Below are 57,671 nucleotides of genomic sequence, written 5' to 3' on the forward strand. Positions count from 1 at the left end.
GAAGACTCGACACGCACGCGGACCAGCTTTTCGCTGGCTGCCCGACGTCTGGGAGCCGATGTCATCGAGTTCTCGGCATCCAGCAGTAGTCTCTCGAAGGGAGAAACGCTGCTCGACACGGCCAAGACAATCCAATCGATGTGCATTGATACGCTCGTCTGTCGGCACAGGGCTCCTGGCATTCCGCAGATGCTGGCCGAGAACATGGACGTTTCGGTGATCAACGCTGGCGATGGCCCTCACGAGCACCCCACCCAAGGTTTGCTCGATATCTTGACCATTCGTCAGCATCGCGGTGACTTAAGCGGCAAGACGGTCGCCATGGTGGGGGATATCGCCCATAGCCGGACCGCCCGATCGAACATCTGGGGACTGCAAAAGCTAGGGGCGCATGTGATCGTGTGCGGTCCGTCGACGCTCGTTTCTCGCCGGTGGGAAGAATTCGGTGTGGAAGTCTCGCACGATCTCGATACCATTCTGCCTCGCTGCGACGTCTTGAATCTGCTGCGGATCCAGTTCGAGCGTCAATACACGCGTCCCTTTCCCTCGGTTCGCGAGTACGCACTGCTTTATGCGATGGATCAAAAACGCATGCAGCGGGCCAAGCCAGACATCTTGATTATGGCCCCTGGGCCGATTAACCGCGGTGTCGAGATCACTCCGGAAGTGGCCGACGGCGAACACTCGGTGATCCTGCATCAGGTAAATAATGGTTTAGCCGTTCGTATGGCAGCGATGTGGCTGCTCGGCGCTGGCCGTGCCCGTTGATTGGGCTTGAATCGGAAGAGAGAACCATAACCGCACCTCAATCCTTAGCCGAGGACGAGGCGAAGCAACGGGACACGAGACCATGCTGAAAACGCTGATTCAAAACGGACGGGTGATCGACCCCAGCCAGAATATCGACCGCGTTACCAACTTGCTGATCGAAGAGGGACGCATTGCCGCAATCGACGTCGATCCCCAGTCCGACATGAAGGTGATTGACGCCACCGGCAAGCTGGTCGTCCCGGGGCTGATCGATCTGCACGTGCAGATTCGTGAGCCAGGTTTCGAGGAAGACGAAACGATCGAGTCGGCCACCTATGCGGCACTCGCCGGCGGATTCACGTCGATCGCGGCCATTTCAGAGACCAATCCGCCGGTCGATAGTGCGGCTGCGGTGATCTATCTCGGTCGCCAGGCATCGGAAGCCGATCACTGCAACGTCTTTCCCGTCGCGTGCGTCAGCAGTGGACGCCAAGGGGAAGAGATGGCCGAGATCGGCATTTTGCACAATGCCGGAGCGATTGCGTTCAGCGATGGTCAGCGGCCCGTTTCCAATCCGGAACTGCTTCGCAGGGCCTTGGAATACACGCTCATGTTTGGTCGCCCGGTGCTCAATCGGCCCGAGATGGTCGAACTTTCGCGCGACGGCGTGATGCACGATGGTTCGGTAAGTACCGTGCTGGGGCTCGCCCCGATGCCGGCCGAGGCCGAAGATGTGATGGCGGCCCGCGACATTCGCATATGTGAAGCAACCGGCGGGAAACTGCACTTGCTGGCCATTTCGTGCAGCGGAACGGTCGACATCTTGCGCCGGGCGAAGGTCCGTAGCGTGGGGGTAACGGCCAGTATCTGTGCGTATCAGTTCGCGTTGACCGACGACGCTATGCGCGGCTTTCACACCAGCTTGAAGCTCAACCCGCCGTTGCGTTCGCGTGATCATATCGATGCGTGTATCGCCGGCCTGAAAGATGGCACGATCGATGTCATCACCAGCGGACACGCTCCGCGATCTTCCGAGAAGAAAATGTGTGCCATCACGGAAGCCCCCTTTGGCATGGTCGGACTGGAAACGGCCTTGGGGCTGATTAGCACGCACCTGATACATACGGGGCATGTGGACTGGCCGACGGTCATTCGGGCCATGTCCACCAATGTCGCCCAGGTGTTGGGCGTGGAAAAAGGAACCCTGCAGCCCGGTGCCGATGCCGATGTGACCCTGATCGACCCCGACGCCAGGTGGACGGTCGACACGTCCAGCTTTCGCTCGAAGAGCTTCAATTCGCCCTTTGGTGGCGTTGAACTGACCGGGCGTGCCGTAGAAACGATCGTAGGCGGCGTGACCAAGTTTCGCTACGATGGAAACTAACGCACGCAACGTGCTTGCGCGATCGCTCCTTCAGCAGCCGAGAAGATGGCGCTTTCATGCCGGTCATCATTGATGGATACAACCTGCTATACGCGGCTGGGCTCGTCGGTTCCGTCGATGGCGAAGGTTCTTTTGAGGGAGAACGCCGGGCTCTGCTGGATGCCTTGTTGGCGGTGATCGATCCGAAGGAGCTAACGCAAACGGTCGTGGTCTTCGATTCAGCCAAAGCCCCACCCGGGTTGCCGCGTGTCTACAACCACCAGCAGATCACCGTTCGATTTGCCAGCGGCTATGCGGATGCCGATGCAATGATCGAAGAGTTGATCCAACAGCATCATGCACCCAAACGCCTGACGGTTGTTTCTAGCGATCATCGTGTGCAGCGAGCGGCCCGTCGGCGCAAAGCCAAAGCGATCGATAGCGATAGCTGGTTCCGCTTGATGCGGCAAACGCGTGCTCGGCGTCGCGTTGAAGAAGCCAAGCAGCCGCCCCTTCCCAAACGGCCGACAGCCCCGGCAATTCCCGAATCCGAGGTCAGCGAGTGGGTCGAGTTCTTCGGCAAGATCGACGTCGATGCGTTGGCTCCTCAGGAAGAGCCACCACCGAAGCCAACCGCATCCGGGCCAGCGTTTGAGCCGAAGACGCCGCCTGGCAAGCAAAGCCCGGCCAAGTCCAAAAAGGCGGAAAAGCCAGCACCGAATGTCTTTTCGGCAGACTATTTGAAGAAGATCGCCGAAGAATTCTTTGGCGAGTCGTAGGGCATGGACTGCATGCCCTGACCCTTCTCGGTTGTCTCTTCGGCTTTAGGTCCTCGTGCTGCGACGGCTCGCGATTACGAGTGACGCAGAGCTTTGTCCGAGATATCCTTGCGGCACCAGGCACCGTCCCAGCGGATGCATTTGACAGCGGTGTACGCTTTCAGCTTGGCAGCCGAGATGGTATCGCCGATCGCGGTTACACCCAGGACGCGGCCGCCGTTGGTGACGACCTGATCGCCGTTCATGGTGGTACCGGCGTGAAAGACTTTGACGTCTTCTAGCTTGCCGGCGTCTTCCAGGCCGCGAATGGGTTTCCCTTTTTCGTAGCTGCCGGGGTAGCCTTCAGAGGCCATCACGACGCACACCGACGGACGCGTATCCCACTCGGGCGGGTCAATCGATTCAAGATCGCCAACGGCACACGCTTCCAGAATATCGGCCAGATCGGACTTTAGCCGCATGAGAATCGGCTGGCACTCGGGGTCGCCGAAGCGAACGTTGTATTCCAGGACTTTCGGACCTTGGTTGGTCATCATCAGACCGGCATACAAAACGCCTTGGAACGGGTTTCGGGCACGCTTCATGCCATGCACGGTCGGTACCAAAACCTTTTCTTCGACCATCTGCATTATTTCTGGCGTGACCAGCGGGGTAGGGGAGTAAGCGCCCATGCCGCCGGTGTTGGGGCCTTTGTCATCGTCGTAGGCAGGCTTGTGGTCTTGGGCCGGAGGCAAGGTGAGAATTGTCTTGCCATCGGTGATCGCCAGAACGCTGGCCTCTTCGCCGTCGAGACGTTCTTCGACGATGATCTGGGCGCCGGCATCTCCGAAGACGCGTTGGCGACCGATTTGATCGATTGCTTCGAGCGCTTCATCGGCCGTGTCGCATACGGTGACCCCTTTGCCAGCGGCCAGCCCGTCGGCTTTGATCACCACATTGACGTCTTCCCCTTCGTGGGGGAAGCGATCTTTGATGTACCGGGCCGCGGCGTCAGCTTCGCGGAATACGTGGTAGTCGGCAGTCGGGACGTCGGCGCTGCGAAGCGTTCGTTTGCAGAACGACTTGCTGCCTTCCAGCTGGGCGGCAGCTCTATTGGGGCCAAAGATCTTGAGGCCTTGCTCGCGGAAGTAATCGACCACGCCAGCGACCAGGGGCGCTTCGGGACCGACGACGGTCAGGCCGACTTCGTTGCGTTTGGCGAACTCAGCGAGTGCGGCGAAATCGGTTTCCGCAATCGCGACGTTCTCGGCGTCGATCTGAGTGCCAGCGTTGCCGGGGGCAACAAACACGTTTCGGACGCGTGAGCTTTGTGACAATTTCCAGGCCAACGCGTGTTCGCGTCCGCCAGAACCGAGGACCAATACGTTCATAGCATCGTTGCCGCTGTGAAGGCGCTAAAACAACCGGGTAAGGCAATTCGGCAGTGTAGCAAATTTACGCCCCGCCGCTCACCACCTTGTGTAAATCGGTCGTCTTGGACGAAATCGGACATGAAGCGCAAAAATAGCGGCAGGTTCCGGCAAAAAGTGTCGGTAAGTGTTAGATCATCGTGCTTGATTCCGCATTTTGGTCTGGTAAAACAGGCAAACTGCAAAAGCATCCTGCCTGATCGCTTATTTTCAAAGCCTGCCTCCCACTGCTGTTAGCAGATCTCCCTGTTATTGAGAGCTTTTACAGCTGTCTGAAACCATCTCCTAGGGGGTGGAACTGATGCTGTAAACGCCGTAAAGTAAACGGAATGCGCTCCCCTCATTCGGGTGCGACAGAAAACTCGGGCACGAGTAATATGAATTCATATAATGAGAGGTGGAACAAACACGTCCCCTGGGCGTTGGACTCCTCCTCGCTTTTCGTAGCCCACCTATTTGACCCCCCACCCAAAAAATAAGAGTCCAGCTAAGGAGTAACCTATGAAGAAGACACAACTTGGATTGATGCTGTTGGCGGTTGTCGGCATTTTCGCGCAAGGTGCCGTCGCTCAGGAATGGGGCACCGTCAAGGGCCGTTTTGTGGTTGATGGCGATGTTGCCAAGCTGCCTGCGACAAGTGTCACGAAGGATGCCGAATTCTGCGGCCCGAGCCTGCCAGATCCGACCCTCATGGTTGGCGAAAACAATGGCCTGCAAAACGTAGCGATTTGGTTGTATCTGGATCGTGGCGATGACGCCCCAGCCGTTCACCCAGACTACGCTTCGGCCGCCAAGACACCGGTTGTGGTCGACAACAAGGCTTGTCTGTACGCTCCGCACGTGGCGACGATCATGGTCGGTCAGCCGGTCGAGTTCAAAAACTCGGACCCGATCCCGCATAACTTCAAGGTCGAAGGTTTCGCCAACGCCGGTATGAACAACCTGGTTCCTGTCGGTGGCGTTTACGAACACAAGTTCGATAGCGAAGAGCGTTACCCGATGAACGCAAGCTGCTCGATCCACCCGTGGATGTCGGCCAAGCTAGTCGTTCGTGAACTGCCGTACATGGCCGTGACGGGTGAAGATGGTTCGTTCGAGATCAAGAACCTGCCGGTCGGCGAGCACAAGTTGCAAGTCTGGCACGAAGTTCCCGGTACCATCAAGGAAGTCACTATGGGTGGCGAGAAGCTTAAGGATCGTAAGGGTCTGCTGGAGATCACCGTCAAGGCAGGCGACAACGACCTGGGTGACATCACCGTCGACGCTGGCGACCTGAAGTAACTCGACCCTTTTCGGAGTTGATCCGATGGGATTGACCAAGGTTGCCATTTTGACGCTGACGGTCCTGGGCATGTTTGCCCAGGACTTGCTCGCACAGCAGTGGGGAACAGTCACTGGTCGTTTCATCGTAAAAGGGAAGGTGGCAGCCCAACCGGGGCCGTTGGCGATACCTGCGAACGTGGCCCAATTTTGTGGGAATCAAGTTCCCAATCCGGCCCTGCAGGTCGGTCCGAAAAACGAACTGCAAAATGTGGCTTTGTGGTTGTACTTGGATCGCGGTCAGCAAGCGCCCAAGCCGCATCCGATGTACGCTCCACTGAAGCAAAAGGCGGTCGAGATCTCCAACAACGGATGTCTCTATGTGCCGCACATGGCGATGGTACGTCCCGGACAAACGGTCGACTTTATCAACTTTGATCCAGTGCCACATAACTTTAAGGTCGAAGGCTTCGCGAACCCCGGCATCAATTTTCTGGTTCCGGTGGCCGCTAAGCAGGCTCACGTTTTTGCCGATGAAGAACGTTATCCGATGAACGCCAGTTGTGCGATTCATCCTTGGATGGCCGGGAAGATTGTCATTCGAGAGTCTCCCTACATGGCGGTCTCGGATGAAAAGGGTAAATTTACCATCGAGAATTTGCCGGTCGGAACACACAAGTTTCAAATCTGGCACGAAATCCCCGGGAACATCAAAGAAATGAACCTGGGCGGCAAGGCGGTGAAAGACCGCAAAGGGGTCGTCGAAATCGATGTCAAACCAGGGCAAAACGACCTGGGCGATATTGTGATCGACGCCGACTTGTTGAAATAACGTAAGACAAAACACGATCGAGCGTGGCGTCTTTACTGACCCGCGCTTGTTTATTTTGGGACCGAGTGATCGGTTATCCTAGTGGAAGAGCACGGGAAGTAACCGTCGGTTTTCCTCAATCGTTTTCGTAGGCAGCAGACCGTCACCCATGTAGGTGCCGGCAAACTGGAATACACAATGCGAATCAGCCAGGCCCCTGAGTTTGGCGGGCGACACTGGGCGGGAGGCCTGGTTTTGGCCGCTTTGGTGGGGGTAATCGTCGGATGCTCTTCGGAGCCAGCCCAATTCGAGCTCAACCGGATCGCGATGCACAAGTCGGAGGTCTCGCTCGGTGCGAACTTAGACGAAACGTATCAGATCGACCCGATCGCCAAGATCCTCGACGAAACGTTCGGCACGCCTGACGAGCCCATCGTCCCGGAAGTTCCCGATATCGAAGAGGTCATGGACCTCAAGCACCTGAAAATGGCCGCAGGCCCCTACGGCAGCGAAGAAGATGGCAGCCCGCGTGGACTCTATCGCCAACACTGTGTCCATTGCCACGGAATCACCGGCAACGGTGCCGGCCCCACGGCCGCGTTTTTGAAACCTTATCCGCGAAACTTTCTCGCTGGCAAATACAAGTGGAAGTCGACCCGGACCGGTTCACCTCCGACGCACGACGACCTGCATCGCGTGTTGGTGAACGGTGTCCCAGGCACGGCCATGCCGAGCTTCGCCTTGCTTCCCGAAGACGAGATTGAAGCCCTGGTGCAGTACGTGAAATACCTTTCCGTGCGAGGCGAACTCGAACGCAACTTGCTGCTCGAGTTTTCCGATCTCGACACGTCGGTAGTAAAGCCGGTCGACAAGCGTAGCCAGGAAGAACAAGAATACGTGGCCAGTCTCACGCCAGAAGATCTTCAGGAAGAGCGAGAAGACCTGGACGAGGTGATTGAAGAATTGACCGATCCGGAAGTGGTGCTTGAAGAGTTTCTCGCTCCGATTGTTGAAGGTTGGGCGTATGCCTACGAGAACGTCACCGAAGTGCCAGAGAAGCCCGAGTCAGAACTTGAGGAGTCGATCGCCGCAGGGCGAGATCTGTTCTTCAACAAGGGAGGCTGTGCGACTTGCCACGGCCAATCGGGCCTCGGCGATGGTCAGACGGCCGAGATGTTCTACGACGACTGGACCGACGAATATTACGACGCGAAAGCTCCTGAGCATTTGGACGAGTTTTTGGCCTTGGGTGCGTTGCCGCCGAGAAAGCTCGATCCGCGTAACCTGCGATTGGGCAATTTTCGCGGTGGTCGCCGACCGGTCGATGTGTACTGGCGGATTCGCAACGGCATTGAAGGGGCCAAGATGCCGGCGGCTCAGCAGCTTTCCGAGGAAGAAATTTGGCACGTCGTGGACTACGTCCGCAAAGGCTTGCCGTACGACAGCTTGAGCCAGCCTCCTGAGCACGAGCAAGAGAACGTCCGCGTCCGAAATTAGACCTTAGCAAACCATGACAAGTACCAGGCGACGCCCGTTTGCCTGATGAATAGAACAGCCTCGGCTGGAAGTAGGAGAGTCCCTGGTGGGAAGATTCTGGAGTCTGCTTTTTCTTAGCTTCCCAATCTTGGGGACCGCCATCTTCGTATGGTCGGCCATGGGTTGGTATCCGCTGGAAGGCTATTGGTTTCCCGAACTGGTCGTCGCGGATGATAGTATCGACCACTTGTTCTACGTGATTCTATGGATGACCGGCTTCGTGTTCATCGGCACCGGGATCGCGATGTTCTGGTTCCTGTGGAAGTACGACGGAAAAACATACACTGGCCCCGTTTGGTATTCGCACGGTAGTCACCTATTGGAAATCATCTGGTCGGTGATCCCCGCCGTGATCATCCTGTTTTTGGCCATCTATCAGATGGACGCTTGGGCTGGGGCTCGGATGCGTCGTCCGATGCTGGAAAATGGCCAGCCGAAGCCGCCCATCGCTCGGGTAACCGGTCGGCAGTTCGAGTGGAAGATTCAATACCCGGGCGACGACAAGCAGTTCGACACGCCGGACGACCTGTACACAACCAACGAGCTGCACGTTCCTCGCGATGAAGAAGTGGTTCTCGAGATCACCAGCGAAGACGTGCTGCATAGCTTCTTCTTGCCGAACTTCCGCGAGAAGCAGGACGTGGTGCCAGGCATGAAGCAATACATTTGGTTCAAGCCGGTGAAAGATGGGAAGTACGACATCGTATGTGCCGAGTTGTGCGGCTGGGGACATTACAAAATGAAGGGCCAGATTACGGTCGAGTCTTCTAGCGACTATCGAGCGTGGCTCAAAAAAGCCTATGACGAACAAGAATTGTCCGAGTATTCGCTGGCTGAGGCAGAGTAAGAAACGATGAGCAGCATCACCGCGGATGGGCAAGCGAGTCACGCCCACACATCAAGCGAATTCGGCGTTGGCGAATTCCTTTCCACCTATGTTTTCTCACGCGATCATAAAGTGATCGGGATTCAGTTCCTGTTTTCCACGTTGCTGTGGTTCCTGGTCGGCGGCTTGCTGGCCATTGGTATCCGCTGGCAATTGGCTTGGCCCTGGAGTGATATGCCGGTGATTGGGCCGATGCTCTTTTCAGCCGAAGGGGGACAGATTTCGCCTGAGTTCTACACCATGCTATTCACCATGCATGCCACGGTGATGACGTTTTTGGTGATCATTCCGATCCTCGCTGGTGCGTTTGGCAACTACCTGATTCCGTTGATGATTGGTGCCGACGATATGGCCTTCCCGACGCTCAACATGTTGAGCTATTGGGTGATGTGGCCGGCCTTCTTCTTCTTCGGCGGAAGTTTCTTTGTCGCTGGCAATGGAGCATCCAGCGGATGGACGAGTTACCCGCCGCTGTCCTCGATGCCGGAGGCTGCCCCTGGTAGTGGACTGGCGCAAACGATGTGGCTGATCGCGCTCACGTGCGTGGGTATCAGTTCGATGATGGGCTCGGTCAATTACATGACCACCATCATTCAAATGCGTGCTCCTGGCATGACGATGATGCGTCTGCCGATGACCATCTGGGGCATGTTTATCACGGCGCTGCTGCAAGCGTTTGCCCTGCCAGTGCTGACGGCCGCTGGTTTTATGCAATTGACCGATCGCTTGTTTGGCACAGGCTTTTTCGTGCCGGAAGGGCTGATCGTGAACAACTCGGAGATGGCCGCCGGTGGTGGTCAGCCGCTGTTGTGGCAGCACTTGTTCTGGTTTTACTCGCACCCGGCGGTGTACATTATGATTCTGCCGGCGATGGGTATGGTTTCCGATATCCTCAGCTGTTTTGCTCGCAAGCCGCTCTTTGGCTACAAGCCGATGGTGTATGCCATCTGCGGGATCGCCGGGCTGGGCTTTATCGTCTGGGGGCACCATATGTTTGTCTCTGGCATGAACCCCGGACTGGGCATGACCTTCATGGTCGCCACGATGATGATCGCGTTACCGAGCGCCGTGAAGACGTTCAATTGGCTCGGCACGATCTACGGCGGCAAGATTCAATTCACCACGCCGATGCTGTTCGCGTTGTCGTTTGTGTTGATGTTTGTGATCGGCGGTTTGTCCGGCATTTTCATGGCTGCCACGCCGGTCGATATCTTCATCCACGACACCTACTTCATTGTCGCTCACTTCCACTACGTGTTGTTTGGAGGAACGGCCATGGCCGTGTTCGGGGCGATTTACTTCTGGTTCCCCAAGATGTTCGGCCGGATGATGAACGAGCCGCTAGGCAAGATTCACTTCCTGTTGACGTTCATCTTCATGAATGGCACGTTCTTCACGATGCACATTCTGGGGGCGGTCGGTTTTCCACGCCGCTTGGCTGACCCTTACCACTACGAGACCTTTCGGCACTTGTTGCCCATGAATCAGTTCATGACGATCTGCGCAATCTTAATGGTTGCCTCGCAGATCTTTTTCATCGTGAACTTTTTCTACAGCATTTTCTTCGGCCCCAAAGCAGGCCGAAATCCTTGGCATGCCAATGGTTTGGAATGGCAAGCCCCGAGCCCTCCGGGGCATGGTAACTTCGACTTCCAGCCGATCGTCTATCGCGGTCCGTACGAGTACGGTTCGCCGGAAGTCGATGAAGACTATTACCCGCAAACGCAACCACCCAACGAGCGCGGCGACACCGACGAGCCGGCCACGATGGTGGACCACTAAGCGTATGACGAACCCTGTGCAATCCGAGTCCCCTTGGCCGCATCGCCTGGCGATGGTGTTGGTCTGCGCGACCTTTCCGTTGATTTGGATCGGCGGGCTGGTTACCACCACTAAGAGCGGCATGGCGGTACCGGACTGGCCGTCGACCTATGGCTACAACATGTTTTTGTATCCGTGGCAAACGTGGGTGTTCGGGCCGTACGACCTTTTCCTAGAACATGGTCACCGACTGTTGGCCTCGTCGGTTGGCATGCTGTGTATTGCGTTTTTAGTGCTGGCCCTTTGGCGAAAAGATAAGTCGCTGATCGTTCTGGGCGTGATCGCGCTGGTCTTGGTACTTTCGCAAGGGGTGCTCGGTGGGCTGCGTGTGGTCTGGGATAAGACCACCATTGCTCGGGTGCATGGCTGCGTAGGCCCGCTGTTTTTCGGCTTCCTTGTCTATATGGAATGTTTCACGTCGAAACGACTTCGAGCGATGTCAGCGATCGAGTCGACTCGCAGCGGTAGCTACTTGCGGCTTTCGATCGGGTTTATGGTGGTCGCGTTTCTGCAGATCGTGCTGGGTTCGTTGATTCGGCATGTACCGCTGACGATGACCCACGGTGCGTTTCGCGCGGCACTTTTGTTTCATGTGATCACGGCCCTGCTGGTGGTCGTCAGTGCAATCGCAATATGCTTTACCGCCTGGCGAGACAGTCAGGCCAATCGAAGCATTCGTTTTACTTCGACGTTCGCCGTGCTGCTGATTGTCGGGCAAATCTTGCTGGGCATCGCAGCCTATACCGTGAAGTATGGCTGGCCGACTTTTCTGCCTGGCGGGGCCTACTTCGGCAGGTTCGTTGTGCAGTGGGAAAGTGCAATGCAGTCAATGATCGTGACGGGGCATGTCGCGGTTGGATCGTTAATTCTGGCCTGTAGCGTTCTGCTGGTCACCTATGCTCTGCGGTGTTATCCGATCGCTTCTTCGCAAGCGAATTCCTCCCCCGCCAAGCTGACCGGTAACCCGGGCAAAGAGGTGATGGCATGAGTAGTGGTCCTGTCACTTTGACCGATCGTAAGTCGCGCGTGAAACAACAGTTGAGCGACTATTTAGAGCTGACCAAGCCCAAGATCGCTGTGCTGCTGTTAGTGTGCGTGGCGATCGCTGCGTACTGCGCTAGCAACGGCCAGCCCGATGTGGCTCGTCTGATTCATGTGATCGTGGGAACTGCCCTAGTGGCGGCAAGTAGCTGCGTCTGGAACCAGTGCCTGGAAGTTCACGTCGATCGCCGTATGAACCGCACTGCTCAGCGACCGATCCCCAGCGGTCGTCTGTCACGCTATACGAGCGCGTTGTTTGGCACATTGTTAGGTTCCGTTGGTATTTCCTACTTGCTGGCGACGGTGGGTGTTGTTCCGGCACTCATTGGGGCGCTGACTTGGATTTTGTATGTGTTCATTTACACGCCCATGAAGCAGGTCACGCCGTGGAACACGACCGTCGGCGCCGTCGCCGGGGCGCTGCCAATTTTGATGGGCTGGCTGGCCATGAATCCAGTGTTGGACCTGAAGGCCGTGGCCATCTTTGCGATCTTGTTTTTCTGGCAGTTCCCGCACTTTATGGCCATCGCCTGGTTGTATCGAGAAGACTATGCCCAAGGAGGCATGAAGATGTGGTCCGTGGTCGACGGCAGCGGCACGAAGGCCGGCATTCAGGCCGTTTCCGGTGCTATGGCATTGCTGCTGGTCAGCGTGGTGCCGGGCCTTGGTGAGGCCGCGATGCCCAATGTGTTGTACATGCTGCTTTCCTTGCTCGGTGGTGTGTTCATGTTGGTCGCGTCGTGGCGTTTTTTCACTTCGCGAGACAACAAGACGGCCCGACAGTTGTTATTTGCCTCGTTGATCTATTTGCCCTGCCAACTGGCCTTGCTGGTCATTTTGCCCAGCGGCGGCTAACGGAAAAAAGAACCTCAAGTAGACTGACCCCGCATGTCCGATTCCCACAGTGAAGATCATCACGGTCACATTCAGCTGGAATACCATCCGGCGTTGCCGTTATCGCTTGGCAAGCTTTGTTTGTGGCTGTTTTTGTCGACAGAAATCATGTTCTTCGCCGGCCTGATCGGCGCTTATGTGGTGTTGAGATTCGGTGCCCCGACGGGTACCTGGCCGACTCCGCACGATGTTTATCTCAGCGAGCCGATGGGTGCTTTCAATACGTTCGTGCTGATCTGCAGCAGTTTGTCAATCGTGCTCAGCCTGGAAGCAGCTCGAAAGAACCAAAGCGGCGCGGCGAAGAAGTGGCTGCTGACCACGTTCGTGCTTGGCTGCGTCTTCTTGGGCGTCAAAGCTTACGAATACAAAGAGAAGTTCGCCCACGGGATTTTCCCGACCAAAGAGAACCGCCGACTCTACGATCAGCCTGATGTGTACTACGTGTCGGCCCTCAAAGTCCGGCTCGAGAACCTCAAGTCAGGCCTGACCGATGAAGAAAAGGAAGAAGAGGTTCTCGATGGTATGACCCGCGTCCAGTTCATCGATACGATGTTAACCGGCGGGGTGGCGCACGCAGCCCGAACGGCCACGCAAACCGAGAACCCGATCCAAGCTCACGCCATTCTCGAGTCGCTCGCCTATGCCGTGCAGCATCACGAAGTGTCCGACTACCAGATTACCCGGCTGCGAACAGAAAAAGAGTCGCTGGCAGGTCCCTTAGCAAAGCTTGAAGAAGACCTGGCGACCAAAGATGCCCGTAAGACCGAGATCACCGAAAAGCTTAAGCCGCCTGCGGAAGGGGAAGAGGGGCCACCAGAGGACCAACTGCGTGACATGCGCGTTGAACTGGGGGGCCTGATGCAAGAGGTTGCCAAGCTCGATCAAGACGCCAAGCCGATGCGCGAACGGATTGCTTTCCTTGATCTTCTGCTTGCCGACGATGCTCATCTGCTGAACCATGGTATAGGGCATGAAATGGCATGGATGGAGCTTCCCTTCGTCTTGCCCAGCGGCAACATGTGGGCCAGCACCTATTTCCTGCTAACTGGGTTTCACGCACTGCATGTGATTGTGGGGCTGATTATTTTTGCCCTGGTATTGTTCAGTACGCTGGATATTAGCAAGTCGCACTACCTGGAAAACGCAGGCCTGTATTGGCACTTTGTCGACTTGGTGTGGATTTTCCTCTTCCCGCTGCTGTACCTGTTTTAAAGAAGTGAATCCGTGACCGATCCCAATACCCATCCGCCGGCGCACGACCAGCATTTGGAAAACGACGAAGAACTGCACGCTTCGACCGGCAACGGCAAGTACTGGGCGGTCTTCGTGGCGTTGTGCGTTCTCACGATGTGCTCGTTTCTGACCTATTTCGATTGGTGGGACACCAGCATCCCGCCCCACGTGAGCATGGCCTTCATGATGGCCGTCTCGTGCGGTAAGGCCCTGCTCGTGATGCTGTTCTTCATGCATCTTCTGTGGGAAGCCAACTGGAAGTGGGTGCTGACAATACCAGCCGGCATGATGGCCATCTTTCTGGCCTGTATGCTGATTCCGGATATCGGCATGCGAACCGTAAAGTATTCGCAAAGCCGCTGGCTGCATGCCCCCGTGCCGCATGTTGAGGCCGACGATGCGGCCGCGATCGACCATGCCCCTGCCGCTCACTAAGTTGAACTGCGAATGATCTCCCCGCGTGCGGTATCTATCGAAAATGTTTCCCATTTCTATGGGAAGCGGCAAGCGCTGGCCGAGGTCACGTTGTCGATCAATCCTGGCGAAATTTTCGTCTTCCTAGGCCCCAACGGCGGTGGCAAGTCGACCTTGTTTCGACTGCTTTCCACGCTCATGCCGCTGGCCCATGGCGATATCAGTATCCTCGGCAGAGCCGTTCGCACGCACCAGCACCAGGTCCGGCAACAGATTGGGGTCGTCTTTCAGATGCCCAGTCTCGATAAAAAACTGACGGTGCTGGAAAACATCCACCAACAGGCCGCTTTGTACGGGATCACAGGTTCCGTGCTGAAAGAACGGACTACCTTGTTGTTGGAAAAGCTAGAACTGGAAGACCGCAAAAGCGACATCGTCGAAGATCTCTCCGGCGGACTGCGGCGACGTGTTGAACTCGCCAAGGGGATGCTGCATTCGCCGAAGGTCTTACTGCTGGACGAACCCAGCACGGGGCTCGATCCGGCGGCACGACAGGCCATGTGGCGCTATCTAGAGTTTCTAAGGTCTGACCAAGGCGTGACCGTCATACTGACGTCGCATCTTCTTGAAGAGGCCGAGAAAGCCGACCGAATTGCCATCCTCGATCAAGGCAAGCTCGTCGCACTCGATACGCCGGATGCGTTGAAGGACCAAATCGGTGGCGATACGATCACCATCCGTTCGCGCCACCCTCAAGCACTGATACAAAAGTTGCACGACGAGCTTGGTCTGCACGCGACCGAGGTCAGCGAACTGGTTCGTCTGGAAACCGAAGACGGCCCCGCAACGATCCGTTCGATCATGCACACGGCCAGCGATCTGGTCGACGCGATTACCTTGGCCAAGCCTTCGCTGGAAGATGTGTTTATCGGCATGACCGGCCGGCAGTTTACCGAGGAGGTGGCCGAGTGACTTCCGAATCGATCGCTAGCCCCAAACCACTGGCAGCTGCCTGGTCGCTGTGCCGCCGTGAGATTGTGCGGTTTTTGCGACAACGCAATCGCATCATCGGGGCAATTGGGCAGCCCATTATATTCTGGCTCCTCTTTGGAACCGGACTGACCGGTGTCTTTCGTACGGCAGGGCAGGGGGGCGGCGATGAGAGCTTTACCGTTTACTTCTTTCCTGGCACGCTGCTACTGATTGTGTTGTTCACGGCGATCTTCGCCACCATTTCCATCATCGAAGACCGCAACGAAGGCTTCCTGCAGTCGGTGCTTGTCTCGCCGATACCGCGTTGGTCGATGGTACTGGGGAAGGTGCTCGGCGGAACGATTCTCGCCGTCGGTCAGGCCATGCTCTTTCTGCTGCTGGGCTACTTCGTCGGTATTCACATGGACATCGTGCAGTTGGTCTCCATCTTTGGACTACTCACGGTCGCTGGAATCGGGCTGACGTCGTTGGGGTTCTGGCTGGCCTGGCGGATGGACTCGACGCAGGGGTTTCACGCAGTGATGAACTTGCTGTTGATGCCCATGTGGCTTTTGTCTGGGGCCTTTTTTCCTATTCCCACCAATACCTCGTCCCTGGGACAGTGGATTTTGAGTTGGGTTATGACGCTCAACCCGGTGACCTATGCCTTGGGAGCCATTCGCAGAATCTTGCATGCCGAAACCGCGCCAAGCTTTTTAGGTGGGGAAACGGGCGGTCAATTCTGGTTGCCTAGTGTCGGGCTGGGCGTAACGATTACCATACTATTTGCAGTCGTCATGTTCGCCTTGGCCTGTCGTGCGGCAGAGAAAACCAGGCGAGGAGATTGGATATGAAACCGACCACCGGAATCTTTATTTCAGCTGTCCTGTTGATCCTGCTAGGACTGACCATGTTCTGGGCTGCTTTCAACCGCGGCCCCAGCGGGGGCAGCATTCCGGTTGATGGTCACGCGGCGACAGGACCTGTGGTCGACCTGAATCGCGAGATCGCCCCCTTCGAGCTGATGTCGGCCCAGGAAGAAACGTTCGATACGGCATCGCTCGATGGAAACGTCTGGATCGCCAGCTTCTTCTTCACGGCATGCCCTTCGATCTGCAAAATGCAGAATCAGCAGATCGCGATCCTGCAGGAAGAATTCGCCGACGAAGGGGTCAAGTTCATCAGCATCACGTGCGATCCCGATAACGACACGCCAGCCGTCTTGCGGCAATACGCCGAGTCCTTCCAGGCCAAGCCTGACGTGTGGACTTTTCTGACCGGCGATATGCAACAGTTGAAGGAGATCACCGAAAACTCTTTTCAGGTGGCGTTTGAAACGCAAACCCACAGTGATCGCCTGATGGTCATCGACAAAGAGGGCAAGCTGCGCGGAGCATTTCAGGCGACCGACGACATCGACTTCCGCCGCACGAAAAAGCTGCTGAAAGAACTGGTTGCCGAGCCGTACCAGCCGCAAGAGAAAGAAGTCGCGGCGAAAGACGAGCCTCGCCAGCAGACGATGGAAAGCTTTCAGCTGACCGACAGTCTAGATCTGCCGTTTGATAGCAAGTCTTTGGAAGGCGATCTCTGGCTGGGCAGCTTCTTTTATACGTCGTGCCCCGGCAGCTGTATCATGCAGAACATGGAGAAGGCCAAGCTGCGGAACGAGTTCAAGGATCGCGGTTTGAAACTTGTCAGCATTACGTGCGATCCCGATAACGACACGCCGGCAGCGCTAGCCGGCTATGCCGAACGTTTTCAGGCCGACCCCGATCGCTGGTACTTCTGCACCGGCGAGTTCGATTATATCCAGAAGATCGGCAGCGAGTTCTTCGACATCAAAGTTGAACCGCAGTATCACAGCGACCGGGTTTTTCTGGTGGGGCGCGACGGCAAGGTGATCGACTCGTTTCGCACGAGTTTGCCCGATCAGATGGAAGCGTTGCAAAAGACTCTCGATGAAATGCTGCCGCCTGGCGAAGACGAAGCATAGGAAACCGAAAACAAGAAGAAGGATTAACGCGTGGATTTGGTAACCGTCTTGCCCCATGTCAATGCGTCGCTTAACGGCCTGGCAACCCTGCTGCTGGTGGTTGGCTTCGTGCTGATCAAGCAGGGTAAAGTGAACGCGCACAAGTGGACCATGCTGGGTTGCTTCGGCGTCTCGGTGGTGTTCCTGGTGTGCTATTTAACGTATCACGGGTTGATGGAAGGGCACAGCAAAACCTTTCCGGAGTATCCGGCCAATTGGATTCGTTATAGCTATTACGTGATGCTGCTAACCCATGTGGTCTTGGCGGCGATCGTTCCCTTTTTGGCCGTCATTACCATTTACCTGGGCCTTAAGGATCGCCGTGAAGCACATCGCAAGATCGCGAAATGGACTTTTCCGATCTGGCTTTATGTTTCCATTACCGGCGTCTTAGTTTACCTTTGTTTGTATCAGTTCTTTCCTCCCCAAGTCGCAGTTTAGGATCATGAACGCCCTGAAAGCCATCTTCGCGAAATCGAGTTACGCCGCAGCGTTGTTGCTGGTGCTAGGGGCCCCGTCGTGGGCTTGGGCGTGTCCGACGTGCAAAGATGGCTTGAGCGACAACTACGTGGGCGCGTATGCGTTCAGTATTTTGTTCATGATGATTGTCCCCTACGTGCTGTTGGCAGGCTTCTTCGTTTACATCGTGGTTTGCTATTGGCGGAGGCCAGCAGCTGAGCGAAAAGAACTGTCCGCAGACGAACTGACCCAGATAGCGCTGAAAAAAGCGAAGCAGGGGATTCCTACCCAGCCTCCGGCGTTTGACTAGTTGGGCGGGGTTCTTCGCGTCTTTTCTGAGGAAAGCAGCCGATTCAATCGCTACCCTTTCCCCCAATAGTTGGTGGAATCGCGAGTTCGCGGCTTACGCTTTGCTTTTCCGGGGCCGTGACGGCTTCTATACTGTATGCGGAAGGCAACTATCGTCAGGAATAGCGAGTGCATGAGATCTAGGCCAACGCTGACATCGCGATCTGCAGGACTTGTTTGGGTCCTTTCCCTCTTGCTCCTAAGCGCATCGCAAAGCTTGGGTCAGGCTCAAGATGTGTTCGTTCGGGCCGAGTTCTCGCTCACTGTCGAGCTTCCCGAAACCAAAAACGATACCAAGAACCTGCTGGCCCAGGTCGATCAGCAACTGCAGCAGGAAAAGTGGCAGGACGCGATCGACACGCTCGAGCGGCTTATCAGCGGGCATGGCAGCGAGTTGATTGCCCAGGGAAACGACCAGGTCGACTTGGGAAGCCAGTATGTCTATTACGTCGAACTGAAGACGTATCTGCGTCGCCGCATCTCTGAGTATGCACGGCAGATGCCCGAGTTCCTGGAGGTCTACCGTTCACGGATCGATTCCTTGGCCAAGCAAGACCTGGACGCCGCGATGGTCACGCGCGACCCGGCCCAGCTTGCCGCCGCGATCGACAACTACTTTCTGAGCAGTCATGCCGACCAGGCTTTGCTGCACTTGGGTGATCTGCTTCTCGAACAAGGTCGCTTTAATGAAGCACGCACTGCCTGGGAACGCATCTCGCCGCGTTATCGAACGCCGAAGGACCCACAAGGTGTATTACTCGCCATGGCAGGTCAGCCCATTTGGGTTGCCGTAGATGGTGTCGATTGGGGACAGCATCGCGACTATATCGAAGGTCTGTTAAACGAGAACCAAACCTCGAGTTCGCTGGCCACTATTCCCGCGAGCGACGTTGACCCGGCGGCCGTCTGGGCTCGGCTTTGTCTGGCGTCGTGGTTGGAAGGAAGCAGCGATCGCGCTGCGGTCGAACTGGAACTGCTGCGGCAATTGCATCCGGCTGCCCAAGGGTATTTGGCAGGGCGTGAAGTGAACTATGCTCAGCGGCTTACCAAGCTTGTCGCGTCGTCCCCGGGCGAGCATGCTTTACAGCAAGCAAACAGCTGGCCAACATTCGCAGGCTCGTACGCACGAACGGCCCAAGCCGACCTGCCAGAGCGGGCCAAAACTTACCAACCCAATTGGAGCGTTTCTCTCGAGACGCAAGCGTTATCGCGTCCTGCGGGGCGAAACGGCTTAAGCGAGGATGACGAACTGCAAGATATCCCCCTGATTGCTGAATCTTCCGAGGCTCTGCTCAGTACGTTTCCCGCGGTGATCGATGGCAACGTCATCGTGGCGGATGAAGAGCGAGTTCGGGCATTCCACCTTGAAAGCGGCCTATCTGCGTTTCCCTCCGCAGGAAACGAGGTGTTCGAACGCGATGAACTCGACTTCGGAGCATTCCATTCCAGCGGTCGACGGATCGACTTCGATTTTAGCATGCGTGGACGTCGACGCCGTTCACCCCTATCGGCCATGTCATTCAAGCTCTTGTCTGCTCTCGGCGCCACGCGATTTACACTCGCATCCGACGACACCAAACTGGTCGCACGGATTGGGACGACGGCCATTGGGGTTCCGTATGTGAATTCTCAGTTTCAAGATCCAGCCGATATGGTCGTGTTCGACATGCGTAAGGAAGGCAAGCTCGAAGCCCGGATTCCACCGGTGACCGAGCTTTCTGGGCCGTGGTCGTTCGAGGGCACGGCAATCATCCAAGGAGACCGTCTCTACTGCGGAATGATCAAGTCAGGCGTTCGCGACGAATCGGCTGTGGCTTGCTTTGACTGGACGACCTCGCAAATGTTGTGGCGTCGGACCGTTTGTCTGACGCAGCCGTACGGCAGTGGTTTGGTCGCCGACGGAGAGTATGGTTTTCGCTCGCACAACTTGCTGACCCTTAAAGATGGCGTCCTGTACTACAACACCAATCACGGCGTGATCGCCGCCCTCGAAGCAGATCGCGGAGAAATGTTGTGGCTGACGCGGTACCCTCGCCGAGGGCTCATTCCTGATAAGCTCGAGCAGGCGCACTCGTTGGTGCAGCGAAACGTGAACCCTTGCATCGTCACCCGAGGGCTTGTGATTACGATGCCGCTCGACTGCGAGCGCCTTTTTGCGCTGGATGCGGCCACGGGGCAGTTGGTCTGGCAAACGGTTCCCGGCGGTATCGATCCATTGCATTTATTAGGCGCAACCAAAGACGACGTCCTGGTCGGCGGAGAACAGCTTTTCTGGGTGCACCTGCACTCGGGCAAGATCCGTGCCGAGTTTCCTAATGTTGACCAGATGTTTCGCGATCGAGGTTATGGCCGCGGTGCACTAGTGGGCGATCAAATTTACTGGCCGACGCGTGAAAAAATCTTCCGCCTGAATAGCAAACTCGATGCGAGCGGTGCCGTGAAAGAGGCGGCTCTTCCGGTAGACTTGCTGCGATACGGAGAAGAAGGAGGAAACGTTGTCGTCGCTCAAGGGCAGATGATCGTGGCCTCTCCCAGCCGATTGACCGTTTACTCGCCGTCACCGGTGCTTGAACCGCAAGATGCGGCCTCGACAAAAGATACCGATCAATAAAATACAAACCCATTGAATCACGTAGTCCCTTTCCGCAATTGATTTCCTACGGACAACGATCGAATGACGAGCGAAAATGATGCCGCTGCCGCCGCCCGACTGGCCGAGGCGTATGAACTTCTGCAACGCGAAATTGGCCGCGTGATTGTCGGTCAGGAAGAAGTCATCGAACAACTGCTGATCGCCTTGTTCGCTGGCGGTCATTGCCTGTTGGAAGGGGTGCCGGGCCTGGCGAAAACGTTAATGGTCCGCTCGCTGGCCAGCGCGCTGCACCTTCAGTTCAATCGTATTCAGTTCACGCCAGATTTGATGCCGTCGGATATTACTGGTACGGAAATCATTCAAGAGAACCGCACGACCGGCGAGCGAGCGTTCCGCTTCATCCCGGGGCCGATCTTCAGTAACGTCATCTTGGCCGACGAAATCAACCGAACGCCCCCCAAAACGCAGGCCGCCTTATTAGAGTCGATGCAGGAGAAACAGGTCACTGCCGGCGGCTCGAAGCACACGCTGCCAAAGCCGTTCTTCGTACTGGCCACGCAAAACCCGATCGAGCAGGAAGGCACCTACCCGCTTCCCGAAGCGCAGCTCGACCGATTCATGTTCAACGTGCGGATCGACTATCCCTCTGAGTTGGAAGAGTTAGAGATCGTCAAGCGAACGACCGCCGACATCGACACCGAAATCTCGCCGCTCTTATCGGGCGAAGAAATCATGCAGCTGTCGCAAGTCGTGCGGCGCGTGCCGGTGGCCGATCCGGTGGCTCAGTATGCGATTCGTCTGGTACGTATGACGCGCCGCGGCAACGATATTCCGTCGAAGATGGAACCGTACATCCAGTGGGGTGCCGGCCCGCGGGCCAGTCAGTTCCTGGTGCTTGGTGCCAAGGCTCGGGCCATTTTACAAGGTCGTGAATTTGCAACGACCGACGACGTCAAAGCTGTCGCGTTGCCCGTTTTACGGCACCGCATTCGAACCAGTTTCAACGCCGACGCCGAAGGCATCACGACCGATCATGTCGTCCAGCAGCTTTTGGAAAATATTCCCACCACGGTAGAGGACCAGCAATTTGTCGACGCTTTTAGATCCTCAGACGCTGGCTAAAGTCCAGGGGCTGCGGCTCCGGGCCAAGCACATCGTGGAAGGGCTGATCGCCGGCTCGCATCGTAGCCCGCATCGTGGGTTTTCGATCGAATTCGCCGAGCATCGCGATTACGCGCCTGGGGACGATCTGCGCTATCTCGACTGGAAAGTCCTTGGTCGAACCGACAAGTACTACATCAAACAGTTCGAGGACGAGACAAACCTCATCTGCAACCTGGTGGTTGATGTCAGCGAAAGTATGCGCTACAAAAGCGCGGACGCTGCGATGAGCAAGCTGGAATACGCCCAGTGCATTGGGGCGACGCTGGCCTGGTTAGTTTTGCAGCAGCAAGACGCCGTTGGTCTGGTGACCTTTGACGAGCAAGTTCGTTCGCTGGTGCCCCCCAGCGGTAGCCCGGTGCAATTGCAGCAGGTGATCGACGTGTTGCAAACGGCTGAGTCGAAAGAGAAAACACAGATCGGTCCCCTTTTGCACGAACTATCCGGCCGGCTCAATCGTCGGGGCTTAGTGATCGTGCTAAGCGACTTCTTTGACGACGTCGACTCGATCATGGCCGGGCTGAAGCACCTGCGGTTTCGCAAGCATGATATCATCTTGATGCAAGTGCTCGATCCGGCCGAACTCGATTTCCCCTTTGACCGCCCCACCATGTTTCACGGACTGGAGGCATTTCCTGAATTGATGGCCGATCCGATCTCGGTTCGCAAAGCGTATCGCGAAGAGATCGAGGCCTTCGTCAACGATCTTCGCAGTAAGTCGTTGGCCAACCAGATGGACTATGCTCAGATCCGTACCGACCAACCTTTCGACGCTGTCCTTCGTAACTTTTTCAACCATCGCAATGCCCGGCTCGTATAGCCCAATCCAACGAAACGCTTGATAGCCCAGTGAATCCTTTCGCTTTTTCCAGTGCGACGATGTTGTTGTGGGGATTGGCCGCCGTAGCGCCGATTCTCATTCATCTGTGGAATCGTCGTCGCTATCGCGAAACGGATTGGGCTGCGATGAAGTTTCTGCTAGCCGCGATGAAGAAGAACCGTCGCCGCATCCAAGTCGAGCAGCTGTTGTTGCTGCTGGTCCGCTGCGCGATCTTGTTGTTCTTTGCGATTGCCATGGCCGACATCTCGTGCACCGGCGGTTCAGGTATCAATGGCTTTGGCGGTCCTGGCTCGGCCACACACACTGTCTTGGTAATCGATCAATCGTACAGCATGGACTACGGCGAAGACGGTCAGACGCGACTTGATCAGGCCAAGGACCTCGCCCGACGGATTGTCAACGAAGCGGGCGAAGGAGATGGGTTCACGCTTATGACCATGGGCCGCACGGCCAAGGGAATCATTTCCGAGCCCGCGTTCGACCCCAATGACGTGCTGCGGGAACTCGACCAGATCGAGATCGACCCAGGCGTCGCGGTGCTCGATCTTTCCCTGGCCGAAATCGAAGGCACGCTGCGAATGGCTACCCGCGATTTCCCTCGCTTACGTCGCGCTCAGGTTTGCATTTTGACCGACTACGGCGACGTGACTTGGAAAGAGGCGGCTTCGCAAACCAACGAGCAGTTACTCGCGAAGATCGAAGAGTTGGCCATCGTGCGGACATTCGACGTCGGCCAACCACAAACGACCAACAGCGCAATCATCGACGCGACGCAGCTTACGCCGTACTTAACGCCGGACGAGTCGGCCCGGTTTCGGGTCGAGCTTTCGTGCGACAACGCCTCGCAGCTTCCTAGTCAGGTGGTGCAGATGTTTGTCGATGGTCGTCTCGTCTCGCAGAAGGTCGTGCCATTTGTCGATAACCAGATCGTGTCGGTCGAGATGAACACGGTCTTCAGTCTGCCTGGCACGCATGCGGTTGAATTTCGTTTAGAAAATGATCTGCTCGATACGGATAATCGGCGGTATCTAGCCGTGGAAGTGAAACCGCAGCTACGCATCTTGTGCCTGGCCGACGATGTCCCTTCGCTCAAATTCCTGAAACTGGCCCTCGATCCTTCCGGGGCGATCCAGTCGCCGATCAAAGTAGAGACAATGCGGGCCTCGGCGATGATGGATGTCGATCTGTTGGCCTACGACGCGGTCTACCTATCTAACGTGGCCCGAATCGCCCCGGATGAAGCCGCCGTTCTTCGTGCATTCGTCGAGCGTGGTGGCGGTCTGGTGATGTTCCTAGGAGACCGCGTGCATGCGGCCAGCTACAACGCGGCTCTGGCCCGCGGCAATGATGCGTCGGCTCCGATAATCGATATCAAGCTGGATGGTCCGACCCCGCGCGGCGAATACTTTTTGGATCCCCGCCAATACGAGAGCCCGCTGCTGGAACCCTTTCGCGGACAGCAAGCCGGCGGCCTGTTAACGACGCCGATCTGGAACTACTTTAAGGTCACCACCGGTGAAAATTCTGCCGCGCAAACGGCCCTCTGGTTTGGCAGCGGAGACCCGGCGATTGTGACGTCGCGTTATCAAACACTTTCGACCGACAAAGAAAATGCCGTCGCTACGCGGTTAGGTGGCAACGTGCTTGTGTTTTGCCTTCCGGCCAGTACCGATTCAGTCGATCGTTCGCTCGATCCGCCCGCTGCCTGGACCGTCTTTCCGACCTGGCCCAGCTTCCCACCGCTGGTTCAAGAGTCCCTCTCGTTGGCAGTCGCTTCTCAGTTCGATCGTCGCAATCGTGAGCTAGGAGATGTGTTTGAGGGGGTCATTGAAGGAGACCCCGGCGCGAATCTGATCGAATTGATCTTGCCGGACGACCAGACAAGTCGCATCGAAGCGGTGGCCCGCGACGATCGCCTGTTCTGGGCATTTGCTGGAACCGATCAGATCGGCATCTATCGCTCGAAGATCCTTTCCAACGAGGCCACCGCCAAGGTCGAGTTTGCCGTTAACGCCGATACCCGCGAAAGCGACTTGAGCCGGGTGCCCATGGACAACGTGCCGCCGTCGCTGCAGCCCGGCGATCGCGGCTTAGACCCGACCACCAGTGGCCAGGTCGCCTCGGTGCCGTCGTCGATCGAACTGTTTCGTTATGCGTTGGTGCTGGTGATGGGATTAATGTTTTTTGAGAGCTTCTTGGCCTATCGATTTGGGGCCGCCGCACGATGAACGACGCATGGCGACAACTCGTTCGGTGGACCTTGGCGGATGAAAGTCCGGCGACCGATTCCACCATGGAAGTGACCCTGCAATGGGCACCTCCGTGGGCGGCTTGGGTCACGTTGGTTCTGGTCATTGCAGCGGTTGTTTTCTTCGGTTGGATCTACCGCAAGGAGAACCTACAACGCGCCATCCCCAAGTGGGCCATGCTGTTGGCCGTCAGGCTAACGCTGGTGGGAATTGTTTTGTTCATGCTGTATGGACTGCAGCAACAGCCGTTTCAGACCGATGCCCCCGACCTGGTGATTGCGGTCGACGATACCGAAAGTATGTCGCACCTCGATACGTTCTCGCCGGGAGACGAGTCCCTCATTCGGTCACGCGTAGATGCGGCGAACCTAGGCGAGCCGACTCGCTGGAATCAGGCCCGTACGCTGCTTCTGGAAAACAACGAATCGCTGATGGCCAAGCTTCGCGATCGCTACAACGTGCGAACCTATTGGATGGGGGAATCAGGTCGGGCACTAACCGTGCCCGACGATCAGTTTACCGAGCTGCTTCAGTCGGCAACGCCCGATGGCCAGGTTAGTCGCCTGGGCACTAGTTTGTCCCAAATCTTGGAACAACAACGCGGTCGTCCGACGGCGGCCATCGTACTGCTAAGTGACGGAGTGACAATTGAAGGGCCGAGCCTTTCCGAAGGTGCCCAACAAGCCGCATTGCGGGGTGTGCCTATCTTTCCGATTGGGATCGGTAGCCAGCAGCTTTCGCGCGATCTACGAATCGAAGAAGTGGTTGTCGATCCGATCGCATTTGTGGGAGATACGCTGACGTTTGTGGTGCGTCTGTCGGCCCAAGGGATGGCCGGCGAATCGGTGCGGCTTTCGGTCGCCGATCGGGAGAACCCCAGTCTTACTCTTAATGAGCAGAACGTTACCCTCCCGGCTGAACGCGTCACGCGCGAGATTCGCTTGCAGTTTCGCCCGGAAGAAGTGGGCGAATTCGATTACGTGGTCCGAGCCGAGATCGAAGATGGCAGCACAGCCGATGACAACTTTTCGGTGACGCGTAAAGTCAAAGTCCTCGACGCGACCATCCGCGTGCTGTACGTCCAGGCCTATCCTCGGTTTCAGTTCCGCTTTCTGAAGATGCTGCTTGAACGGCAATTGAAACGCAGCCCCGTTTCCGGCGAAGACGAAAAAGCGTTCGAATTGACTACCATTTTGCAAGACGCCGATCAGTCTTACGCCGATCAGGACGAAACCGCTCAGGTCGCGTTTCCCGGCACACGCGAAGAATTGTTCGACTACGATGTCGTCATCATGGGTGACGTCAATCCGGCGTTTCTCAGCCGCGAACAACTGCAGAATCTGCAAGACTTTGTGCAGGTCAAAGGAGGCGGGTTGATCTTCGTCGGTGGGCAGTTCTATTTGCCGTGGGACTATCGCTCGACACCGCTGGCCAGCTTGCTGCCGTTCTCATTGGATGATGCCCGCCGGTCTGACCCCGATCAGGCCTACGTCCAGCCTATCCCGGTTGAACTGTCGGACCTGGGCCTGAACACGTTGCCACTGCAGGTCACCGAAATGCCGGCCGACACCATCGCCGCGTGGCGGGGTATGAACCAGGTGTACTGGCACGTGCCGATCGAGCATCTCAAGCCGGGAGCCCAAACGTTGGCTAATGCAACGCGACCCGACGGATCAAAACAACCGCTGCTGACGCAGCAGTTTATCGGTCGTGGGAAGGTGATGTTCCTGGGCAGCGACGACCTATGGCGATGGGACTATCACGACGAATTTTGGATGCAGGCCATTCGCTACCTGGCCCGTTCCAGCCTGCTCGATTCGGATGGCTCGGTCGAAATTACGGTCGATCGCTCCACCTATCGCACCGGCGAGTCGGCCACCGTACGGGTACGTTTCTTCGACGAAAGTGAAGCACCGCCGGCAGACGACGGCGTCCAACTGACGCTCGAGAAGCCTGACGGAAGAACGCGGACGATCACCATGTCGCGCGTGGCCGGCAATCGAGATTTATTTGAAGCGACCATTCCAGGGCTGACCGCCGGTGATCATCGGTTGTGGATCGTGCAGCCGCTGTTGCGAGGAGATTCCGGCGAAACCGAACCCCCTTCGACGCAGTTCACCGTCGAGCCGGTCGCCGGAGAAATGACCCGTTTGGACATGGATTTGGCTGAACTCCGCCAGACGGCCTCTTCAACACGGGGCGAGTATTTTTCGTTTTTGGAGGCGGACTCGTTGTTAGAAGCCCTACCACGAGGGCGACAGGTACGAATTCAGACCTTGCCTCCAGAGCCGCTTTGGAATTCCTGGAAACTTGCCCTGTTGTTCGTCACACTATTAATTGGTGAGTGGGTTCTGCGAAAGCGTATGGGCCTGGTTTAGTTTTCCCTGAGGATCGATACGGATGGCATCCGACGCACAAAAATCGAACGACCCCTCGGTGCATCACCTGGTGGTGCAGCGAGTCGAAGAAGCACGTCGCGGGGCGATGCGGCGGGTTCGTCTGCGCGGACTGGCCTGGGGCCTGGCGGCCGGACTGCTCCTTCTGCTGGGAATGACGCTGTTCGACTATCTCTTGCGGCAAGACGACATCGGGACGCGTTGGTTTCTGTCGCTCGTGACGTTCGGCGGGTTGGTGTTCGCGGTCGTGTGGTGGATTGTTCCGGCTTGGAAATGGTCGCCGTCGCTGCAACAGATCGCCCAGCGTATCGAGCAGTTCTTTCCGGAACTGCGCGACAAAATATCGAGCGCGCTCTTCTTTCTCGAGCAGAACGAAGAGGACGCCGCTGGAAGTTCAGTCTACTTCCGCCGCAAGCACATTAGCGAAATGGCGGACACGCTGACCTACACCGACTTGTCGGTCGCGCTCAACCGCCAATTGGCCAACAACGCGATGTATGTCCTGTTCGGGGTCATGTTTGTCGGGGTATCGGTGTTGCTCTTTTCGCCGCAGCAATTTGGAACGGCCGTGTCGCGTCTGGCCATGCCGTGGAAGACGATCGAGTGGCCCCGGCAAAATAACCTGGCCCTGATCGACCCGCCGGAAGTGGTCTCGTTGGGTGGCCGCGCGGTGATCGAAGTCGAAGACCACAATCGAAATCTGCCGGAAATGGTCGAACTGCAGGTCCGCTACGAAGCCGATGGCCGGCCGATGACGCACCCCATGCAACTCGACCTGGAAGCCAATCGCATGGTTTACCAGTTGGACGGCATTCAACGGGCCTTCGAGTTTCGTGTCGAAGGGGGCGACGACGACACCATGAACTGGCATGCGGTCGAAGTAGTGAAGCCGCCCAAGTTCTCAGACGTGCAAGTTACCCTGGTCCCACCGGAATATACACGTTGGCTACCCAGCCAATCGCCACGCTCGATCATCGCTCTAGAAGGAACGACCACGCTGCTGTTTGGCAAGGTCGACCAGAAGATCACCAAGGCTCAGTTCATGTTCGAGGCCGCTGGCAAGTCAGATGTGTTTCCCCTGGTGATCGGCGAAGATGGCTACAGCTTTTCTACGCCGCAAACTACCGCCGAGGACGGACCACCCCAGGGGCCGGTACTCGCGGCCAGCGGTAGCTATTGGATTGAGGTGACCGTCGAGTCGGGCCTGAAGAAAGCCGAAGGGCGACGCTTTCCGGTGCGTGTGATCCCAGACAAAGCCCCGATCGTTTCGTGGATTCAGCCTGATCGTAATACGTCGCTTACGCCGTCGGCGCTGCTGAAGCTTTCCGCAGGCGTCCGCGATGACCTACAGACGCACGACGTGAAGCTGGTCGTTAAGAAGCAGGCAGATAAGTCAGTGCTGATCGAGCAGTCACTTTTCACAGGTCCGGAAGATCGTCCCTTCGAGTCGCCCCCCAGTAACCTGGCGATGGGGCTGGCCGAAGACCTGGAGATTAGCCACACGCTCGATTTCTCTGAGTTGGATGGTTTGACGCCCGGCACCATTTTGGAGCTGACCCTTGTCGCGACCGACTACCAACCACAAACCGGGACGAGCCTGCCGCGGATCATCACGATCATCTCCGATGAACAACTCGAACAACGCGTGAACCGGCAACAACGTGAGATCATTTCCAAGATTGCCGAGGCCCGCCGTCTGCAGCAAGATGCCCGACAACAGACCCGCAGCGTCGAAATCAAGTTGGAAGAAGGTTCACCGCTAGGGCCGGCCGAATTCGCTAACCTGCAAAACGGGGAACAAAACCAGAAGAACGTGCGCGAGAAGCTGGTGACCGGTCGCGATAGCGCTGCCAAACGGATTAGCGAACTGTTGGAAGAGTTGCAGCAAAACCGCCAGACCGATCACGACGCGTCCGACATATTACAGGATCTGAAGGACAAGATCGAAGCAATCGCCGATTCGGAATTAACGCCGATCGAATCGAAAATCACCCAACTGCGTCGTCAAACTCCGCGCAATAGCGAGTCACCTGCCGAGTCGTCAGAGGGCGCAACCCCGTCGGAAACAACCATGGGCGAGCGTTCCGGCGATAACAGGGGTGACGAGAAGATTCAACAAGAGGGACAAGCTGATCAAAAAGGTTCTGGCGCTGACCAAGCACCCACGGAAGACAGCCTGGGCAAGCCTGCGGATGGCGATGATAAAGCCGAAGGTAACGAAAAGAGTCCTCCCGAAGACGATAAAAAGGCCGAGCAGCCTATGGAGTCACCATCAGCTGTCGAAGGTTCGCCCGAAGCGGAAAAGCAGGAGGCCGAGCGTACCCGGCAGCAGCTCGATGAGATTGGCCAGCGGCAAGAGAACGTCGCTGGTCAACTGCAAGACTGGCAGAACGACCTGAACAAGTGGGATACTTTCCGCCGCTTCGCCATGGACGTACGAGACGTGGCCAATCGCCAGAAAGATATTGAAAAACGCACCGAAGCGAAGCAGACCGAAACGCTTGGTCAAGATATCGAGCAGATGTCACCAGAGGATCGTGCCGACTTGAAGCAGATGGCCGAAGAGCAATCGAATCTGGCCGGCGAACTCGATCGCATTCAGTCCCGCATGCGAGACATGATGCAGAACGACCCGGAAAGTGAAGAGGTCGCCAATACGCTCAAGGATGCCATCAACGAAAATCGGGATGCCGCCGTCTCGCAGCGGATGCGTCAGGCCGGCCAACGAATCGAGCAGAACCAGCTTTCTTCTGCCAAAGAGTCGCAGCAGCAGGTCGAAAAGTCGCTCGAGGATGTGCTCGACACGCTGCAAAACCGCCGCGAGACCGACAAGAAAGAACTGAAGCGAAAGCTGGACGAGGCCCAGCAGGAATTGGCAGAGCTACAAGACCGTCAAAAGCAGTTGAAAAGCAAAGCGGATGAAGCACAAATGCAGTCTGGCGCTGCCGACTCGCAGCAATCGCAGCAGAAGCAACTCGAGAACCTGACGCAACAGGCCCAGCAGATGCAGCAGCAAGCCGAACGTCTGGCTCGCAAGCTCGAGCGGCTTTCCGCCAACAAAGCGGCCCAGAAGGTTCGTGACGCGGCCGAACGCTTAGAAGAGGCTGCCAAGAATGCCCAAAATAGCGACACACAACAGCTTCAAGATGAAATCAAGCAGGCTCAGAAAGACCTGGAAGAAGCTCAGCAAGAGCTACAACAGCGTCAAGAACAGGTCGAGCAGGACCTGGCCCAGGAACAAGCTGCCAAGCTCATGCAGTCGATCGAACAGCTGATCATTCGTCAAACCCGCATTCGGGACGAACTAGTTCGCCTGGACGAGCTGAAAAAGAAAAGCGGCCAACTCTCCCCAGCGCAAAAGCAAACGCTGGAGGGGATCTCGCTGGAACAAGCGACCCTGACCGACGAGATTCGTTCGTTCGCGGAGTCGATTGCCAAGGCCGAGGTGTACCACCTTTCGCTGCATTTGACCGCCGAAGTCACGACCGATCTTTCACGCTTGCTGGACACCGGCGAGATCGACGCAAGAATACTTTCGTTGGCCGAAGAAGCCGTTCAGCGGCTCGAACAATTGATTGCCGCCATGGAAGAGGAAGAAAAGCAGCAAAACTCCGAGAACCAACTGCAGGAAGACCAGTCGCAACAAGATCAACAGCAGCAACAACAACAGCAGGGAAGCCAAGATGGGATCAGCCAAACGGCTCAACTGCGACTGTTGAAGATGATGCAAGAGGCCCTCAAATCACGCACACAGACGTTGGGCGAACAGATTGAGAAGGAAGCCAACCCTGTCGATCAGGCCGAATTGTCTCGTCTTGCCGGTGAACAGGGGCGGCTGTCCGAGATGACGTTGAACCTGATTAAGAACACCGAAGAAGGAATTTTCGACCCCGAGAACTTGCCCGATATCGAACCAGCCGAGCCTGCCGACGCCGAGCAAGAGGAGGACAACGATGTCTAAACGATTGGTCACCGCGTGCTGGATCATCGCCAGCCTCTGGGCCGTGACGTGGACGGTCCCGGCACTAGCTCAAGAGTCTGCCGATGATGGGGCCGGGATGTCCTCGTTGGACGAAGAATTGTTCAACGACTTGGGAAGCGATCTGTTCGACGACATCGATCTACCCGCAGAAGCCAAGCAAGCACCGGACGATACCAAGCCGCCAACCGATGCCGGCATGCAGACGAAAAGTAAAGACTCTGCCGAAGCCGTCGGCGGCGAAGAAGATGCAGGCGACGAAGCGGAGGGACCTCGCAGCATGGGGGCAGAACAAACCGGACAAGCCCAAGGCGAAGACGCGCTGACCAAGATCGGCGGGTTGATGCGGGAAGTGCAACAGCGAATCGCTGGAGGTCAGGCCGAATCGCAAACCGTGGCGATGCAGCAAGAGATTATCGAAGAGATCGAAAAGCTGCTGGATCAGCAAAACAATCAGAACAACCAAAACCAATCCAATAGCAATTCCCAAAATCAAAACCAGCAGCAGAACCAACAACAGCAACAAGATCAGTCGCAAAGTCAGCAGCAACAAAACCAACAACAGAATCAGCAGCAAGGCGGTCAGCAACAACAGCAACAACAAGCTGGTCAGCAGCAGTCCCAGCAGCAACAAGAAGGACAAGGCCAGTCGCAACCGCAAGAGCAACCAGGGGGTGATTCCCAGCCCAGCCAGGCCCAAATGCAAGCTGGAGAAACCAGCGAAGACGCCCAGGATAGCAGCGACAAGCTCCGCGATGCCAAGGTCCTCGCCATTTCGCCGGAAGAACAGGATGCTCTGGTAAAGAAGGCTTGGGGCAACCTGCCACCTCATTTACGCAAGCAGATTTCTAACAGTTCGATGGAGCGTTTTCTGCCGAAGTACGAGCGGTTGACCCAAGAGTATTTCCGTAAACTGGCCGAGATCGAGGAATAAGTAACCAAGTCGTATGAGCCAATATTCGCGCCGAACCCTATTGAAGTCTGCCTTGGTCGCCGCTGGAAGTTGCGGTGCCGGGTCGCTGTTATCCGCCCAAGAATGGCGTGGCACGTCTCGACGCACTTCGCGTGGATTGATCACCCGCGACGTTCAGTCGAGCATCGACCAAGGCCTGCAGTACCTGGTCCAGCGGCAAACGATGGACGGTACCCAACGCGGCGCTTTTGGAGCCGATGGCTACCGCGCCAATACGGCAGTCGTCGGCCTGGCTGGCCTCGCGTTTATGGCCGCTGGCAGTGCACCTAACCGTGGACCGTATGGTGCGAATATTTCAGCATGTCTCGACTACCTATTGGCCAACACGCAAAGCGGTGGGTTCGTCGCGTTGCCCAATGCTCGCACGCATGGTCCCATGTACGGGCACGGTTTCGCCACGTTGTTTCTGGCTGAAGTGTACGGGATGACCAACGCCGCCGAGCTTCGCGATACGGTTCGCGCGGCGGTGAAATTGATTGTCGACACGCAGAATGCCGATGGTGGCTGGCGGTATCAGCCGGTACGCAGCGAAGCCGATATCTCGGTGACGGTATGCCAGATGATGGCGTTACGTGCGGCCAGAAACGCAGGTATCTTTGTCCCTAATGAAACGGTTGATCGTTGCATCGATTACGTGACCCGCAGCCAGAACGCCGACGGTGGTTTCAGCTATATGCTCAGCGGAGGTCCCAGCGCGTTCCCGCGATCGGCCGCGGGGGTTGTCGCGCTATACAGTGCGGGGTTGTATGAAGGAGAAATCGTCGAGCGGGCGCTTAAGTACCTTGACGACAACCTGCCCCAGGAAAGTACTTTTCGCGGCAACAACCACTTTTTTTACGGCCAATATTACGCGGCCCAGGCATTTTGGCATGTCGGTACGCAGCGGTGGGATCGATACTACCGCATGATTCGTGAAGTCCTCACCGAACGACAGACGGCCCAAGGTTTCTGGACCGACTTCATCTGTCCCGAGTACGGCACCGCGATGGCTTGCATTGTGCTGCAACTTCCCAATAACTATCTCCCCATCTTCCAGAAGTGATGACTTTGCTTGCTCGTAGTTTCGTCTTCGCGTGGATCTCGCTCGCTTCGGCCATCTCCTATGGTCAGACGCGTCTCGATGGGCCGCTGGTGACTATCGGCAAGCCGGAAGCCAACGTCGCGATTACTGAGATACCCTCCATCGATAACTGGGTGACTAGCGACGGAGCGATCGATCCGGCCGACGTGGTCCGGTTTGGTAACCCTGAACTGATTCGTGGCGATGGCGTGGTCGTCTTTGAAGATGGTTCCCGCATCGTCGCCAAGGAACTTCGCACCGAAGGAATTCAGTTACACGCCTACAATCGTTTGTGGGATGAAATGAAGCTTCCGCTGCGATCGTTGCGAGGGATCTTGCTGCGCTCGTACTTGGATTCCGATAAGACACAAATCTCGCTCGATCGTATTCATGCTTACCAAGGAACACGCGATCGTTTGCTGCTGGCCAACGGCGACTACATCGACGGCACGTTTCGTCGCCTGACTCCCTTGGTCGTCGAGTTTCAGATCGGAGATAAATCGCTGAAACTGGACCGTAAGCGGATCGCCGAAATTCACTTCGCTCGCTCAGCCGGCAAGTTGCCAACACCAGGGCAGGGCGTCTGGGTGGGCCTGCGTGACGGTTCGATGGTGATTGCCACCCAACTTTCCCTGAGCGACGATGTTCTCCGGATTCGACTCAGCCCAGGGGTCGCCATGCGATCGTCGTCCCTGGAAAATGCGTTTGCCTACGTGGCTTACCTTCGCCCGGTGAGTAGTGACGTTCGCTACTTGAGCGATCTGGACGCGATCAGTTTTAAGAGCTTGGGATTCTTGAGTGCGAACTGGGACTACCGCAAAGACCGCAACGTCGAAGGGGGAACGCTTAAGTCCGATGGTTACGTCAGCGAGAAGGGACTCGGTTTGCACGCGACCTCTCGTTTGGCCTACAAGGTCGATCCACAAGCGACCCGGCTGCGAGCGAAGGTCGGTATCGACGACGACACCGATGGCGCTGGCAGTGTGATCTTCAAGGTCTTTGCCAGCGAGACCGGCAAGTCGTGGAAGACAATTTATGAAAGCCCAATCGTCCGCGGCGGTCATCCCTCGCTCGATGTCGATGTCTCGGTGCAAGGGATGAAAGGTCTCGCCCTGGTGGTTGAATATGCCGACGGAGCCGATGTGCTAGACCACGCGAACTGGATGGATGCCCGGTTCGAAATGAAATAGGGTCCGCCAAATGACGGACCCTATACTCTTGAATCATCGCTTCGGTTTAAGCACCGTACTTTTGCAGTCGACCGGCATTGGCCATCGCCAGGGTCATCAGGTATTGGGCTTCAAACAGACCCAATCCACCGCGACAGGCCGTCGCTTCGCCGAAGACCGTGTGACCGTCGGGACGGCAGCAGTTCGAGTGCAGCAAGGTCGGGACCGGGTGCCAACTGTGGCTGGCCAGAAACGACGGGGTGCTGTGGTCGCCGGTGACGATCAGCACGTCCGGGTTCAGGTCTAAGACCTTGGGGATCTGAGCGTCGAACTCTTCGGTTCGCTTCACCTTGGCATCGAAATCTCCATCTTCACCGCTCGAGTCGGTGTACTTGAAGTGGATGAAGAAGAAGTCGTAGTCGTCCCAGTGCTGCTTCAGGACTTCCAGTTCTTCGTCCAACGTCTGGGCTTCACCCAGGATGTCCATGCCGACCAGGCTCGCTAGTCCCTTGTACATCGGGTACACGGCGATGGCACCGGCCTTGAGTCCGTAGACTTCGTCGTACGAAGGAATCGACGGCTTGGCCGAGAAACCTCGCATGGTCAGGCAGTTGGCCTTCTTCTCGTCCTTAAGCATCTTCTTGGCTTCTGCAACGAACTGCTTGGCCAGGGCAGCCGTCTTGTTGCTCGCCTCGTCGGCACCGACAGGGTCTAGCGGAACCACGCCGGTTGCTTGGGGATCGGTATCAGCGACATTACCACCCAGGCCATCGCCACCACGGAAGATCACCACGAAGCGATGTTCCTTGACAGGCTTGACGATCACTTCGACACCGGGAATCTTGATCGCATTCAGGCTTTCGGCCAGCGGAGCGCTTTCTTCGGTCGGAATACGACCTGCACGGCGATCGGTAATCTTGCCGTCGGCGTCGATCGTGCAGAAGTTGCAGCGAACGGCGACGTCACCTTCTTGTAGCGGTAGACCGATACCAGTCGCTTCCAAGGCCCCACGACCAATCAGAAACTTCAACGGATCGTAACCGAACAGGCCCAAGTGACCAGGCCCGCTGCCAGGGCTGATGCCAGGCTTCACTGGGATGCTTCCTCCTTGTACGCTCTTGGCGGCTAGGGCATCCAGGTTGGGAGTCTTGGCGGCTTCCAGTTCAGTCTTACCGCCTGGTTCGTGCGGCAGCCCACCCAGGCCGTCGGCGACAAACATGACGATCTTGGTGTCGTTTTTGGTTTTTAGGCTGCGCACCAGGTCGATTTGGTCCATGGCGTTGCTCTCTTTGCGATCTTACAAGTGGATGGGTGGGTAATTTTGATTACGATTGCAGCGCTTAATTATCGGGTTTTTCACCTTGATCACAACCATGGCTAAGTGGCAGGGAAAACACCCTAAACCTTCATCTAGGCGGTACTTGGCAGCGATCGCCGACGTCCGCTATGGTGGTGAAAGTGAATTACTGAAGATGATCAACAGCGGGCTGCTGTTCGGTCCCATCCAATCCAGGGAGATACCTTCATGGCGCTCAAGCTCATTTGGCACGGACACGGCACTTGGTCGCTTCATACGGCCGACCACAAAATTTTGGTCGACCCGTTCTTCTCAGGCAATCCGGCCGCCGATGTTACTGCTGACGTGGTCGAAGCCGATACCATCTTGCTGACGCACGGCCACGGCGATCACGTTGGCGCGAAAGAAGACGGCACGTACGACATTGTCGATATCGCCAAGCGGACCAAGGCCAACGTTGTGACCATTTATGAAACGGCCAACTGGCTGACCGCCCAAGGTGTGGAAGACGTTACCGGCATGAACTTGGGCGGCACGGTGAACTTGCCGTTCGGATCGGCCAAGATGACGCTGGCCCTGCATAGTAACAGCCTGCCCGACGGTACCTATGGTGGGATGCCGACGGGCTTCGTTGTAGAAGCCGCCGGTCACAAGGTTTACTTCGCCGGTGACACGGCCTTGTTCAGCGATATGAAGTTGATCGGCGCGATGGTTCTAGACGCAATCGTGATTCCCATTGGCGATCTGTACACGATGGGTATTGAAGACTCGATTCGTGCGGTGAAACTACTTCAGCCCAAGCATGTCATTCCAGGGCACTACAATACATGGCCACCGATCGAACAAGATGCCGCTGCCTGGGCTACCAAGGTTCGCCACGAAACCAACGCGACGCCTCACGTACTTAAGCCAGGACAGACGTTGGAGATTCATTAGAGACGCTCGTCAGGCGGTTGGCCCAGAGATTTATCTCTGGGTCGGCATAGCCGACAAGCGGCTAATGAATGCGGTCTTAACGAAGTGGGACGATTCTATCTTAGTTTACGTCTATGCATGAGCCGCTTGTGACCTGCGGCCACCCAGAGATAAATCTCTGGGCCAACCGTGGACGTGCATCGGAATTCAATGGGACGGCTCAGACTTCTCAGCCTCGTCGGGGCTTGAGAGATGGCGTTTATGCCGCTTTAACACTTGGCCCGGCGATCTTTCTTTGGGCTAGGTGCGAAAGGATGTATTCTGCGCCGTGGCTCGATGCACCTTGGCCGACGACACGTTGTTTGAGCGTCCGTAGTTGCTCGACCGTCTTTCGGGTTGTACTCGGTTCTTTCACCCAGGCCGCTATTCGCTTTGCCATGTCGTCGCTGCGATTGGTGTAGGCGAGATATTCGGGGAAGACCACTTCTTCTGCCCCTGGCGCGTCGGGGTCGTACGTGTAGTAACCGTGGTCGTAGAACAAGTCGTTCCGCGCGAGTAGATTCACCAGTGTGATGTACTTCACCTTACGGAAGTGACTTTGCACCCAGTGGGCAAACGGGCTGATCTTGTAGTGCACCACCGAAGGTTTTTCGTGATACAGCAGTTCCAGCGAAACCGATCCACTGCAAGCCAAACAGCAAGTCGCACTGTGGATCAGCTCAGGCGTCAGGTCGACGTGGACTTCGGCTTCGACGCCGGATGCCAGGACGTGCTCGAACGCCAGGGCTGCGTGCTTATCGCTGAATGCGGCAATCGCAAAGCGAACGTCAGGGACTTCCGCTTTGATCTTCTTCGCGGTCTCTAAAAAGACCGGCAGGTTCGAGCTGACCTCTTGACTACGCGAGCCTGGCAACAGCGTTACCAAGGGAGAAGCGTTTTCGTTTTGCTGGCGGACGAAGTCGATATCGAGAACCTGGTTTTCCAGCTCATCGAAGTAGGGATGTCCGACGTAGGTCGCGTTGCAGTCACGCTCACGATACCACTGCTCCTCAAAGGGAAGCTTGCATAACGCGTGATCGACTAGGCGGCGCATCTTGCCGACACGCCACTCGGCCCAGGCCCATAGTTGGGGCGTACCATAGTAGAAAACCGGAATGCCATGCGCTTTCGCGCGGCCGGCGATCCACCAATTGAAACCAGGGTAGTCGATCAAAACGACTGCGTCTGGCTTGTGTTCGCGAAAGTATCGATTGGCCCGCAACATGAGGCCAATGAATTTGTGCAGGTTTAGCAGCGCGCGCAGAAACCACATGATGGCCCAACGCGTCAGGTCTTCGTGAAGTTGGCAGCCGGCTTCGGCCATCTTGGGCCCGCCATAGCCAACGCATTGTATGTCTGGTCGGCGCGACTTGAGGGCACGAATTAAATTCGCACCATGCAGGTCGCCGCTCGGTTCGCCGACGCTGAAAAATATCTCCATCGGTTCCGTCAACCTTTTTAGCCCGCCTTGCGTCGTGATTCGTCTTCGAAGAACGCGACACGCAGATTCGGATGAATATCTGCAGGTCCGTTTGCTTCACTGAAATCGACTTGGGTCCATCGCTGCTGTAGCCAGCGGTGCCCGGCCCAGTCTTTCCAGGACCAACAATCGGGAAGTGGTGAGGATTCCGTCGGCTGGCCACCGATCGTATGAGACGGACAAACAGCGACCCGGTACCCTTGCATGCCAACCAGTAAGGGTAAGCCGCGGCTAAGCCCTTGAATCTGTGGCAAGCGGACCAAGGCTTCACGGCGTGCTCCCCACACCAACCGAGAAACGTCCCATCGTGTGTTACCTCCAATGTGCCTTGCTAGCCAACCGGGAATGATTCCCGGGCTGGGCGCATGGCGATTGCTTGCCGAAACAAGCACTAAATCCTGCTGAATCAACTGCTGCAACAATCCGTGAAGCATGCCACACGGAATGCCGGTCTCAGCCGGTAAATGGACGATCAGTTCTCCTTCAGCTACCTGAGTTCCGCAAAACAGGGCTGAAGAATAAGTCCGCGGCCGATGGATCTCTACGTGCCGAATGCCCTCCCGTTGGTCAAAAACCTTCGGGGTGTCCTGGCAGTCGGCCGAAAGAGATAGCAGAATCACTTCACTGGTAAGGTCCATGGCGCGCAAAATGTCCGTCATCGTTTCCACCTGCTGACGGATCGATTCGTTCCAATCGGCGTAAGGAATGAACAGAGACAACTCGCGCATACAAGGGCTCACAAGGAAGCGAATCCAGGGAATTTATCGGGCGAGAGTATGTCAAAACGATCCAATCACCGACAGGCCAGTTTCAAGAGAGAAACCGCAAGTGCTAGCAGTAGCTCCTTGAATTGCCGTAAGTCCTCAAGAAACACCCACTTCAAGCGGGCTGGGAAAGATTTCTTTCGGTGATATCATCGAGACGTGTCGATAGTAAAAAGGAGCGAGCACCTTTATTGAAGATCCATTTGCCAGCTCGCCATGGGGCTCATTGATGAACACTGTATCGCTGATTGCTCAGAACGCCGGCTTCCTGCCTACCCGCGGCTCGATCATGATCGACTTCGTCTTCGTGGCGATGTTCGGTATTATTCTAGTGCTGGGAATAAGCATCTATCTGGTGCGCTATCGTCGTCTATATCAGCTGCATAAATGGATCCAAATCATCACCGGCGTGGTGTTGCTCGTTGCAGTAACGGCCTTCGAGATCGATGTCCGCTTCTTCACCGACTGGGAAGCACTCGCCGAACCATCCAGCTTCGGCTCGGCGACCGTCCACGGCCTGCTTTACTTTCACCTGCTGTTCGCCATCCCGACCCCCTTGTTATGGATCTTCGTCATCTGGCATGGCTTAGCGAAGTTCCCCAACCCGGCCCAACCAAGCCCCTACAGCCAAACGCATATCTTCTGGGCACGCCTGGCCGCCATGGGCATGCTGCTAACGGCGGTTACCGGGTGGGTGTTCTATTACGCGGCGTTTGTGGCTTAGGCATGAACTGCTGCTAGGGGCTGGTCGCGAAGTAGATCCACATCAAGGCACTGATGATGACTGCGCCAATGACCATTTAGAAAATGGCAATGATCAGTGCTTCGGCGAAAGTCGTAGCAAGAAATTTCGACAACATGATCGCCATCAAGACCGTATTGGCGGCTAGGGTGAAAACAACCAACATGCAATAAGAAGACGTTGCCTACGGGCAGTCGGATTTCGGGCGGCATGGCGGAACCCTGGACGTAGGGGCGATAAAGGGGTAAGCGGCCCATTTTAAAAGCGTGAAATGGACCAGGAAATGATAAGGTAAATTTCCTGTCCTACATTTGTAGGAAATTAAGATACCGCTTTGATCTCGTTGATGATTCGCTTGCTCGCTGCAAGGCACTTACAATAAGGCTCTCTCTTCCATCGAGCGTAATTCTAAATCGAGAGCCCTTCATGAAGACTGCACTTCTGACCGTCCTCTTTACGTTACTGACCAGCAATCTCTTCGCCGCGGATCGTCCCAATATCTTGCTCTTCACCGCCGACGATTTGCACGCCGGTTCGCTCGGCGTGTACGGCGGTAAGCCGGGCGGCCTCACTCCGAATCTCGATGCCTTCGCGGCCGAGAGCTTGCAGTTCAACAAGGCGCATGTGAACGTCGCCATCTGTGCCCCGTGCCGAGCGATCATCGCCACCGGTCGGTATAGCCATCGCTCTGGTGCGATGGGCTTCATGCCGGCACGCGAAGACGTACCCGATATCGTCAACACGCTTCAGGCTGCCGGCTATCAGGCTGGGATCCTTGGCAAGGTGCCTCATTCGACACCGAAGAAGTCGATGAAGTGGGACTACAGCTTCGATCAAAGCAGCCTGGGAAATGGCCGCAATCCGCAGCGTTACTACGAACGTACCAAGACCTTCTTGAAACAATGCCAAGACGCCGGCAAGCCGTTCTATTTGATGGTCAACTCGCACGATCCGCATCGTCCTTATTGCAATCCGGCGAAGCTCACCAAAGGGGCCGCAATGCCCTCGAAGGTCTACACCGCCGAAGACGTCGAAGTGCCAGGCTTCTTGCCTGACTTGCCAGGCGTTCGCGCGGAACTGGCGACCTACATGAACTCGACCCGGCGGCTCGACGATACGTTCGGCAAAGTTATGCAGGCCTTGATTGAATCAGGCGATGTCGACAACACGCTGGTATTGTTCATCACCGATAACGGCATCGCCGTTCCCTTTGCCAAGTGCAATGCCTGGTTCCATAGTACGCGTAGCCCGCTGCTGGTGCGCTGGCCCGGTCACATCCAGCCAGGCACCGTCGACAATCAGCACTTTGTGTCGGTGGTCGACTTCTTTCCGACCTTCATCGAGGCGGCCGATGTCGTAGGGCCAGAGGGGCTCGACGGGCGTTCTTTTCTGCCACTGCTTAAAGAGGGAAAGCAAAAAGGACGCGAATATGTCTTTACACAAATCGACTCGAAAGCAGGCGGAGCCGCCGTGCCGATGCGATGCGTGCAGAACGCGAATTACGGCTACATCTACAATCCATTTAGCGACGGCGAGTACTGGTATCGCAACAACAATGAAGGCCAGACGATGGCCGCCATGAACCGCGCCGCTAAGAACGACCCAGCGATTCAGGCCCGCGTCGACCTCTTTCGCTATCGCGCGCCGGAAGAGTTTTATGATTTGAAGAAAGACCCCAACTGTTTGCATAACCTGATCGACAATTCCGACTACGCCGATAAGATCAAAGAACTTCAAGAGCAACTGGTTGCTCACATGAAAGCGACCGAAGACCCGATGCTGGCCGCGTTCGCCAGTCGTGATGATCGTACGAAGGTGGATGAAGTGCTGACTGCGACGTACGGCAACTGGAAAGCAAAAGGAAAGAATAGAAAAAAGTAGGATTCGATGAAAATCACTATCGTCGGCACCGGTCGTGTCGGAGCGGCCATCGCATTTGCCGCAACGATCAATCCCATGGCCAGCGAACTGCTGCTGCTTAATCGCTCGCGTGACACGGCCGAGGGAGAGGCGATCGATCTTTCGCATGCCACGGCCACGCAAAATAGCAGCATGCAGATTCGAGCCGGGGACGTTTCCGATTCGACCAACTCCGACGTGATCATCTTCACCGCGTCGGTTCCCTACGGCGACCCCAATCGCAAGCGGTCAGAGCTGGCCAGCGATAACCTGGCGATTCTTAAGCAGTGGATTCCACCCCTGGCCGAGGCCAGCCCCAATGCGATCATCATCATGGTCAGTAACCCGGTCGATGCGATGACCTACGCGGCGCTCAAGCTCTCCGGCTTTCCGCCGCATCGCGTCTTAGGGACCGGAACGCTGTTGGATAGCGTGCGTTACCGCGCGATGCTTTCGACCGAACTGGAAATTCACTCCGACGACATCAGGGCCTATATCCTGGGTGAACATGGAGATACGCAATTCGCGGCGCACTCGTTGTCGATGACCGGAGGCGAACGCTTCTACGCCAGCGATATGTCGCGCCGGTTGTTCGAGAAGACCGTGAAGATTGGCTACGAAGTCTCGCGACTCAAAGGGCATACCAGCTATGGTATCGCGTTGGGGACGATGATGATTCTAGACAGTATCGTCTACGACCTTCGTCACACGATGCCGGTAAGCGTGCTGATCGAAGATAGCTTTGGCGTGAACGATGTCTGCTTGAGCCTGCCGGCGGTCATTGGTCGGCAAGGGGTAACGCGTGTTCTAACGCCGCCCCTATCTGAAGACGAGCAGGCCGCGCTGCGGCGTAGCGCCGATGCGGTCGGCAAGTGCATCCGCAGCATGGGCACGATTACGGAAGATCAAAGATAAACGACGTCTGCACGCGATTGGCGGCCCCGACGTCGCCGTCGATGTTTTCGCGTATACCGTACAAATATTCGGTACCGACCCGAAAGCGATCGGTTGGTTGCCAGATCAAGTTGATGGCCAGATAAGTCGTTTGATGGACGTCGTCGGCCGCTTGCCCTGGGAGGTTATCCAGGGTGTTTTCAGCATACGTGAAGTTGGAACTCCAGCGATCATTCCAATCGTGAGTGACCCCCACCATCCAGCCGAGCATGCCCAGTAGGTCGCTGCTAGTCGCAGAAACTGGGGCCGCGTCGGGAAGTCCACGGTAACTGCCGATACCTTCACCGAAGACAATCTGAGAGTAAGCTTTCGTACGGGGCTGCACGAGCATGACCCCGGTGAAGTTGAAGCCCCAGGCATAGCGAGTCAGCACCTCTTGCCCATCAGGTTGAAAGCCGCCGATACGATGCAGCGAGGCGACCTGGAATTGCCCCCATTCTTTGTCCAGTCGCAGGTGCCCGATAAAGTCTGGGGAAGGGGATCGCGACTCGCCGGTAACTCCGATCGGAGCTTCGACAATGAATCGTGTATCTTCGACGGCTACCGCCATTTTGACATCTTCCCAGAAGAACGGTGTCGTCAACCGGGCCTGAGCCTGGCGGCGATTTACCGCAGACACCGACCCTTCAAAGTCGAGTGTCGCCGGAGCTGCCGAAACATCAGTGAACGTGGTGAACGTTCGCCCGACTAGCAAGTGGCCAGACTCTCCGTAAGCGTGACGTAGGCGAAACTGATCGTCGTCGCTGAAAAAGTCACCTTCCACATAAATGCGGACGGGGTTGTCATTTATGGCCAGCCAGCGCGTGTCAAAACTCATGCGAGTCTGTCGGGCATGAAATCTGGAGTTCGTTCGCGGCGGGGCTCCGACCGGGATCGAGGTGGTCACGAACGAGTCAGTCGAGTCGATCGGATTGAAGTCGTAGATGAAGTCGGCTTTCACGTACCCGCCGATTTTCATGGCGACATTGTCACCGTATAGGATGAGCCCCTCATCGAAGGAAGGCGCCGAGTAAAAGTCGAAACCAATGTTGAGCCGGCTCGACTCACTCATGAATGATTGGCCGGTGAAGTTTTGCAGGATAGGATCTACCGTCTCCGGCAGCGGCGATGCCGTCGAATTAGGCAATATCATCGGAGGGTCCGGAGGCGTCAGTGCAGCTGGCTGCAAGTTGGCTGCGACCGGCGTAACTACCGGCTGAAAGTGCGAGGCCAGTCTGACTCCCCTGGACTGCGACCGCGCAGCAAGAGGGGAAGGGGAGGGCTGACCGAAGTTCGCGGTGACGTTGGGATAGGCCTCGTCCGCATCGCGAAACCAGTCGTCGCCATTGGTAGCGGAACCTAATAATCCGAGTAGCAATAACACTAGGGTGAAACCTAAGCGACAGGCTCGGCTAAGGGAATCAAGCGTGTTTCGGTTGCCAGTCATTCAATAGGGAGTCCATGCCACAGCCGCGATTGCCGTTCCTGGCGGTAGCGGTACATTCAATGCCAGCACCGTGGTAAATATGGGTGGAGAAACGTTATCAAGGGTATCGCTACCGAGTAGTGGGAATCTTTAACGTCTTTAACGATTAGGATGATTCAGCGTCACATTGCGCATCAAAGGTGAGCAGGAGTAGGCCTGCTAGCGATCTGCAGTTATTGATAGCTACCGATTGCGGTTGTCATTAGGATGCTTTACGCAACTTTCCCCTAGGTGCCCAGATGCTGACACGATACCTCGTTACCTTGATAGCCGTTGCCGCGATAATAACCGTAGCCCGCACGTCCGCAGGCGAAGGTCCGCAGACGCCTGCCGAGCTAGATGCTCCTTTACCGGAGGGCTGGCCCGATCCAACAAGTCCTGGCGAAATCGCCGTAAAAAAGTATCCCGCGTACCGCAGTGCCGTCGCGAAAAGTGGCATGAAGATGGATCGGGCCGACGGCGTGCTCTTTTGGCAGTTGTTCGCCCACATTCAAGCCAACGAGATTGCCATGACGGCACCGGTAGTCAACACCTACACCAAGTCAGACGATCGCCCTCAAGTGGAAATGGAATTCCTGTATCGCACCACTCAACAAGGTCAGGCCGGAAGCGGTCTCGGACAGGTCAATGTTAACGATCATCCGCAACAAACCTTCGTCACCCTGGCCGTGCAAGGAAAGATGAACGCTCAGGTGTACCAGGATTCACTCACACAATTAGAAGGCTGGTTACAGAAAAACCCCGAATGGAGGCCGAGTGGAGATCCTCGCCGCTTGGGGTATCATGGTCCGATGACACCAGCAACGAAACGACTATGGGAGGTGCAAATCCCTGTCGAAGCGGCTAAGCAAGATTAAGTCATTATTGTGCGTGGTGGTGCGCGTGTTAGTCGAGTTCACGCGTAACCTTTTCGCCCTGAACGCCGGCGTAGAAGACGATGATCTCGGCATCGTCCTTGCCGTTGTTCGCTCCCCAGTGCGGTTTCTCGACCACCTCGATTAGCGAGTCCCCGGCCTTGAGTCGTTTGGTCTGACCGTTCTCCATGTGCACGTCGAGTTCTCCTCGTAGCAGAACCCCGGCATTAATCACCGTGTGCAAGTGCAGCGGCGTTTTCTCGCCGGCCGGGATGACAATCCGCAGTATCGTGATCTCGGGCTGTCCTTTCGGATAAGCTGGTAGCGGCTTGCCATCCCATGCATCGATCGATTTGGCGAGAACGGTGACCTTAAGCGGGCCGACTGGATCGTGAGCCCACACGATACCTAGCCCGCCGATTGCCATCAGCCCCAACGCGAACAGTAAGAATCTTGTGTATCGAACCATGAGAACCCTTTGGCCTAGGCGATGCTAATTGTTGCGACCGTAAGTAGTCACCTTAGTAGCTTAGCACGATCCACCGTTCTGGTTGGTAAGCGGTCATTTTCTTCCGATCTCGTAGCGGCGGCGTTGAATCGAATTCTTATATCAAAGCGTGGGATCTGGGCTTAAGTTGTTTAACTACAGCGTCTTGGGGCAATCATGACTCCCGCGATGGACGCCAGCGGAATGGGAGAACGGGCATGTCTTTTGCAATGTGATTCGAGCATTCATGATCTCAAACATAAAGGCTCGCTAGATGAACCCGTTTCAGTTGATGGCTCTTTTAAACGTTTCGCTTGGTGCTGGTCGAATTGCGCTAGGATTTATCATGCTCACCGGGGGCGGTGTTTATGCCGGGCAACTGATCGACAATCCCTTAACTTATGTAGCCAGTGGAATGATCTCCATCTTGTTTGGCATCGGCAATTGGCTGCGATGGCAGATCGCAACAATAGGCTCGATGCTGATGATTGCCCTTTCGATATACGACAGTCAATTTGGTGCATCTAATCAGGACTGGCGTTTTTGGGTGCTAAGCGTCTACGCCGCGGTAACAACGACGTTAGTACTTTGGTCCTACCTCGATACGGCCAAGGAAGTCAAAGCTCAGAATGCCTAAAACCAACGATCGACGCTTCGACCCCGTTCAATGAGAAACCCCGTCCACTCGGTTCACCTTGGACAAAATTAGCCCGACGTAACGTGGTGAAGCGAATACGAGGCCCCATTATCCCACTCAACGATATCACGATCTATTTTAGGCGAAAAATGCGGATAAATTACCTGCGAGCCGATCAAGCAGGGATCGACTTCGGCTTTTGCGCTGAATTATGCTAGGGGAAACTCGTTTGCCAAGTCTTTCCTTCTCAAGTGAGTCTCTCATGTCTTTTTCGCTGCGAAATCTCCTTGTTATCTCGATTGCATTGCTCGTTATAAGTGGTGGCGGTACGGCTGCTGCTTGGGGCCAATCCTCTGCTTCGGGTGAACCAACTTCAGAGAAGAAACTCCGCATCATTTGTTTTGGCGCCCATCCGGACGATGCCGAGTACAAAAGTGGTGGCACGGCCATCAAGTGGGCCAAGCAAGGGCACCAAGTGAAGTTGGTCTCGGTCACCAACGGAGATATCGGTCATTGGCAGATGTCTGGAGGTGAACTAGCTCAGCGCCGCGCGGCCGAGTCGGCGGAGGTGGCTAAACGAATGGGAGTCGTTTCCCAAGTGCTCGACATCCATGACGGCGAACTGCTGCCCACGCTGGAGAATCGCCGCAAGATCACACGTCTCATCCGTGATTGGAATGCAGATATCGTCATCAGCCATCGACCGTGGGATTACCACCCCGATCACCGCAACGTGGGCATTCTTGTGCAAGATGCGGCGTTCATGGTCTTAGTGCCGTATTTCTGTCCTGATACACCGCCACTGAAGCAGAACCCGGTCTTTCTCTATTCAAGCGACCGCTTCCAGAAGCCGTATCCCTTCCGTCCTGATGTTGCGATCGCGCTCGACGATGTATTCGAGGAAAAGGTTGACGCATTGATGGCTTTGGAATCGCAGATCTTTGAAGGGGGTGCGCTGGGCAGTCCCGAATATGTCGCCGAGGTCCCGCCTGCATCCAAGCCGGAATTGCGTCGGCAGTTCGTCCACGATCGCTGGACAAAGCGTCAAGGATCGGAAGCCAAGCAGCACCGCGGACTTTTGCAGCAATGGTACGGAGAAGAACTCGGCAACAAAATACAATTCGCCGAGACCTTCGAGGTGTGCGAATACGGTCGTCAGCCAACGCCGGAAGAGCTTCGCGAGTTATTCCCGTTCTTTCCCCAGGCGTTAAGCAATTGATGTGTAGCGTGCGCTACGCAACGCGAGGCGAACGCCAGCTTTGTATTCTCGACAAGGCGAAATCGAAGAGGACGATTACCAGTACCGAGAGCCCAAACGTTGGTAGCGTAAAGCATAGCACTAGGATGGTGATCCAAACCCAGCGCGAGACGCCGCCGGGGGTTGGCGTGGCTGGAAAGCCCGTTTTTCCTTTGGGGCGTCGCTTCCACCACATCCAGATGCCAGTGAACGGCATGGCGACGAGGAGGACACAAGCCACGAGCCAGAAGATCTTTGTGGTCATCCCCAGTACGCTACCGACATGCAGTGGGTAGGCCCAGGTGTGCCACCAGTAGCGGTCGTTATTCCACAGATCTTCGACGTCCATGACCATGCCGGTGTCGCGATGAAGCTTGAGCCCGGTCGAGTCCATCGCCCCATAGGTTCCGCGAGCATAGTCGTTAATCGCGGAAACATCATAGTGATCGTCCGACTTGGTAGGAAGGGTCAGGGTGACGTCCCGATCGGGGTAAAGCTCGCGCGCCTTGGTCATGGCGGCTTGCAGTTCGAGCTTCGGGGCGACGTAAGCCTCTTTTGCACCTTTCGACTTCGAACCGCCCTTGCCGGGCTCCTCCTTCTCGACGACTTCGCTGCCAATAAGAGGGTTGGTAACCTGGTAGAACGATTCTCCCCAGACAACCGTGTAGAACAATCCCGTCACGATAATGAGCAGGCAGATCGGTGTCAGGTAGATGCCTGGCACCGTGTGGAGATCGCGGAGGATGGTGTAAAACTTGCCCGACAGTCGCGGGATCCAAACACCTTTGATCTTTTCCTTTTTACGGGGCCACCAAAGGTAGATCCCGCTGAGGACCAAGATGATTGTCCAGGTTGTCGTAAGCTCGACGACAATGCGTCCGGTGGTTCCGGCCAAAAGTCGTCGATGAATGTTCAACACGGTGCGGAAAAATGCGCCGACCTGGTCAGGTCCCTTTTCGACTTGCTGTACATGGGCAGTGTATGGATCGACATACACGGAAGTCCCTCGGCCACGGCGTCCTTTCTTTTCCTCCTCACCTTCCTGCTTCTTAGGCGTCACGCTGACGACTGCCGTACGCGACGGGTCGGCATGCAGGGTAATGCGGGTCGACTTGCCGCCGGGGATGGCCTGTTCCGCGCTGGCCAGCATTGCGGTGTATGGGGCTGTCTCACCGACAGAGTCCACGAACAACCGGTCATGATGGACGAAGTCGCCGGTTTCCGCTGCGAAAATAAAGATCCCTCCAGTGATCGAAACCACCATTAGAATCGGCGAGACAATCATGCCAGCATAGAAATGCCAACGCCACATCACGCGGTACAGCGAAGTGGGCGTCGGCTGTTTCTTAGGCGAACTCGAATTGGATGGCACCTTTTCTACGGCACGCACATCCGCTGCTGACTCAACCATGTCTAGGGACATCGGTACTCTCCAATTCGACAGGACTGCAGACGGTCCTGTTTGCTCACTTGGCAGGGGAAAGAATTCAGTTCGCGATCAACAAATCACAGCAAACGCGTTTAGCCAGCATCATCAAACGGAGTCGGCTTACGCGATCTGCGTTTCGGAGCGGATGACACCTTAGCACCAGTGACCTCGATAGGCGGCAACTGAGAAGTCTCTTCGTCGATCGTGAATGTCCACTCGGACTTGGCTAGGCTGCTGTACGCACCTCGCAGTTGATCCGGCGAACCCATGACCGATGGGTTCTCTTGCCAAACGAAGGTTACTTTGTACTCGCCTAGCGGAGCGCCGTCGTCTTTCTCATACGTTCGCAAGCGATAGACGCCGGCCTCATCCGTGACACCCCACGGCTTGGACTTGCGGATGTCGAACGATTCGCCAGTCGGATACAGGGTAACCACAGCGCCCTTGGCCGCTTCACCATTGATCGTGAGCGTTCCTTGAACTGGCTGCACGTCCGACTGCCACTCGGGCCGACCGGTGCAGCCCACCACACAGGGAACCAGGCCGCATAGAAACAATGTGAAAGACGGTACATGCGTGAGAGATACGCTACACATTAGTATTCTCCCAGGATTTCGCCGCCATTGATGGAAGTGAACGCCGTTACATTTTCGAGTGACACGGTTTCAGGAACAAAACGGACCGAGGCGTCTGCCATGCCCATTTGAATTCCGCCTGGGTGGAAGGAGTAAGGGGCACCGAACCAGTTGCTGACGTTAAGCACTCGGTTTCCAGTCCAGTAGACCGTCGTCATGTCATCGCCGGCGGCATTCATTTCTACTTCGCAGGGGAACATCCAGCCGGCGTTTTGGCGCGATGTCCAAGGGTCTTTACTGACACCGTAGTCGTGATTGTAACCGCTACGTCCAGGATTGCGTTTCCCGGCAACCCACCAGTCGGCGCGGCCTACAGATTCGTAGGTCATGCACGTGTTGCTGGTACCGTCGGTAATATCTCGCATTTTGTAAGGACCTGAGGACTGAAACAAAGACTCGGTAAATTCCCAGTTTGTTGCACTTCGCACGACAGAATAGTCCGTTGTCTCAAACCCGTTATCACTCAAAATGTTGCCTGCCGATGGGTTCGAAGGACAGACAAACGCGTCTGGCATTTCCGTGGCCAGGTCGAGATTGGTTCCCTCATCCCATTCGAGGTCGTAGTCGTATTGCTCTTGCAGATTGCCATGTTCCATCATGGCTAAAATGCCCACGGCCCAGTTTGCCGAGTTCGATTGTCGAGCAATCGGAAAGCTAAGAAAGGTGTCGTGGTAATTGTGCATCGCCAGGCCAATCTGCTTGATATTGTTGGTGCACTGAATCCGCCGGGCAGCTTCGCGGGCCTGTTGCACCGCTGGCAACAACAATGCAATCAATACGCCAATAATGGCGATCACAACCAACAATTCGACCAGCGTAAACGCACGGCGAGACGACACGGCAAAGCACTGCAAACGCATTTCATTTTCCTAGTGGATGAAACAGTGGTGATAGAATCCCAGGCTCGTAACGAACTGTGGATGTGAGCCAAACGCAAACGATCGATTTCGTTTTGGGGAAACGCCGTGTAAGCAATGGGCTGTGGCAGGCAGAGAAGAAATCTTGAGGATCTCTCTCTGAGCCCATGGGCGGCGTTATAGCACCTACATTCAGAAATCAACGTCTACCGCATTCTCGTGGACTTGTGATCCAGAGACTCGGTATCAGTAATGTGGCAATGTACTTGGTACGAAGTGGGTTGTAAATGAGCAGAACGAGAACTTTACGGTGAGAAAACCTTAGTAAATGGCCAGTACCAAAATGGCCGTATTGTGATGGGAATCACGTTGTTAGCGTCGATGGTCAGCCAAAACACAATGAAAAAAAATGATGAAGAGGGAGCCCCTCGAAAGTCGCCATCTATAGGGGGGGAAGGCATTGTTTCTAGGCTTATTTGGGGAAATCGAAACGCCCCTAGCCGTTGGCAAGCCAGCTCAAGCCGCCATGAGTAAAAGATAAAGTTCGATAAACTTGGTTATTATGCCTGCACATGCCTCTGAAGGGCCGTATTGCGGTATGTCGTACCTTAAATATGTGTTTATGTGGCCTCGTTATCCTTTAAAAGTCGACTGCTTATGTATATGATTCAGCGGTCGCTTAGGCACAGCACTCTGACTTCCTCGGAAATCTAGGGTCAACCGGGGCGAATTTTTGGGGCAAGAATCTTCCAAGCCTTCCTTTTTGATCCTTCCACATACGAGGAGGTTGCTATGAAACGGCGAACTTTCCTCGCGGCTGGCCTTTCGCTTCCCTTGGCTTTAAGCGGAGTGCTGCCGCGCAGGGCACATTCCGAAGTGCTTCCTGATTCGTCAGTCCTCGATCTGCGAGGGGAAGCGTTTGTTCGCGATATGCAGCGACGCTGTTACCGCTATTTCTTGGAAGCGGTCGACCTGAAGACGCAACTGGTTGCCGACCGCGCCGCAACCGACGCAAGCAACTACAGTCTGCACGGCAGTAGTGCTGCATGTGGTTTTGGCCTGGCATCGCACGCAATCGCGGCCCAGTACGAGTGGGCACCTCGCGAAGAGATCCAGCAGCGCGTGCGGACCATGTTGCATTCGCTTAACGACCTCGTCGCTCATGAAAAAGGTTTCGTTTATCACTTCTTCGATATCAAGACAGGCCAGCGAATGCTTCGCTCGGAAGCGTCGTCGGTCGATACGGCCTTGATGCTCGCCGGGGCGATGTCCGCTTCGGTCGCTTTCCAGGACGATTCCGAAATTGGTGCGCTCGCCGAGCAACTTTACAACCGAGTCGAGTGGACTTGGCTACTGGGCGAGAACGGTTGTTTGCACATGGGATACTTGCCAGAGATTGGTATCTTGCCGCACCAGTGGGATCAGTTCAGCGAGCATTTGATTCTCACGTTGCTGGCCATCGGTGCGCCGTCGAACCCGATTCCTCCCTCAAGCTGGGATGCTTGGCGACGCGAGCCGGTGCTGAAATTTCAGGGTCAAGAGTTTCTCAGTTATCCGCCGCTGTTCGTTCATCAGTACCCTATGGCATTCTTCGATTTCCAGAATTACCGCGCACCTAATGGTCGTAGTTTCTGGGAGAACGCGAAGATCGCGCATCACGCCCAGATCAACTTCTTAACGAAGCTTGGCGCGAAGTATCCACAGCGGATGGGACACTACGGCCCAGATTTATGGGGCATCACCAGCAGCGACAGCGAGTTTGGCTACCGCGATTGGGGCGGACCCTACAAGGACGGTCGCGTCGAGCCGGATCGAGAAATTGACGGGACAATCGTCCCTAGCGCCGCCGCCGGCGCTTTGGCCGTGTTGCCACACGAAGCGTTGCACACGCTCGAGTTCCAAAAGGATCGTTTCGGCGAGAAGATCTACGGTCACTACGGTTTCGTCAATGCTTTCAATCCGGCCAACGACTGGGTCAACCCGGACGTGATCGGGATCGACACCGGTATCTCGCTCATGATGGCCGAGAACATGCTAACCGGCAGGCTATGGAACCTCTTCATGCAGCACCCCGCCGCCCAGCGTGGGCTGAAGCTGGCCGGCTTCACACAGACAGGCTCGACGGTGCTTACGAGCAGGCCTTAGCCGCTATTCTTTATGATCGACCGCCGGCTCGCCGCTGGTTGTCTTGTTCTGGTTGATGCCTTCTTCTGGCTCGAAGGGGATATTCTTGGGTATGGTCAGGCCGCCTGAGAGGAGCAGCTTCCACACGTCTTTGGTCGGCCAATCGGTGTAGACGATCTTGTCTTCCGGCACCACAAGCGTATAGCCTGACGGCGGGAACAAAACCAGCGGCACATACACGGCCACCAATGTGCGACCGTTGGGCTGCTCGCTTTTGGTCATCAGGTATCCGGCCATTCGTGTCTCGCTTTGGGGAAAGGGAACGAGCACCACCGTGTCGACATTCGCCAGGCCAGGGGGGCCGGTCAGCGCCTTGGCCGTGTCGCTTATCGCCGAATAAAGGGTGCTCACGCCAGGCACTTTGCCGAAAGCCCAGTCCACAAAGTTGCGCACACGCGTCCGAAACAGTAGCCCCATAAAAAAGAGAAACACCAGGCCAACCACGACCGAGAGCAAAGGGCCCCAATAGAAAATAAACAGATCCTCGAACCCTTTCGGCAACAGCAGCTTTGCCAAAGGAGTAACGACGTAATCGTTCATCAAGCTAAAGATATAGTGAACGATGGCAAGCATCACAGCAAACGGCAGAACCAACACGATCCCGCCAAAGATCGTACGCATGATCCAACCCAAAACGCTGCTGCCGGACTCTTCCGGCTGAGGCGACGGCTGATTCGTATTCGACAAGGGACACTCCACGGGTAGAGAGTTGGAAAAGACCGTGTTCTAAACGCCGCAAAAGACATGCCGCCGCGAAGCTCACCATCATGCATCGAGTGCGCGCCCGCTCTTCGATACCACCTCACAGAGAGGAATTTCTTAACCACGGATATCGAATTCGCGGTGGGTTTTCTTTTTCTCTGTGCTTAAGCCTGTGTTGTGCGTAAAGAGCAGAGGTTACCTCCCAGCCAATATCGCCGGCTGCTCGCGTCTTGCGCACGATCTACCACAGGTGGTAGCTTCTTACGAGACAGCATCAGGCTGCTTGGCCTGGTTAGTTGTCGCTGAACGAGATTAACGCGGCCTGATTTTCGCGACCGACCGGAACTCGCATGTATTGCGGGTAGCAGTCGCGGCAGAGCCGAAAATCTTGGGGCATCTGGTCTTCGTGGAGCGTGGGGTCTTCGATGGGATAAACCTGTTCGAGAGTATCCGCGAGTACCGAAAGATTGTCTCGGTCGGTATCGTCGTAATCCGTTTCCTCGAAGTGAGGTTCAATCTCCAGGAATGCCGTGAGGCGAATCACAAAGCACGGATCACAGCTCTTGTCAAAAACTTGCTGGCAGCACTGGCAAGTAAATTGACTCATCAGAAAGGTCCTTCCGTTTTTCATTAGACAAGGCCGCGTGGGACACGGCAAGTAAGCAGTTTTTCATCCTAACCTTGTTAAACAATCCGAAGCAATACGAGTCTTTCGAATAAACGGTAAGACGTAAGTTACCGCGAGAATATGTGTGAATCGACTTGACTTCATCGCTTGAAGCGGCTCCTGATCAGCCAGATGATCGTGCATGGTGGTCGCGTTAGGCTAAGAGGTGGCGCACGAAAAAAGCCACAACGTTTGATTGTGGCTTCCTTCTTATTCCATCCGGCAAGTGGCCTGATGCGCGACTATTGGTCGGCCAGCGGCGCTTTCTTTTCGGTGATCACTTCGCACTGCGGAGCCATCTCGGCATTCAGTTCGGTGAACCCTTGCCATTCTTCGGGCACGTTGTCTTCGTGGAAGATTGCTTCCACGGGACACTCCGGCACGCACGCTTCGCAGTCGATACACTCTTCGGGATGAATGTAGAGGATCTTATCCCCTTCGTAGAAACATTCGACGGGGCAAACAACGACGCAATCCGTGTACTTGCAGTTAAAGCACGGTTCGCAGACTACGTGAGTCATCCTAGGTATCTCCTGACCACAAAAGCGGTGTTCAAAACGAAGTAATCAAATCGGGGCACACACGATTGATCTTGCCCCAGATCGCAAGTCGCGTCTATGTAAGGTATTCAGCGGCGACCTACTCCTCGTTTTTTATTCCTGTCTCAATAAGGTGTCAAGGCAGCCAAGCCCCTTTTGGCCCTTTATCCGAAGTGAAAACCTGTATTGAGCTTAAGTCTCAAGTTAATTACTTTCTTTCAGTCTCAATTCGCACCGTTTTTACGTCCAGAGTGTGTCCATGAAAGCCAGTTCCGCCGATCTTCAATTGCTGGAAGACCTCTTAGCTTCCCCTACCGCGAACTGGCGGCGTTTTGTTGATCGTTATGCCAGTACCGTCATTCAGGTGGTCCAGCATGCCCGACAAAACCAGAAATGGACCCTCACTCAGAAGGATGCCGACGCGGTCGTGGTCGCCACTTTCGAGCGTTTGTCGGAAAACAACCTCGAGATTTTGCATCGCTTCGACGGTAACGGCAGTTTCACGACATTTCTAACCGTAGCGGCCCGGCGAATTGTGATCCAAGAGCTTCAAGATCGAGGTGCCGAGCAGCGGATTCAAACCGCCTTGAAAGACGCCTCGGCAGAACGCCTGCAGATCCCAGGCACGGCGTCGTAACGCCATCGACTGGCTAACCCCTCTTTCGCCCCGTTGGGACTTCGGAGATTCGAGATAGAGACCCTCTATCTAGTCCCGGCCTGATGCATTAGCCGCTTGTGGCCTGCGGCCACTCAGAGATGAATCTCTGAGCCACCCGGGGTGTTAGGCGGCACCGCTTTGCTAATGTAGACCGCGGATTGGCGGGGACTGGTAGTCTTGCTGCGTGGCCGTTTCGTAGACAGGACGAACCGCGTTGACGGGCCCCGATGGCGTATTGCTTCCTAGCGGATATCCACCACCAGTCGGGTACTGAGGGCTCGACTGCGGGTAGCCTGTCGGTGCCTGCTGGATTGGAGCCTGCTGGACAGGGGCATATTGGCTGCCGGGTAGTGGTTGCCCTGATGGCAACATCTGACCGTTGTTTGGATACGGCTGACCCGTGGGCATGGGCTGTCCACCCGGCACCGGTTGACCGCTGGGCAGGGGTTGGCCGCTGGAGTAAACCGGGCCGCCTGGCATGGGCTGCCCGGCATTGCCTACCAGGTTGATCTCCGGCACATCAGGCCTGCGCGGACGCGTAAATGTTCCGGTTCCTTCGGTCAGTTGATTGATGCGATATCCGATGACCGAGATCGAGAAGTCCATGCCTGACTTCGGCAAGCGAATATCGACCTTGTACGGCAACGACACGCCATAGCTTGGATCGAAGCGAAAATTCGAGGCCAACGCCGAAGCAATCGGCTGCCCCGCGCCGTCGTACATATGCTGTTCGAGTACATAGCCATACTGTTTGTCGATGACCGTCACCTTGGTGATTTGCCCGGCCGAAGAGTTTAACGTCGTACGGATTTCGTAGTTGCCAGACGCCGTTGGGAATGGCCCCTGGTGGAAGTTGTTAGGATCGAAGCGTGCCAGCCCCATGGCCTGGGCTACCCAACTGGGTTCGACCGGAAGCATGGTCTTGGCCATCGAGCGATTGAATTCGTCGTGCCGGGCATACATCATGCCAGGCGAGTTGAACCCGCGGCCCCACACCCAAAACTCTTCTTCATTGCTACCCAGGTCCAGCAGTTGACCGGTTAACGCCGTTTCGCCAATCAAGCGAAACTTCATCGGCGGCATCATGTAAATTTGAGCCCGGATCGAAGGAAAGCCCTTCATACCCACCGACGCGCCGGTCGATTCCAGCGACTGGACGCGCTGCGTGTTCATGTTCACTTGGGCCATCAGCTGCTCCATCGTCGGCGGAGCATTGAAGACGACCGGGGCCTGGTACATCGGGTCGACCGGCTGAGTAAACTGCGGGCACCCGGCACCGCATGCAAAACCAACCAGCAAGATCGCAACGATCCCCTGCAGCTTGAATTGTGTCACTGGCGCATCCTTGCGTTGGTTTGGTTATTGGGAAGCTGGCTCGTCGCCCGTTTGTAGCAGCGAGGTCAGTTCGTTTTGAATCTCGGCAATTCGCTGGGCGGTCGGTTCGACGACAGGAATCTTGTAGTTTCCTTCTCGCTTCAGTCCGACCAGCACCAGGCGTTCGATGCCGTCGTCACCCTTTTCGGCATCTTCCATCCGCACAATCTTCCGCCGCACCATCAACAGCGCCACGACGTAGGCCGCGTCTTGCTGCTGCGGATCTTGCAGGAGCCGCTCGAAGTAATCGAGCATGATGTCGTGCGGGGCCCAGCTGATCTTGGTCGACTGCGGATCAGGCACCGTTGCCTGCCACCAGCAGATGGCGTTTTCAGGCGGACCTTCCCAGGCCTCTTTGCTGAAATCTTGTCGGATCACCTCGGACCCTTCCGGGACGAGGACCGAAAAGTACTCGTCGCCGGCGCGCAGTTCGCGCTCGGTGGCGTGGCACTTTTTCGCGCAGCGTTGAATGTCGAAGTCGATCATGGCAGCCATCCTCTAAAACGTGGGGGCGGCAGATCGTACGGAAATTGAAGCCACGACTCAAGATGGACGCGGCAGGGGGTGCTATCACTGCACGATAGCACCCACGTTAGGCACTGTGCCAGGCAAGCTACCTAATAAGCGGTAAAGAACCGGTTGCCGCTGCCACCTTGGCCGATGCGAATGCGAATCTGCTTGGCACACTTCGGGCAGTTGCCGATGTAGTGCGTGCCGTCTTTGTTTTGATAGATCCGCGAATAGATACTGCAGCAATCAAACTTCACCCCCAGAAAAGGACGAGATTTGCGCCCTTGCTCGGCGTTCTGCCTGGGTTGCCCCGATTCTGGTTCGTTGGTGACGTCCAAGCGGTCTGTCATGGCTTGGTAACCTTCTCTCTATCTTCTCGCCTATCAGTTAATAGCCTGGCTGCATTACCTATCGGTCGAATGGCCGATAGGTTTTGCCCAAATTGCCGTTAAGGTCCGAGGAAATCCCGGTTTACGAAAAAACGCCCGGTTGACCGAACCTACCAACGGAAGTAGAGTCATTCATAGCAAAACAACTACGAAGCGAGCAAGATTTAAACATGAATCAAAACCTCCTACTGCTGCAACTGCTGCTGATCACCCCCGGGTGTTAGGGAAGGTTTCACGTTCGCTCAAAACGAGATCACCAAAAGCCCTAAGGCCCAACACCTTAGGGCTTTTTTTGTTGACTTAAGCTACCCAGATAGAATCATGGCGAATCCCCAACCAGGCGATTGTTTCGGAGTGACCAGTGCGTCGATCCTCCTCCTAGCCGGGCCGGCTTGCGGCCGGCTATGAGGTCTTTCGCATTCCCATCCACACACGATCACTTTTAATCACCTACGAAACCTATGAGCACTCCAACTGTAAAGATCTTCGATACCACGCTCCGCGACGGCGAACAATCGCCAGGGGCCA

General features: G+C 56.0%; 51 protein-coding genes (2 of these 51 only partly in view). 36 read left to right on the forward strand and 15 right to left on the reverse strand.

The window, feature by feature from the left end; genetic code table 11:
- The 3 genes from HOV93_RS18190 to HOV93_RS18200 all read left to right on the forward strand — a co-directional run.
- Positions 1-768 carry the 3' portion of an aspartate carbamoyltransferase catalytic subunit gene (locus HOV93_RS18190; protein WP_207398026.1) on the forward strand. 192 nt of this gene lie to the left of the window's left edge, so only the last 768 of its 960 coding nucleotides appear in the window; its start codon lies off the left edge, out of view; the stop codon is at positions 766-768.
- Positions 769-850: 82 nt separating this feature from the next.
- The gene (locus tag HOV93_RS18195; RefSeq protein WP_207397952.1) at positions 851-2,134 is read left to right on the forward strand and encodes a dihydroorotase; all 1,284 of its coding nucleotides are present in this window, start codon (positions 851-853) and stop codon (positions 2,132-2,134) included.
- A gap of 56 nt (positions 2,135-2,190) precedes the next feature.
- Positions 2,191-2,892 (forward strand): NYN domain-containing protein, encoded by a 702-nt coding sequence (locus HOV93_RS18200; protein WP_207397953.1) that lies wholly within the window; start codon positions 2,191-2,193, stop codon positions 2,890-2,892.
- Between the two features lie 74 nt (positions 2,893-2,966).
- Here the strand turns inward: HOV93_RS18200 and purD are convergent, their stop codons facing one another.
- Positions 2,967-4,262 (reverse strand): phosphoribosylamine--glycine ligase, encoded by a 1,296-nt coding sequence (purD, locus tag HOV93_RS18205; RefSeq protein WP_207397954.1) that lies wholly within the window; start codon positions 4,260-4,262, stop codon positions 2,967-2,969.
- Positions 4,263-4,802: 540 nt separating this feature from the next.
- Here purD and HOV93_RS18210 point away from each other — a divergent pair.
- The 23 genes from HOV93_RS18210 to HOV93_RS18320 all read left to right on the forward strand — a co-directional run bounded on the left by HOV93_RS18210 (position 4,803) and on the right by HOV93_RS18320 (position 34,450).
- On the forward strand, positions 4,803-5,582 hold the full coding sequence (locus HOV93_RS18210) for a hypothetical protein (protein ID WP_207397955.1): 780 nt from the start codon (positions 4,803-4,805) through the stop codon (positions 5,580-5,582).
- Between the two features lie 25 nt (positions 5,583-5,607).
- Positions 5,608-6,393 carry a cupredoxin domain-containing protein gene (locus HOV93_RS18215; protein WP_207397956.1) on the forward strand — a complete coding sequence of 262 codons (786 nt, stop codon included), beginning with the start codon at positions 5,608-5,610 and terminating at the stop codon, positions 6,391-6,393.
- Between the two features lie 177 nt (positions 6,394-6,570).
- Positions 6,571-7,869, forward strand: a complete 1,299-nt coding sequence (locus HOV93_RS18220; RefSeq protein WP_207397957.1) for a c-type cytochrome — start codon at positions 6,571-6,573, stop codon at positions 7,867-7,869.
- A gap of 85 nt (positions 7,870-7,954) precedes the next feature.
- On the forward strand, positions 7,955-8,755 hold the full coding sequence (coxB, locus tag HOV93_RS18225) for a cytochrome c oxidase subunit II (RefSeq protein WP_315853434.1): 801 nt from the start codon (positions 7,955-7,957) through the stop codon (positions 8,753-8,755).
- Positions 8,756-8,761: 6 nt separating this feature from the next.
- The gene (locus tag HOV93_RS18230) at positions 8,762-10,576 is read left to right on the forward strand and encodes a cytochrome c oxidase subunit I (RefSeq protein ID WP_207397958.1); all 1,815 of its coding nucleotides are present in this window, start codon (positions 8,762-8,764) and stop codon (positions 10,574-10,576) included.
- A gap of 4 nt (positions 10,577-10,580) precedes the next feature.
- The gene (locus HOV93_RS18235; RefSeq protein ID WP_207397959.1) at positions 10,581-11,603 is read left to right on the forward strand and encodes a COX15/CtaA family protein; all 1,023 of its coding nucleotides are present in this window, start codon (positions 10,581-10,583) and stop codon (positions 11,601-11,603) included.
- Positions 11,600-12,511: a heme o synthase gene (gene cyoE, locus HOV93_RS18240; RefSeq protein ID WP_207397960.1), complete on the forward strand. Its 912-nt coding sequence runs from the start codon at positions 11,600-11,602 to the stop codon at positions 12,509-12,511. Before HOV93_RS18235 ends, cyoE begins: the two co-directional genes overlap by 4 nt.
- A gap of 33 nt (positions 12,512-12,544) precedes the next feature.
- Positions 12,545-13,762 (forward strand): cytochrome c oxidase subunit 3, encoded by a 1,218-nt coding sequence (locus HOV93_RS18245; RefSeq protein WP_207397961.1) that lies wholly within the window; start codon positions 12,545-12,547, stop codon positions 13,760-13,762.
- Between the two features lie 12 nt (positions 13,763-13,774).
- On the forward strand, positions 13,775-14,218 hold the full coding sequence (locus HOV93_RS18250; protein WP_207397962.1) for a cytochrome C oxidase subunit IV family protein: 444 nt from the start codon (positions 13,775-13,777) through the stop codon (positions 14,216-14,218).
- 12 nt (positions 14,219-14,230) lie between these two features.
- A complete protein-coding gene (locus HOV93_RS18255; protein ID WP_235990602.1) occupies positions 14,231-15,169 on the forward strand; it encodes an ABC transporter ATP-binding protein in 939 nt (312 codons plus the stop codon).
- Positions 15,166-16,023, forward strand: a complete 858-nt coding sequence (locus tag HOV93_RS18260) for an ABC transporter permease (RefSeq protein WP_207397963.1) — start codon at positions 15,166-15,168, stop codon at positions 16,021-16,023. The genes HOV93_RS18255 and HOV93_RS18260 overlap by 4 nt, the downstream gene beginning before the upstream one ends.
- Positions 16,020-17,162, forward strand: coding sequence for an SCO family protein (locus tag HOV93_RS18265; protein ID WP_207397964.1), 1,143 nt, complete (start codon positions 16,020-16,022; stop codon positions 17,160-17,162). The genes HOV93_RS18260 and HOV93_RS18265 overlap by 4 nt, the downstream gene beginning before the upstream one ends.
- Before the next feature lie 30 nt (positions 17,163-17,192).
- Positions 17,193-17,642 carry a DUF420 domain-containing protein gene (locus HOV93_RS18270; RefSeq protein ID WP_207397965.1) on the forward strand — a complete coding sequence of 150 codons (450 nt, stop codon included), beginning with the start codon at positions 17,193-17,195 and terminating at the stop codon, positions 17,640-17,642.
- A 4-nt stretch (positions 17,643-17,646) separates the two neighbouring features.
- Positions 17,647-17,970 carry a hypothetical protein gene (locus HOV93_RS18275; protein WP_207397966.1) on the forward strand — a complete coding sequence of 108 codons (324 nt, stop codon included), beginning with the start codon at positions 17,647-17,649 and terminating at the stop codon, positions 17,968-17,970.
- Positions 17,971-18,141: 171 nt separating this feature from the next.
- A complete protein-coding gene (locus HOV93_RS18280) occupies positions 18,142-20,619 on the forward strand; it encodes an outer membrane protein assembly factor BamB family protein (protein ID WP_207397967.1) in 2,478 nt (825 codons plus the stop codon).
- A 63-nt stretch (positions 20,620-20,682) separates the two neighbouring features.
- Positions 20,683-21,723 (forward strand): AAA family ATPase, encoded by a 1,041-nt coding sequence (locus tag HOV93_RS18285; RefSeq protein WP_207397968.1) that lies wholly within the window; start codon positions 20,683-20,685, stop codon positions 21,721-21,723.
- Complete coding sequence (locus tag HOV93_RS18290; protein ID WP_207397969.1) at positions 21,689-22,582, forward strand: DUF58 domain-containing protein; 894 nt, start codon at positions 21,689-21,691, stop codon at positions 22,580-22,582. Before HOV93_RS18285 ends, HOV93_RS18290 begins: the two co-directional genes overlap by 35 nt.
- Before the next feature lie 29 nt (positions 22,583-22,611).
- Positions 22,612-24,831, forward strand: coding sequence for a BatA domain-containing protein (locus tag HOV93_RS18295; protein ID WP_207397970.1), 2,220 nt, complete (start codon positions 22,612-22,614; stop codon positions 24,829-24,831).
- Positions 24,828-27,230, forward strand: coding sequence for a hypothetical protein (locus HOV93_RS18300; RefSeq protein WP_207397971.1), 2,403 nt, complete (start codon positions 24,828-24,830; stop codon positions 27,228-27,230). The genes HOV93_RS18295 and HOV93_RS18300 overlap by 4 nt, the downstream gene beginning before the upstream one ends.
- A gap of 22 nt (positions 27,231-27,252) precedes the next feature.
- A complete protein-coding gene (locus HOV93_RS18305; RefSeq protein WP_207397972.1) occupies positions 27,253-31,209 on the forward strand; it encodes a DUF4175 family protein in 3,957 nt (1,318 codons plus the stop codon).
- On the forward strand, positions 31,202-32,161 hold the full coding sequence (locus HOV93_RS18310; RefSeq protein WP_207397973.1) for a hypothetical protein: 960 nt from the start codon (positions 31,202-31,204) through the stop codon (positions 32,159-32,161). Before HOV93_RS18305 ends, HOV93_RS18310 begins: the two co-directional genes overlap by 8 nt.
- A gap of 13 nt (positions 32,162-32,174) precedes the next feature.
- Complete coding sequence (locus HOV93_RS18315) at positions 32,175-33,242, forward strand: prenyltransferase/squalene oxidase repeat-containing protein (protein ID WP_207397974.1); 1,068 nt, start codon at positions 32,175-32,177, stop codon at positions 33,240-33,242.
- Positions 33,242-34,450, forward strand: a complete 1,209-nt coding sequence (locus tag HOV93_RS18320) for an NPCBM/NEW2 domain-containing protein (protein ID WP_207397975.1) — start codon at positions 33,242-33,244, stop codon at positions 34,448-34,450. The genes HOV93_RS18315 and HOV93_RS18320 overlap by 1 nt, the downstream gene beginning before the upstream one ends.
- 46 nt (positions 34,451-34,496) lie before the next feature.
- Here HOV93_RS18320 and HOV93_RS18325 read toward each other — a convergent pair whose 3' ends face one another.
- The gene (locus HOV93_RS18325; protein WP_207397976.1) at positions 34,497-35,705 is read right to left on the reverse strand and encodes a 2,3-bisphosphoglycerate-independent phosphoglycerate mutase; all 1,209 of its coding nucleotides are present in this window, start codon (positions 35,703-35,705) and stop codon (positions 34,497-34,499) included.
- 249 nt (positions 35,706-35,954) lie between these two features.
- On the opposite strand from HOV93_RS18325, the gene HOV93_RS18330 reads away from it, so the two are divergent.
- Positions 35,955-36,662 carry a metal-dependent hydrolase gene (locus HOV93_RS18330; protein WP_207397977.1) on the forward strand — a complete coding sequence of 236 codons (708 nt, stop codon included), beginning with the start codon at positions 35,955-35,957 and terminating at the stop codon, positions 36,660-36,662.
- 238 nt (positions 36,663-36,900) lie between these two features.
- Here HOV93_RS18330 and lpxB read toward each other — a convergent pair whose 3' ends face one another.
- The gene (gene lpxB, locus HOV93_RS18335; protein ID WP_207397978.1) at positions 36,901-38,121 is read right to left on the reverse strand and encodes a lipid-A-disaccharide synthase; all 1,221 of its coding nucleotides are present in this window, start codon (positions 38,119-38,121) and stop codon (positions 36,901-36,903) included.
- A 17-nt stretch (positions 38,122-38,138) separates the two neighbouring features.
- Positions 38,139-38,888: a hypothetical protein gene (locus HOV93_RS18340; protein WP_207397979.1), complete on the reverse strand. Its 750-nt coding sequence runs from the start codon at positions 38,886-38,888 to the stop codon at positions 38,139-38,141.
- A 265-nt stretch (positions 38,889-39,153) separates the two neighbouring features.
- Between HOV93_RS18340 and HOV93_RS18345 the strand changes: the two genes are divergently transcribed.
- From HOV93_RS18345 to HOV93_RS18355, 3 genes are all read left to right on the forward strand, one after another.
- Complete coding sequence (locus HOV93_RS18345; RefSeq protein ID WP_207397980.1) at positions 39,154-39,648, forward strand: DUF420 domain-containing protein; 495 nt, start codon at positions 39,154-39,156, stop codon at positions 39,646-39,648.
- 444 nt (positions 39,649-40,092) lie between these two features.
- Complete coding sequence (locus tag HOV93_RS18350) at positions 40,093-41,547, forward strand: sulfatase family protein (RefSeq protein ID WP_207397981.1); 1,455 nt, start codon at positions 40,093-40,095, stop codon at positions 41,545-41,547.
- A 6-nt stretch (positions 41,548-41,553) separates the two neighbouring features.
- Complete coding sequence (locus tag HOV93_RS18355; RefSeq protein WP_207397982.1) at positions 41,554-42,480, forward strand: lactate/malate dehydrogenase family protein; 927 nt, start codon at positions 41,554-41,556, stop codon at positions 42,478-42,480.
- Here HOV93_RS18355 and HOV93_RS18360 read toward each other — a convergent pair.
- Positions 42,461-43,945, reverse strand: coding sequence for a DcaP family trimeric outer membrane transporter (locus HOV93_RS18360; protein ID WP_207397983.1), 1,485 nt, complete (start codon positions 43,943-43,945; stop codon positions 42,461-42,463). The two genes, HOV93_RS18355 and HOV93_RS18360, sit on opposite strands and share 20 nt — an antisense overlap.
- Positions 43,946-44,223: 278 nt before the next feature.
- Between HOV93_RS18360 and HOV93_RS18365 the strand changes: the two genes are divergently transcribed.
- Entirely contained in the window at positions 44,224-44,841 is a 618-nt protein-coding gene (locus tag HOV93_RS18365; RefSeq protein ID WP_207397984.1) for a heme-binding protein, read from the forward strand.
- A gap of 28 nt (positions 44,842-44,869) precedes the next feature.
- Here HOV93_RS18365 and HOV93_RS18370 read toward each other — a convergent pair whose 3' ends face one another.
- Positions 44,870-45,307, reverse strand: coding sequence for a cupin domain-containing protein (locus HOV93_RS18370; protein ID WP_207397985.1), 438 nt, complete (start codon positions 45,305-45,307; stop codon positions 44,870-44,872).
- A 292-nt stretch (positions 45,308-45,599) separates the two neighbouring features.
- Between HOV93_RS18370 and HOV93_RS18375 the strand changes: the two genes are divergently transcribed.
- Entirely contained in the window at positions 45,600-45,962 is a 363-nt protein-coding gene (locus tag HOV93_RS18375) for a hypothetical protein (RefSeq protein WP_207397986.1), read from the forward strand.
- A gap of 262 nt (positions 45,963-46,224) precedes the next feature.
- Positions 46,225-47,181 (forward strand): PIG-L deacetylase family protein, encoded by a 957-nt coding sequence (locus tag HOV93_RS18380; protein ID WP_207397987.1) that lies wholly within the window; start codon positions 46,225-46,227, stop codon positions 47,179-47,181.
- 13 nt (positions 47,182-47,194) lie between these two features.
- On the opposite strand, the gene HOV93_RS18385 is transcribed toward HOV93_RS18380, so the two are convergent.
- From HOV93_RS18385 to HOV93_RS18395, 3 genes are all read right to left on the reverse strand, one after another.
- Positions 47,195-48,622 (reverse strand): PepSY-associated TM helix domain-containing protein, encoded by a 1,428-nt coding sequence (locus HOV93_RS18385; protein ID WP_207397988.1) that lies wholly within the window; start codon positions 48,620-48,622, stop codon positions 47,195-47,197.
- Positions 48,623-48,720: 98 nt separating this feature from the next.
- On the reverse strand, positions 48,721-49,224 hold the full coding sequence (locus tag HOV93_RS18390; protein WP_207397989.1) for a hypothetical protein: 504 nt from the start codon (positions 49,222-49,224) through the stop codon (positions 48,721-48,723).
- On the reverse strand, positions 49,224-50,123 hold the full coding sequence (locus HOV93_RS18395) for a DUF1559 domain-containing protein (RefSeq protein ID WP_207398029.1): 900 nt from the start codon (positions 50,121-50,123) through the stop codon (positions 49,224-49,226). The genes HOV93_RS18390 and HOV93_RS18395 overlap by 1 nt, the downstream gene beginning before the upstream one ends.
- A 789-nt stretch (positions 50,124-50,912) precedes the next feature.
- On the opposite strand from HOV93_RS18395, the gene HOV93_RS18400 reads away from it, so the two are divergent.
- Complete coding sequence (locus tag HOV93_RS18400; protein WP_207397990.1) at positions 50,913-52,265, forward strand: glucoamylase family protein; 1,353 nt, start codon at positions 50,913-50,915, stop codon at positions 52,263-52,265.
- A 3-nt stretch (positions 52,266-52,268) separates the two neighbouring features.
- Here HOV93_RS18400 and HOV93_RS18405 read toward each other — a convergent pair whose 3' ends face one another.
- The 3 genes from HOV93_RS18405 to HOV93_RS18415 all read right to left on the reverse strand — a co-directional run bounded on the left by HOV93_RS18405 (position 52,269) and on the right by HOV93_RS18415 (position 54,194).
- Positions 52,269-52,991 carry a DUF502 domain-containing protein gene (locus HOV93_RS18405; RefSeq protein WP_207397991.1) on the reverse strand — a complete coding sequence of 241 codons (723 nt, stop codon included), beginning with the start codon at positions 52,989-52,991 and terminating at the stop codon, positions 52,269-52,271.
- Positions 52,992-53,298: 307 nt separating this feature from the next.
- Positions 53,299-53,613, reverse strand: a complete 315-nt coding sequence (locus HOV93_RS18410; RefSeq protein WP_207397992.1) for a hypothetical protein — start codon at positions 53,611-53,613, stop codon at positions 53,299-53,301.
- A gap of 302 nt (positions 53,614-53,915) precedes the next feature.
- Entirely contained in the window at positions 53,916-54,194 is a 279-nt protein-coding gene (locus HOV93_RS18415) for a ferredoxin family protein (protein ID WP_207397993.1), read from the reverse strand.
- 277 nt (positions 54,195-54,471) lie between these two features.
- Between HOV93_RS18415 and HOV93_RS18420 the strand changes: the two genes are divergently transcribed.
- On the forward strand, positions 54,472-54,849 hold the full coding sequence (locus HOV93_RS18420) for an RNA polymerase sigma factor (protein ID WP_207397994.1): 378 nt from the start codon (positions 54,472-54,474) through the stop codon (positions 54,847-54,849).
- A gap of 162 nt (positions 54,850-55,011) precedes the next feature.
- On the opposite strand, the gene HOV93_RS18425 is transcribed toward HOV93_RS18420, so the two are convergent.
- The 3 genes from HOV93_RS18425 to HOV93_RS18435 form a co-directional block, all read right to left on the reverse strand.
- Positions 55,012-56,205, reverse strand: a complete 1,194-nt coding sequence (locus HOV93_RS18425; RefSeq protein ID WP_207397995.1) for a hypothetical protein — start codon at positions 56,203-56,205, stop codon at positions 55,012-55,014.
- A gap of 24 nt (positions 56,206-56,229) precedes the next feature.
- The gene (locus HOV93_RS18430) at positions 56,230-56,730 is read right to left on the reverse strand and encodes a hypothetical protein (protein WP_207397996.1); all 501 of its coding nucleotides are present in this window, start codon (positions 56,728-56,730) and stop codon (positions 56,230-56,232) included.
- Positions 56,731-56,861: 131 nt separating this feature from the next.
- Entirely contained in the window at positions 56,862-57,104 is a 243-nt protein-coding gene (locus tag HOV93_RS18435) for a hypothetical protein (protein ID WP_207397997.1), read from the reverse strand.
- Between the two features lie 500 nt (positions 57,105-57,604).
- On the opposite strand from HOV93_RS18435, the gene HOV93_RS18440 reads away from it, so the two are divergent.
- Positions 57,605-57,671 carry the beginning of a 2-isopropylmalate synthase gene (locus HOV93_RS18440; protein ID WP_207397998.1) on the forward strand. The gene runs 1,445 nt beyond the window's last position, so the window shows 67 of its 1,512 coding nt (coding positions 1-67); it begins with the start codon at positions 57,605-57,607; its stop codon lies beyond the right edge, outside the window.

The sequence above is a fragment of the Bremerella alba genome, assembly GCF_013618625.1.
In the GTDB taxonomy this organism is placed as follows: domain Bacteria; phylum Planctomycetota; class Planctomycetia; order Pirellulales; family Pirellulaceae; genus Bremerella; species Bremerella alba.

What these genes read in the sequence shown, in the direction of transcription:
- HOV93_RS18195 (WP_207397952.1), top strand. Translation starts at nt 851, where the DNA reads ATGCTGAAAACGCTGATTCAAAACGGACGGGTGATCGACCCCAGCCAG.
- HOV93_RS18200 (WP_207397953.1), top strand. Translation starts at nt 2,191, where the DNA reads ATGCCGGTCATCATTGATGGATACAACCTGCTATACGCGGCTGGGCTC.
- purD (WP_207397954.1), bottom strand. Translation starts at nt 4,262, where the DNA reads ATGAACGTATTGGTCCTCGGTTCTGGCGGACGCGAACACGCGTTGGCC.
- HOV93_RS18210 (WP_207397955.1), top strand. Translation starts at nt 4,803, where the DNA reads ATGAAGAAGACACAACTTGGATTGATGCTGTTGGCGGTTGTCGGCATT.
- HOV93_RS18215 (WP_207397956.1), top strand. Translation starts at nt 5,608, where the DNA reads ATGGGATTGACCAAGGTTGCCATTTTGACGCTGACGGTCCTGGGCATG.
- HOV93_RS18220 (WP_207397957.1), top strand. Translation starts at nt 6,571, where the DNA reads ATGCGAATCAGCCAGGCCCCTGAGTTTGGCGGGCGACACTGGGCGGGA.
- HOV93_RS18230 (WP_207397958.1), top strand. Translation starts at nt 8,762, where the DNA reads ATGAGCAGCATCACCGCGGATGGGCAAGCGAGTCACGCCCACACATCA.
- HOV93_RS18235 (WP_207397959.1), top strand. Translation starts at nt 10,581, where the DNA reads ATGACGAACCCTGTGCAATCCGAGTCCCCTTGGCCGCATCGCCTGGCG.
- cyoE (WP_207397960.1), top strand. Translation starts at nt 11,600, where the DNA reads ATGAGTAGTGGTCCTGTCACTTTGACCGATCGTAAGTCGCGCGTGAAA.
- HOV93_RS18245 (WP_207397961.1), top strand. Translation starts at nt 12,545, where the DNA reads ATGTCCGATTCCCACAGTGAAGATCATCACGGTCACATTCAGCTGGAA.
- HOV93_RS18255 (WP_235990602.1), top strand. Translation starts at nt 14,231, where the DNA reads ATGATCTCCCCGCGTGCGGTATCTATCGAAAATGTTTCCCATTTCTAT.
- HOV93_RS18265 (WP_207397964.1), top strand. Translation starts at nt 16,020, where the DNA reads ATGAAACCGACCACCGGAATCTTTATTTCAGCTGTCCTGTTGATCCTG.
- HOV93_RS18275 (WP_207397966.1), top strand. Translation starts at nt 17,647, where the DNA reads ATGAACGCCCTGAAAGCCATCTTCGCGAAATCGAGTTACGCCGCAGCG.
- HOV93_RS18280 (WP_207397967.1), top strand. Translation starts at nt 18,142, where the DNA reads ATGAGATCTAGGCCAACGCTGACATCGCGATCTGCAGGACTTGTTTGG.
- HOV93_RS18285 (WP_207397968.1), top strand. Translation starts at nt 20,683, where the DNA reads ATGACGAGCGAAAATGATGCCGCTGCCGCCGCCCGACTGGCCGAGGCG.
- HOV93_RS18300 (WP_207397971.1), top strand. Translation starts at nt 24,828, where the DNA reads ATGAACGACGCATGGCGACAACTCGTTCGGTGGACCTTGGCGGATGAA.
- HOV93_RS18305 (WP_207397972.1), top strand. Translation starts at nt 27,253, where the DNA reads ATGGCATCCGACGCACAAAAATCGAACGACCCCTCGGTGCATCACCTG.
- HOV93_RS18310 (WP_207397973.1), top strand. Translation starts at nt 31,202, where the DNA reads ATGTCTAAACGATTGGTCACCGCGTGCTGGATCATCGCCAGCCTCTGG.
- HOV93_RS18315 (WP_207397974.1), top strand. Translation starts at nt 32,175, where the DNA reads ATGAGCCAATATTCGCGCCGAACCCTATTGAAGTCTGCCTTGGTCGCC.
- HOV93_RS18320 (WP_207397975.1), top strand. Translation starts at nt 33,242, where the DNA reads ATGACTTTGCTTGCTCGTAGTTTCGTCTTCGCGTGGATCTCGCTCGCT.
- HOV93_RS18325 (WP_207397976.1), bottom strand. Translation starts at nt 35,705, where the DNA reads ATGGACCAAATCGACCTGGTGCGCAGCCTAAAAACCAAAAACGACACC.
- HOV93_RS18330 (WP_207397977.1), top strand. Translation starts at nt 35,955, where the DNA reads ATGGCGCTCAAGCTCATTTGGCACGGACACGGCACTTGGTCGCTTCAT.
- lpxB (WP_207397978.1), bottom strand. Translation starts at nt 38,121, where the DNA reads ATGGAGATATTTTTCAGCGTCGGCGAACCGAGCGGCGACCTGCATGGT.
- HOV93_RS18340 (WP_207397979.1), bottom strand. Translation starts at nt 38,888, where the DNA reads ATGCGCGAGTTGTCTCTGTTCATTCCTTACGCCGATTGGAACGAATCG.
- HOV93_RS18345 (WP_207397980.1), top strand. Translation starts at nt 39,154, where the DNA reads ATGAACACTGTATCGCTGATTGCTCAGAACGCCGGCTTCCTGCCTACC.
- HOV93_RS18350 (WP_207397981.1), top strand. Translation starts at nt 40,093, where the DNA reads ATGAAGACTGCACTTCTGACCGTCCTCTTTACGTTACTGACCAGCAAT.
- HOV93_RS18355 (WP_207397982.1), top strand. Translation starts at nt 41,554, where the DNA reads ATGAAAATCACTATCGTCGGCACCGGTCGTGTCGGAGCGGCCATCGCA.
- HOV93_RS18360 (WP_207397983.1), bottom strand. Translation starts at nt 43,945, where the DNA reads ATGACTGGCAACCGAAACACGCTTGATTCCCTTAGCCGAGCCTGTCGC.
- HOV93_RS18365 (WP_207397984.1), top strand. Translation starts at nt 44,224, where the DNA reads ATGCTGACACGATACCTCGTTACCTTGATAGCCGTTGCCGCGATAATA.
- HOV93_RS18370 (WP_207397985.1), bottom strand. Translation starts at nt 45,307, where the DNA reads ATGGTTCGATACACAAGATTCTTACTGTTCGCGTTGGGGCTGATGGCA.
- HOV93_RS18375 (WP_207397986.1), top strand. Translation starts at nt 45,600, where the DNA reads ATGAACCCGTTTCAGTTGATGGCTCTTTTAAACGTTTCGCTTGGTGCT.
- HOV93_RS18380 (WP_207397987.1), top strand. Translation starts at nt 46,225, where the DNA reads ATGTCTTTTTCGCTGCGAAATCTCCTTGTTATCTCGATTGCATTGCTC.
- HOV93_RS18385 (WP_207397988.1), bottom strand. Translation starts at nt 48,622, where the DNA reads ATGTCCCTAGACATGGTTGAGTCAGCAGCGGATGTGCGTGCCGTAGAA.
- HOV93_RS18390 (WP_207397989.1), bottom strand. Translation starts at nt 49,224, where the DNA reads ATGTGTAGCGTATCTCTCACGCATGTACCGTCTTTCACATTGTTTCTA.
- HOV93_RS18395 (WP_207398029.1), bottom strand. Translation starts at nt 50,123, where the DNA reads ATGCGTTTGCAGTGCTTTGCCGTGTCGTCTCGCCGTGCGTTTACGCTG.
- HOV93_RS18400 (WP_207397990.1), top strand. Translation starts at nt 50,913, where the DNA reads ATGAAACGGCGAACTTTCCTCGCGGCTGGCCTTTCGCTTCCCTTGGCT.
- HOV93_RS18410 (WP_207397992.1), bottom strand. Translation starts at nt 53,613, where the DNA reads ATGAGTCAATTTACTTGCCAGTGCTGCCAGCAAGTTTTTGACAAGAGC.
- HOV93_RS18415 (WP_207397993.1), bottom strand. Translation starts at nt 54,194, where the DNA reads ATGACTCACGTAGTCTGCGAACCGTGCTTTAACTGCAAGTACACGGAT.
- HOV93_RS18420 (WP_207397994.1), top strand. Translation starts at nt 54,472, where the DNA reads ATGAAAGCCAGTTCCGCCGATCTTCAATTGCTGGAAGACCTCTTAGCT.
- HOV93_RS18430 (WP_207397996.1), bottom strand. Translation starts at nt 56,730, where the DNA reads ATGATCGACTTCGACATTCAACGCTGCGCGAAAAAGTGCCACGCCACC.
- HOV93_RS18435 (WP_207397997.1), bottom strand. Translation starts at nt 57,104, where the DNA reads ATGACAGACCGCTTGGACGTCACCAACGAACCAGAATCGGGGCAACCC.